This window comes from Mesorhizobium sp. LMG17149 (genome assembly GCF_024518695.1).
Classification (GTDB): Bacteria; Pseudomonadota; Alphaproteobacteria; order Rhizobiales; family Rhizobiaceae; genus Mesorhizobium.
In genome coordinates this window covers 333,632-391,302 of record NZ_JANIFL010000002.1, presented here as the reverse complement: position 1 = coordinate 391,302, position 57,671 = coordinate 333,632, and the positions used below count along the sequence as shown (strand labels likewise).

Annotated in this window: 45 protein-coding genes and 1 tRNA gene (2 of these 46 running past the window's edge); 23 read left to right on the top strand and 23 right to left on the bottom strand. The window is 62.3% G+C overall.

What is annotated here, in order from left to right:
* The 3 genes in view from cysD to cysQ are tightly spaced (at most 10 nt apart) and all read left to right on the top strand, a layout consistent with a single transcriptional unit that may run on beyond the window.
* Positions 1-724, top strand: the 3' portion of a protein-coding gene (gene cysD, locus NP945_RS05160) for a sulfate adenylyltransferase subunit CysD (RefSeq protein ID WP_027035869.1). Its footprint begins 182 nt before the window's first position; 724 of the gene's 906 nt are visible here — the last part of the coding sequence; its start codon lies beyond the left edge, outside the window; its stop codon occupies positions 722-724.
* Positions 725-726: 2 nt separating this feature from the next.
* Positions 727-2,664 carry a sulfate adenylyltransferase subunit CysN gene (gene cysN / locus NP945_RS05155; protein WP_256745740.1) on the top strand — a complete coding sequence of 646 codons (1,938 nt, stop codon included), beginning with the start codon at positions 727-729 and terminating at the stop codon, positions 2,662-2,664.
* Between the two features lie 10 nt (positions 2,665-2,674).
* Positions 2,675-3,463, top strand: a complete 789-nt coding sequence (gene cysQ / locus NP945_RS05150) for a 3'(2'),5'-bisphosphate nucleotidase CysQ (RefSeq protein WP_164748814.1) — start codon at positions 2,675-2,677, stop codon at positions 3,461-3,463.
* A 15-nt stretch (positions 3,464-3,478) separates the two neighbouring features.
* On the opposite strand, the gene NP945_RS05145 is transcribed toward cysQ, so the two are convergent.
* The 4 genes from NP945_RS05145 to NP945_RS05130 form a co-directional block, all read right to left on the bottom strand.
* Positions 3,479-4,621: a DegT/DnrJ/EryC1/StrS aminotransferase family protein gene (locus NP945_RS05145; RefSeq protein ID WP_256745739.1), complete on the bottom strand. Its 1,143-nt coding sequence runs from the start codon at positions 4,619-4,621 to the stop codon at positions 3,479-3,481.
* Positions 4,622-4,869: 248 nt separating this feature from the next.
* Positions 4,870-5,793: a carbohydrate kinase gene (locus NP945_RS05140; RefSeq protein WP_256745738.1), complete on the bottom strand. Its 924-nt coding sequence runs from the start codon at positions 5,791-5,793 to the stop codon at positions 4,870-4,872.
* On the bottom strand, positions 5,790-6,236 hold the full coding sequence (locus NP945_RS05135; protein WP_256745737.1) for an RbsD/FucU family protein: 447 nt from the start codon (positions 6,234-6,236) through the stop codon (positions 5,790-5,792). The genes NP945_RS05140 and NP945_RS05135 overlap by 4 nt, the downstream gene beginning before the upstream one ends.
* A complete protein-coding gene (locus tag NP945_RS05130; protein ID WP_127327157.1) occupies positions 6,236-7,462 on the bottom strand; it encodes an ROK family transcriptional regulator in 1,227 nt (408 codons plus the stop codon). The genes NP945_RS05135 and NP945_RS05130 overlap by 1 nt, the downstream gene beginning before the upstream one ends.
* Positions 7,463-7,728: 266 nt before the next feature.
* On the opposite strand from NP945_RS05130, the gene NP945_RS05125 reads away from it, so the two are divergent.
* The 10 genes from NP945_RS05125 to NP945_RS05080 all read left to right on the top strand — a co-directional run bounded on the left by NP945_RS05125 (position 7,729) and on the right by NP945_RS05080 (position 23,941).
* Positions 7,729-8,706 carry a sugar ABC transporter substrate-binding protein gene (locus tag NP945_RS05125; protein ID WP_372337956.1) on the top strand — a complete coding sequence of 326 codons (978 nt, stop codon included), beginning with the start codon at positions 7,729-7,731 and terminating at the stop codon, positions 8,704-8,706.
* A 159-nt stretch (positions 8,707-8,865) separates the two neighbouring features.
* On the top strand, positions 8,866-9,927 hold the full coding sequence (locus NP945_RS05120; RefSeq protein ID WP_127269995.1) for an ABC transporter permease: 1,062 nt from the start codon (positions 8,866-8,868) through the stop codon (positions 9,925-9,927).
* A complete protein-coding gene (locus NP945_RS05115; protein WP_245472424.1) occupies positions 9,903-10,712 on the top strand; it encodes an ATP-binding cassette domain-containing protein in 810 nt (269 codons plus the stop codon). Before NP945_RS05120 ends, NP945_RS05115 begins: the two co-directional genes overlap by 25 nt.
* Before the next feature lie 233 nt (positions 10,713-10,945).
* Positions 10,946-13,414, top strand: coding sequence for a glycogen/starch/alpha-glucan phosphorylase (locus NP945_RS05110; protein WP_127269993.1), 2,469 nt, complete (start codon positions 10,946-10,948; stop codon positions 13,412-13,414).
* A gap of 107 nt (positions 13,415-13,521) precedes the next feature.
* Positions 13,522-15,735, top strand: coding sequence for a 1,4-alpha-glucan branching protein GlgB (gene glgB / locus NP945_RS05105; protein ID WP_127268704.1), 2,214 nt, complete (start codon positions 13,522-13,524; stop codon positions 15,733-15,735).
* 35 nt (positions 15,736-15,770) lie between these two features.
* Positions 15,771-17,036 (top strand): glucose-1-phosphate adenylyltransferase, encoded by a 1,266-nt coding sequence (gene glgC / locus NP945_RS05100; protein WP_127273144.1) that lies wholly within the window; start codon positions 15,771-15,773, stop codon positions 17,034-17,036.
* A gap of 3 nt (positions 17,037-17,039) precedes the next feature.
* The gene (glgA, locus tag NP945_RS05095) at positions 17,040-18,485 is read left to right on the top strand and encodes a glycogen synthase GlgA (RefSeq protein ID WP_256745736.1); all 1,446 of its coding nucleotides are present in this window, start codon (positions 17,040-17,042) and stop codon (positions 18,483-18,485) included.
* Between the two features lie 3 nt (positions 18,486-18,488).
* On the top strand, positions 18,489-20,117 hold the full coding sequence (locus NP945_RS05090) for an alpha-D-glucose phosphate-specific phosphoglucomutase (RefSeq protein WP_256745735.1): 1,629 nt from the start codon (positions 18,489-18,491) through the stop codon (positions 20,115-20,117).
* A 208-nt stretch (positions 20,118-20,325) separates the two neighbouring features.
* On the top strand, positions 20,326-22,329 hold the full coding sequence (gene glgX, locus NP945_RS05085; RefSeq protein WP_256745734.1) for a glycogen debranching protein GlgX: 2,004 nt from the start codon (positions 20,326-20,328) through the stop codon (positions 22,327-22,329).
* The gene (locus tag NP945_RS05080) at positions 22,316-23,941 is read left to right on the top strand and encodes an alpha-glucosidase family protein (RefSeq protein ID WP_256745733.1); all 1,626 of its coding nucleotides are present in this window, start codon (positions 22,316-22,318) and stop codon (positions 23,939-23,941) included. Before glgX ends, NP945_RS05080 begins: the two co-directional genes overlap by 14 nt.
* Before the next feature lie 13 nt (positions 23,942-23,954).
* Here NP945_RS05080 and NP945_RS05075 read toward each other — a convergent pair whose 3' ends face one another.
* Positions 23,955-25,709, bottom strand: coding sequence for a TadG family pilus assembly protein (locus tag NP945_RS05075; protein ID WP_127267928.1), 1,755 nt, complete (start codon positions 25,707-25,709; stop codon positions 23,955-23,957).
* Positions 25,710-26,123 (bottom strand): TadE family protein, encoded by a 414-nt coding sequence (locus tag NP945_RS05070; protein ID WP_164748810.1) that lies wholly within the window; start codon positions 26,121-26,123, stop codon positions 25,710-25,712.
* A 411-nt stretch (positions 26,124-26,534) separates the two neighbouring features.
* Here NP945_RS05070 and NP945_RS05065 point away from each other — a divergent pair, with 411 nt between their 5' ends.
* From NP945_RS05065 to NP945_RS05050, 4 genes are all read left to right on the top strand, one after another.
* Positions 26,535-28,127 carry a peptide ABC transporter substrate-binding protein gene (locus NP945_RS05065; protein ID WP_128307836.1) on the top strand — a complete coding sequence of 531 codons (1,593 nt, stop codon included), beginning with the start codon at positions 26,535-26,537 and terminating at the stop codon, positions 28,125-28,127.
* Between the two features lie 164 nt (positions 28,128-28,291).
* The gene (locus NP945_RS05060; protein WP_127322904.1) at positions 28,292-29,215 is read left to right on the top strand and encodes an ABC transporter permease subunit; all 924 of its coding nucleotides are present in this window, start codon (positions 28,292-28,294) and stop codon (positions 29,213-29,215) included.
* On the top strand, positions 29,208-30,329 hold the full coding sequence (locus tag NP945_RS05055; protein WP_256745732.1) for an ABC transporter permease: 1,122 nt from the start codon (positions 29,208-29,210) through the stop codon (positions 30,327-30,329). Before NP945_RS05060 ends, NP945_RS05055 begins: the two co-directional genes overlap by 8 nt.
* A 17-nt stretch (positions 30,330-30,346) precedes the next feature.
* Complete coding sequence (locus NP945_RS05050; protein ID WP_256745731.1) at positions 30,347-31,966, top strand: ABC transporter ATP-binding protein; 1,620 nt, start codon at positions 30,347-30,349, stop codon at positions 31,964-31,966.
* A gap of 33 nt (positions 31,967-31,999) precedes the next feature.
* Here the strand turns inward: NP945_RS05050 and NP945_RS05045 are convergent, their stop codons facing one another.
* The 4 genes from NP945_RS05045 to NP945_RS05030 form a co-directional block, all read right to left on the bottom strand.
* Positions 32,000-32,344 (bottom strand): hypothetical protein, encoded by a 345-nt coding sequence (locus NP945_RS05045; protein ID WP_256745730.1) that lies wholly within the window; start codon positions 32,342-32,344, stop codon positions 32,000-32,002.
* Positions 32,345-32,570: 226 nt separating this feature from the next.
* The gene (locus NP945_RS05040; protein WP_256745729.1) at positions 32,571-33,014 is read right to left on the bottom strand and encodes a hypothetical protein; all 444 of its coding nucleotides are present in this window, start codon (positions 33,012-33,014) and stop codon (positions 32,571-32,573) included.
* 6 nt (positions 33,015-33,020) lie between these two features.
* On the bottom strand, positions 33,021-33,191 hold the full coding sequence (locus NP945_RS05035) for a hypothetical protein (RefSeq protein WP_306283062.1): 171 nt from the start codon (positions 33,189-33,191) through the stop codon (positions 33,021-33,023).
* Positions 33,192-34,016: 825 nt separating this feature from the next.
* Positions 34,017-34,093 (bottom strand) — tRNA-Pro (locus NP945_RS05030).
* Between the two features lie 200 nt (positions 34,094-34,293).
* Between NP945_RS05030 and NP945_RS05025 the strand changes: the two genes are divergently transcribed.
* The gene (locus NP945_RS05025; protein WP_256745728.1) at positions 34,294-35,814 is read left to right on the top strand and encodes a phosphomannomutase/phosphoglucomutase; all 1,521 of its coding nucleotides are present in this window, start codon (positions 34,294-34,296) and stop codon (positions 35,812-35,814) included.
* Between the two features lie 11 nt (positions 35,815-35,825).
* A complete protein-coding gene (locus tag NP945_RS05020) occupies positions 35,826-38,066 on the top strand; it encodes a mannose-1-phosphate guanylyltransferase/mannose-6-phosphate isomerase (RefSeq protein ID WP_256745727.1) in 2,241 nt (746 codons plus the stop codon).
* 8 nt (positions 38,067-38,074) lie between these two features.
* Here the strand turns inward: NP945_RS05020 and betB are convergent, their stop codons facing one another.
* From betB to betI, 5 genes are read right to left on the bottom strand one after another with little or no spacing between them, the layout of a single operon-like run.
* Complete coding sequence (gene betB / locus NP945_RS05015) at positions 38,075-39,538, bottom strand: betaine-aldehyde dehydrogenase (protein ID WP_127327173.1); 1,464 nt, start codon at positions 39,536-39,538, stop codon at positions 38,075-38,077.
* A 56-nt stretch (positions 39,539-39,594) separates the two neighbouring features.
* Positions 39,595-41,247, bottom strand: a complete 1,653-nt coding sequence (gene betA, locus NP945_RS05010; protein ID WP_256745726.1) for a choline dehydrogenase — start codon at positions 41,245-41,247, stop codon at positions 39,595-39,597.
* Positions 41,240-42,241: a threonine/serine dehydratase gene (locus NP945_RS05005; protein WP_256745725.1), complete on the bottom strand. Its 1,002-nt coding sequence runs from the start codon at positions 42,239-42,241 to the stop codon at positions 41,240-41,242. Before NP945_RS05005 ends, betA begins: the two co-directional genes overlap by 8 nt.
* Positions 42,241-43,770: a choline-sulfatase gene (betC, locus tag NP945_RS05000; RefSeq protein ID WP_256745724.1), complete on the bottom strand. Its 1,530-nt coding sequence runs from the start codon at positions 43,768-43,770 to the stop codon at positions 42,241-42,243. Before betC ends, NP945_RS05005 begins: the two co-directional genes overlap by 1 nt.
* Positions 43,767-44,357, bottom strand: coding sequence for a transcriptional regulator BetI (betI, locus tag NP945_RS04995; RefSeq protein WP_256745723.1), 591 nt, complete (start codon positions 44,355-44,357; stop codon positions 43,767-43,769). Before betI ends, betC begins: the two co-directional genes overlap by 4 nt.
* A gap of 203 nt (positions 44,358-44,560) precedes the next feature.
* Between betI and NP945_RS04990 the strand changes: the two genes are divergently transcribed.
* Positions 44,561-45,727: an acetyl-CoA acetyltransferase gene (locus tag NP945_RS04990; protein ID WP_256745722.1), complete on the top strand. Its 1,167-nt coding sequence runs from the start codon at positions 44,561-44,563 to the stop codon at positions 45,725-45,727.
* A gap of 25 nt (positions 45,728-45,752) precedes the next feature.
* Positions 45,753-46,757, top strand: coding sequence for an asparaginase (locus NP945_RS04985; RefSeq protein ID WP_256745721.1), 1,005 nt, complete (start codon positions 45,753-45,755; stop codon positions 46,755-46,757).
* Here NP945_RS04985 and NP945_RS04980 read toward each other — a convergent pair.
* Positions 46,750-48,126, bottom strand: a complete 1,377-nt coding sequence (locus NP945_RS04980; protein WP_256745720.1) for a TIGR03808 family TAT-translocated repetitive protein — start codon at positions 48,124-48,126, stop codon at positions 46,750-46,752. The two genes, NP945_RS04985 and NP945_RS04980, sit on opposite strands and share 8 nt — an antisense overlap.
* Before the next feature lie 120 nt (positions 48,127-48,246).
* Here NP945_RS04980 and greA point away from each other — a divergent pair, with 120 nt between their 5' ends.
* On the top strand, positions 48,247-48,720 hold the full coding sequence (gene greA / locus NP945_RS04975; RefSeq protein ID WP_256745719.1) for a transcription elongation factor GreA: 474 nt from the start codon (positions 48,247-48,249) through the stop codon (positions 48,718-48,720).
* Here the strand turns inward: greA and NP945_RS04970 are convergent.
* From NP945_RS04970 to NP945_RS04955, 4 genes are all read right to left on the bottom strand, one after another.
* The gene (locus tag NP945_RS04970; protein ID WP_127269972.1) at positions 48,717-49,106 is read right to left on the bottom strand and encodes a type II toxin-antitoxin system death-on-curing family toxin; all 390 of its coding nucleotides are present in this window, start codon (positions 49,104-49,106) and stop codon (positions 48,717-48,719) included. The two genes, greA and NP945_RS04970, sit on opposite strands and share 4 nt — an antisense overlap.
* Positions 49,103-49,324 (bottom strand): AbrB/MazE/SpoVT family DNA-binding domain-containing protein, encoded by a 222-nt coding sequence (locus NP945_RS04965; RefSeq protein ID WP_127269970.1) that lies wholly within the window; start codon positions 49,322-49,324, stop codon positions 49,103-49,105. Before NP945_RS04965 ends, NP945_RS04970 begins: the two co-directional genes overlap by 4 nt.
* 70 nt (positions 49,325-49,394) lie before the next feature.
* A complete protein-coding gene (gene scpA / locus NP945_RS04960; RefSeq protein ID WP_256745718.1) occupies positions 49,395-51,518 on the bottom strand; it encodes a methylmalonyl-CoA mutase in 2,124 nt (707 codons plus the stop codon).
* Positions 51,515-52,957, bottom strand: coding sequence for a methylmalonyl-CoA mutase subunit beta (locus NP945_RS04955; protein WP_256745717.1), 1,443 nt, complete (start codon positions 52,955-52,957; stop codon positions 51,515-51,517). Before NP945_RS04955 ends, scpA begins: the two co-directional genes overlap by 4 nt.
* A gap of 309 nt (positions 52,958-53,266) precedes the next feature.
* Here NP945_RS04955 and NP945_RS04950 point away from each other — a divergent pair, with 309 nt between their 5' ends.
* Positions 53,267-54,814: a helicase HerA-like C-terminal domain-containing protein gene (locus NP945_RS04950; protein ID WP_256745716.1), complete on the top strand. Its 1,548-nt coding sequence runs from the start codon at positions 53,267-53,269 to the stop codon at positions 54,812-54,814.
* A gap of 89 nt (positions 54,815-54,903) precedes the next feature.
* Here the strand turns inward: NP945_RS04950 and NP945_RS04945 are convergent, their stop codons facing one another.
* The 3 genes in view from NP945_RS04945 to NP945_RS04935 are tightly spaced (at most 57 nt apart) and all read right to left on the bottom strand, a layout consistent with a single transcriptional unit that may run on beyond the window.
* Positions 54,904-55,380: a nuclear transport factor 2 family protein gene (locus NP945_RS04945; protein WP_256745715.1), complete on the bottom strand. Its 477-nt coding sequence runs from the start codon at positions 55,378-55,380 to the stop codon at positions 54,904-54,906.
* 57 nt (positions 55,381-55,437) lie between these two features.
* Positions 55,438-56,226 carry an N-acyl homoserine lactonase AttM gene (attM, locus tag NP945_RS04940; protein ID WP_127268346.1) on the bottom strand — a complete coding sequence of 263 codons (789 nt, stop codon included), beginning with the start codon at positions 56,224-56,226 and terminating at the stop codon, positions 55,438-55,440.
* Positions 56,223-57,671 carry the 3' portion of a sugar ABC transporter ATP-binding protein gene (locus NP945_RS04935; RefSeq protein ID WP_128307593.1) on the bottom strand. Its footprint extends 96 nt past the window's final position, so the window shows 1,449 of its 1,545 coding nt (coding positions 97-1,545); its start codon lies off the right edge, out of view — the gene reads right to left on this strand; its stop codon occupies positions 56,223-56,225. Before NP945_RS04935 ends, attM begins: the two co-directional genes overlap by 4 nt.

Below are 57,671 nucleotides of genomic sequence, written 5' to 3'. Positions count from 1 at the left end.
CGTCGACACGACGTGGAAGTTCCGCGAGATGATCGCCTTTCGCGATCAGATGGCGCAGAAACTCGGCTTCGATCTCCTGGTTCATGTCAACGAAGACGGCGTGCGCGACAACATCAATCCGTTCGACCATGGTTCGAACACCCACACCCATGTCATGAAGACCGTGGCGCTGCGCCAGGCGCTCGACAAATACGGTTTCGATGCGGCCTTTGGCGGCGCTCGTCGCGACGAGGAGAAATCGCGCGCCAAGGAGCGCATCTTTTCCTTCCGCAACGCCCAGCATGTGTGGGATCCGAAGAACCAGCGCCCCGAAATGTGGAAGATATTCAACACCCGCATCGCATCGGGTGAATCGATCCGCGTCTTTCCGCTGTCGAACTGGACCGAACTCGATATCTGGCAGTACATCCTGCAGGAAAGTATCCCGATCGTGCCGCTCTATTTCGCCAAGGAACGGCCGGTGGTGGAACGCGACGGCATGCTGATCCTGCGGGACGACGAGCGCATGAAACTGCGCCCCGGCGAGACAGTGGAGAACAGGCTGGTGCGGTTTCGCACGCTGGGTTGCTATCCGCTCACCGGCGCCATCGAATCGGATGCCGACACGCTGGAAGCCATCGTCGGCGAAATGCTGACGGCACGGACATCCGAACGGCAGGGTCGCCTGATCGATCGCGATGAAGCCGGCTCGATGGAAAAGAAGAAGCGCGAGGGGTACTTTTGACCATGCGCCACATCATGGCAAAGAGCCTCGCTCCCACCGACGGCGTTCGCGACTATCTGGCGGCGCAGGAGAAGAAGTCGCTGCTGCGCTTCCTGACCTGCGGCTCGGTCGATGACGGCAAGTCGACGCTGATCGGGCGCCTGCTGTCCGACACCAAGCAGATTTTCGAGGACCAGCTCGCCGCGCTCGAACGCGATTCGCGCAAGCATGGCACGACGGGCGACGACATTGATTTCGCGCTGCTGGTCGACGGTCTGGAGGCCGAGCGCGAGCAAGGCATCACCATCGACGTCGCTTACCGCTTCTTCGCCACGCCGAAACGCAAATTCATCGTTGCCGACACACCTGGCCACGAGCAATACACCCGCAACATGGCCACCGGCGCCTCGACCGCCGACCTGGCGATCGTGCTGATCGATGCCCGGCAGGGTGTGCTTCGCCAGACAAGGCGGCATTCGATCATCGCCTCGCTGCTCGGCATCCGCCACGTCGTGCTGGCCGTCAACAAGATCGATCTTGTCGATTTCGATCAGGCGGTTTTCGACCGGATCGTCGAAGACTACGGACAATTCTCGCGCGATCTCGGCTTCCAGACCATTGTGCCGATCCCGATGTCGGCCCGTTATGGCGACAATGTCAGCCGCCGGTCGGAAAGCATGGAATGGTATTCCGGTCCGACGCTGATCGAGCATCTCGAAACCGTGTCGGTCGACGAAGCGATGGTCGAACTGCCGTTTCGTTTCCCTGTCCAGTATGTCAACCGTCCCAATCTCGACTTTCGCGGCTTTGCCGGCACGGTCGCCTCCGGCTCGGTTGCGCCCGGCGACGAGGTCGTTGTCGCCAAGTCCGGCAAATCCTCGCGCGTCAAGCGGATCGTCTCGTATGGCGGCGATCTCGCCCAGGCGGCCGCCGGCCAGGCCGTCACGCTCGTCCTCGATGACGAAGTCGAAATCTCGCGCGGCAACATGCTGGTTTCGCCTGCCGCACGGCCGCAGGTCGCCGATCAGTTCGCCGCCAACATCGTCTGGTTCGACGAGCATGCGTTGCTGCCAGGCCGCTCCTACATCCTGCGCACCGAGACCGACCAGACCAGCGCCACCGTCACCGACCTGAAATATCGGATCAACGTCAACGACTTTGCCCATGAAGCGGCCAAGTCGCTCGAAATGAACGAAGTCGGCATCTGCAACATCTCGACGCGGACGCCGATCGCCTTCGATCCCTTCGCCGAAAACCGCACCACCGGCGCCTTCATCCTGATCGACCGCATCACCAACGCCACGGTCGGCGCCGGCATGATCCTGCACTCGTTGCGCCGCGCCGAAAACATCCATTGGCAGTCGCTCGATGTCGGCAAGCGCGTGCGCGCCGACATGAAGAACCAACGGCCCGCCGTGTTCTGGTTCACCGGGCTGTCGGGTTCCGGCAAGTCGACCATCGCCAACCTGTTCGAAAAGAAGCTGTTCGCCACCGGCCGCCACACTTATATCCTGGACGGCGACAACGTCCGTCACGGTCTCAACCGCGATCTTGGCTTCACCGACGCCGATCGCGTCGAGAACATCCGCCGCGTCGCCGAAGTGGCGCGTTTGATGGCGGATGCCGGGTTGATCGTCATTGTTTCGTTCATTTCGCCCTTCAGCGCCGAGCGGCGCATGGCACGTGAATTGATGGCCGACGGAGAATTCGTCGAGGTGTTCGTCGATACGCCTTTCGAGGAATGCGCCAGGCGTGATCCGAAGGGCCTCTATGCGCGCGCGCTGAATGGCGAGATCAAGAATTTCACCGGCGTCGATTCCCCTTATGAAGCGCCGGAAACCCCGGAGGTCCATCTGCGGACACTCGGCAAGTCGGCCGAAGAGATGGTCGACGCCCTGGAACACTGGCTGAACGAGCGCGACATTGCCGAAGACCAATACGATAGCGGCGGCGGCATCTGACGACAGGCTGATGCTTGAAATCTTCGAGCGCCTGGCCTTGTCGGCCGGGCGCGAGGTGATGCGCGTGTTCCACGCCGGCTGTGCGGTTGACCGTAAGTCCGACGCCTCGCCGGTTACCGAGGCGGACCGCGAGAGCGAAAAGATCATTCTCGCCGGACTGCGTGCCGCATTTCCCGATATCCCCTGCGTAGCCGAGGAAGAAGCTTCCGCCGGCATCGTGCCGCCCGACCTGGACGGGGCTTTTTTTCTGATCGATCCGCTCGATGGGACCAAGGAGTTCGTCAACCGCCGCACCGATTTCACCGTCAACATCGCGCTGGTTCGCGATGGCGTGCCGGAAGTCGGCGTCGTCTTTGCGCCCTGCACGGGCCGCTTCTTTTCCGGCCTGCCGGGCAGGGCGGAATCACTCGAAATCGATGGCGATTACCAGATCGTCGGCCGCCGGCCGATCGCGGCGAGAACGGCCGCGACACCGCTGGCCGTCGTCGCCAGTCGGTCTCACAACACACCGGAAACCGAGGCCTATATTCGCGACCTCGGTGCCGCCGAAATCGTTTCGGTCGGTTCGTCCTTGAAGTTCTGCCTTCTCGCCAGTGCCGAGGCTGATGTCTATCCGCGCTTCGGCCGCACCATGGAATGGGACACAGCGGCGGGCGACGCTATCCTGCGCGCCGCCGGCGGCATGACGCGCACGCTCGACGGCCAACCTCTGGTCTATGGCAAGCGCAGGCAAAGCGACGACGAGGATTTTGCCAATCCGCATTTCATTGCCAGCGGCAGGGCGGCGGGCCCCGGCTGAGAAAGGCTCGGCAGCTTACTCTGCCGCGGCCTGCGCCGAATTCGAGCCGATATAGTTGCGGATCGTCTCGATGATGCGGTCCTGGTCGGCTTCGCTGAGATAAGGGTGCATGGGCAGGCACAGGATCCGCTTCGGCAAGTCTTCCGATACGGCAAGGCCGGTCGGCGTGCGTGGGTAGTCGCGATAAGCGACCTGGGCATGCAGCGGCTTCACGTAGTAAATGACAGACGGAATACCCTTTTCGCCGAGATGCGCCCTCAGCCCGTCGCGCTTGGGCGTCTCGATGGCGTATTGCGCCCAGGCCGAACGGCTGTCGTCCAGATTGCGCGCCGCAGTGACGATATCGCCAAGCCCTTCGGCATAGCGTTTTGCCACCACCTGCCGGGCGACCATCTCGTCTTCGAGAATGGCCAGCTTCTCGATCAGGATCGCCGCCTGGATCGTGTCGAGGCGTGAATTGATGCCGACGCGGACATTGTCGTACTGCGTCTCGCCCTTGCCATGGAAGGCGAAGGAGCGAAGCTGCTCAGCCAGCGCATCGTCATTGGTGAACATCGCGCCGCCGTCGCCGTAGCAGCCAAGCGGCTTGGCCGGATAGAAGCTGGTCGATCCGACATGGCCGAAAGCACCGCACATCTTGCCGTCGAGCGAACCGCCCATCGACTGGGCGGCATCCTCGATCACCATCAGCCCTTCGCGGTTGGCGATCGCCATGATCGCCTCGTAATCGGCGGCTAGGCCAAACAGATCGACAGGAATGATAGCCTTCGGCTTCAGCCTTCCTTCCTTCTTGATCATGGCGATGGCCGCTTCGAGGCTGGCAATGTCGATGTTGTAGCTATGCGGGTCGACATCGACGAACACCGGCTCGGCCTTGGCCAGTGCCACCACTTCGGCGGTGGCGGCGAAAGTGAAGCTCGGCACGAACACCGCGTCACCCGGGCCGATGCCGGCCGCAAACAGTGGCAACAGCAGCGCGTCGGTGCCGTTGGCGCAGGCCACGACATGCTTGGTGCCGATATAGGCGGCAAGCTTATTCTCGAATTCGGTGACTTGCGGGCCAAGAATATAACGGCCTTCGTCGACGACACGGTCGATCGCGGCCTTCAGCCGGTCGCGGATTCGTTCGCGCTGCGCGCCAAGATCGATGAACTGCATGTCGGCCTCAAAACGGGTTAGCCAGATAATCGGCCGCTGGTACCAGAGTTGCGCTTGCCGAGAAAGCCGGGCAGGCGGAGCCCCAAATTGCCCAAGTGTCGCAGTCCGTTACCAGTATTTCCCGGCGAATGTCAGTCAGATGCCGGAAATCCGGGCTTCGTCGGGCGCCATCCCGCCCTTATAGCCCTGTAAAGAGCCCCTGCGAAACATAAAGTGATCGATTGGGCTCAACTTATGTTGAGCGTTGCTCAGGCGATTTCATGTCGCCAGGGTGGATTGGCGCCGGCCCGCGACACGGTCACTGCCGCCGCCTTCGCGCCGAGCGCCAGCGCGTTGTGGATGGCGTCTTTCGACAAGCCGGAAATCGCCGCCTTGGTCAGCAGGCCCTGCTCATGCAAGGAGGCGAGGATGCCGGCGTTGAAGGTATCGCCGGCGCCGACCGTGTCGACCACCTCGACCTTTTCCGGCATGACGGTGACGGCATGTTCCCTGGTATAGCCGACGGCGCCTTCGCTGCCATGGGTGACGACGATCAGCTTCAGGCCTCGGTCCAGCCAGTTGCGGATGACATCCTCGTGCGAGCCTGCTTCGCCGAACCAGTTCAGGTCTTCGTCCGACAATTTCACGATGTCGGCCATCGCCATCATCGCGCGAATGCGCCTGAGGTGCTTGGCCTTGTCCGGTATGAAGTTCGGCCGGATGTTGGGATCGAGCATCATCACTCGACTTTCATGCTCGCGCCGCATGAACTCCTCATAGGCACTGCCGGCGGGCTCCGAAATCAGGCTGATGGCGCCGAACAGCATGGCTTCGATCTCGCTGCCAAGCTGCGGCAGGTCGTCGACGGTCAGCATGCGGCCGGCGGTGTTCTCGTCATAGAAAGTGTAGGTCGCCTGGCCGTTGGTGAGCTTGACGAAGGCCAGCGTCGTTGGCCGTGGTGAGGTGTGCGCATAGGTGGAGCTGACCTTGCTTGCCCCCAGCGCATCCCGGAACTGGCCGCCGAACAGATCCGACGACAGGCCCGAAAAGAAGCCTGCCGGCGCGCCGAGCCGGCCAAGCGCGATCGCCGTGTTGAACACCGCGCCGCCGACATAAGGCGCAAAGGCCGGCTCACCCGCTGTCGTCGTGCGCGGCAGCATGTCGATCAGGGCTTCGCCGCAGCAGAGGATCATGGCTTCCTGGTCTCCGGCGGATGGATCACGCCCTTGCGTATGATGATGTTGGCGTAGAGCCGCGGCTCGCTGGTCGCGACGATGGCATGCGCCGATTTGACCCGTGCATAGAAGTCGGCGCCGGCCAGCGCAACCACCTTGCGGCCTGGCGCCCGTTTGGCGCAGATCGCCTCGATCTCCTGGTGGACAGGATCGGCAAGCGAGGGATCGCCCTTGACCGAGGCGCGAAACAGCGCCTCCGGCACGGCGTCATCGACAGGCAGCACACTCAATATCGCGTCGAGTACGGGGATAAGAGGGTGACCATCGGCGCGCACCAGCCGGGTTGCCTGCTGTTCCGCCGGATAGTTTCCGTCGACAAGGGCGATTTCGTCGCCATGACCCATGCCGCGCAGGATCGCCAGAAGCTCCGGACCGAGCAGCGCCGGAATTCCGATCAGCATCAGGCGCTCCTGGAAATCGTCGTCGAGCCGATCAGGAAGCGTTCGGAAAGTGGCAGGCTGGCGCCGCCGAGCGCCCGGGCATGGATGCCGACGGTTCCCTCGCGAATGGCGGGCAGCTTCAAGCCTTCGCCGTCGATCGTGGCGATTGCCGCGATGATGGCGTCGACCAGCCGGCGGCGCACCGCCTTCGGCATCCAGCCGTCGATCACCGCCGCTTCGAAATCGATGATCGAGGATGCGGCGACGATGGCGTAGGCGAGCGCCCTTGAGGCGCTGGCGATCCAGTCGTCAAGCTCGGGTCCGATCTCGCCCCAATCTTCCGGCGAGGTCCACAGATGCGAGGCTTCGACGCCGCGCGCATTGAGCGCCTTTTCGAGCATGGCGATGGAAGCGACATCGATCAGTTGGGTCGGCTTGCCGTCCGGCCCGGGCACCGGCATGGAGCCGAGCGCTCCGGCATTGCCGGTCGGGCCGCCAAAAAGCCGGCCGTTCAGCACAATGCCGCCGCCGGCAAAGGCGCCGATATAAAAATAGACGAAGTCGCGCGCAGCGCCCGCCTGGCCGAAGACGAGCTCGGCGCCGCAGGCCGACGTGGCATCGTTCTGCAAATAGACCGGAAAATCGCATTGCGCCTGGATGTCGGCCCGGATGTCGCGGTGGCGCCATTCATCCATCACGTCGCGCGGCGCGCCGGCGGTATCGGCCCAGTTCCACAATTCGAACGGCATGGCGATGCCGAGCCCGGCGATGCGCTTGTCTTGCGCGGGCGTCAGCGCGCCGCGCATCTGCCGCATGCCGTTGGTGACGAAGTCCACCGTCTCGCGCGGCGCGGGGTAGCGATAGGAATGCTGCAGCATCGAACGGACATGGCCAAGGAAATCTATCAACACCAGTTCGGCGCTGCGGCGGCCGATCTTCAGGCCAATGAAGAAAGCGCCTTCGGGATTGAGCGCCATCGGAATGGAAGGCTGGCCGATCTTGCCGCGCAACGGCGCCTGGCGCAGCAGGAGGCTTTCTTCCTCCAGCTCGCGCATGATGACCGAAACCGTCTGCGCCGAAAGGCCGGTCATGCGGGCGATGTCGGATTTTGCCAGGCTGCCGTGCTGGCGCACCAGCGACAGCACCAACCGCTCATTGTGGTCGCGCATGCCGCTCTGGTTGGTGCCGCGGTGAATGAGACTGTCATTCACCTCGGGCGAACCGTGCCTCGCAATGGCCGTTTCCACCCTGTTCCTCCCGTCGTTTCCCCTCAATGCTTTTGGGCCAGAATGGGTGAACGAAGCAAGGCTGTCAATAATAAATAAGAGTGATTTAATTATTGACAGAGGCTTCGTGCTGGTGTCTTTTGAGGCAGCGTCCACGCTGGGAGAATTTCGTTGGACGCGCTGCAGGTGCCGGTTGGCCGGCATCCGGATGGTTCCACTGGGAGGAAATCGTGACCAATACAAAACTGTTGAAATCGACCGTGTTTGCCGCCGCGGCTCTGGGGCTGATGGCGTTTGCGTCGTCCGCATCCGCGGCTGGTGTCGGTGCCTGCCTGATCACCAAGACCGACACCAATCCCTTCTTCGTCAAGATGAAGGAAGGCGCGACCGCGAAGGCCAAGGAACTCGGCGTCGACCTCAAGACCTATGCCGGCAAGATCGACGGCGACAGCGAGAGCCAGGTCGCGGCCATCGAGAGCTGCATCGCCGACGGCGCCAAGGGTATCCTGATCACTGCATCCGACACCAAGGGCATCGTGCCGACCGTGAAGAAGGCGCGTGACGCCGGCCTGCTGGTGATCGCGCTCGACACGCCGCTCGATCCGATCGACGCCGCCGACGCGACCTTTGCGACGGACAATCTCGAAGCCGGCAAGCTGATCGGTGCCTGGGCAGCCGCCACGCTCGGCGACAAGGCCAAGGACGCCAAGATCGGCTTCCTCGACCTGACGCCTTCGCAGCCGACTGTCGACGTGCTGCGTGATCAGGGCTTCATGATGGGCTACGGCATCGACGTGAAGGATCCCAACAAGATCGGCGATGAGGACGATCCCCGCATCGTCGGCCACGACGTCACCAACGGCAACGAAGAGGGCGGCCGCAAGGCGATGGAGAACCTCCTGCAGAAGGACAACACCATCAACGTCATCCACACCATCAACGAGCCTGCCGCTGTCGGCGCCTACCAGGCGCTCAAGGCTGTCGGCCTCGAAAGCCAGGTGCTGATCGTTTCCGTCGATGGCGGCTGCCCCGGCGTGAAGTCGGTGGCCGAAGGTGTCATCGGCGCCACTTCGCAGCAATACCCGCTGCAGATGGCAGCACTCGGCATCGAGGCGATCGCCGCTTTTGCCAAGGACGGAACCAAGCCGAAGCCGACCGAAGGCAAGAACTTCTTCGATACCGGCGTCAACCTGGTGACGGACAAGCCGGCCACCGGCGTCAAGTCCATCGACACCAAGGAAGGCCTCGCCAAGTGCTGGGGCTGATGTCGGTCTGACCGGCATCCAGGGAACCTGAGCGGTCGGGGCTTGATCCCCGGCCGCTTCGGGTGGACGATGGCTCGCGTGACCGCGAACAATCCCGGCAGCAGACCGGAAAGGCGTGGACTGGCGTCGGCGTTTGGCTGAAGCCTACGGGGAGTAAACATGGCTCAAGCTCAGGAATTCGAGAAGGTTCTCTCGAGCAGCGACACCAGCGTTGCCGCTTTTGACGAGCACAAATCGGCCGTCAAGCGCATCCAGCATTTCTTGCATTCGACGCCGGCCGCAGTGCCGCTGATCGTCCTGGTTCTGGCGATCATCGTCTTCGGCATCACCATCGGTGGGCGGTTCTTTTCGTCCTACACGCTGACGCTTATCCTGCAGCAGATCGCCATTATCGGCATTCTGGGTGCTGCGCAGACGCTGGTCATCCTGACCGCGGGCATCGACCTGTCGATTGGCGTGATCATGGTGATTTCAGCGGTGATCATGGGCAATTGCGCGGTCTCCTACGGCATGCCGAGCGCGCTCGCCGTGGCGATAGGGCTTGCCGCCGGTGCGGCCTGCGGACTGCTCAACGGCGTGCTTGTCGCCTACATGAAGCTGCCGCCCTTCATCGTGACGCTTGGCACCTGGAACATCGTCATGGCCACGAACTTCATCTATTCGGCCAACGAGACGATCCGCGACACCGACGTCGACACCCAGGCGCCGCTCCTGCATCTCTTTGCCATCAGCTTTAAGGTCGGCACGGCGGTGCTGACGCTCGGCGTCATTGCCACGGTCGTGCTCGTGATGATCCTCTGGTACGTGCTCAATCACACGGCATGGGGCCGCCATGTCTACGCCGTTGGCGATGATCAGGAGGCGGCGAAGCTGTCGGGCATCCAGACCAAGAAGGTGCTGATGACGGTCTACACCCTTGCCGGGCTGATCGCCGCTTTCGCTGCCTGGGTCTCCATCGGCCGCAACGGCTCGATCTCGCCGTCGGCTGCCGTCACCGACTACAATCTCCAGGCGATCACCGCGACGGTGATCGGCGGTATTTCCCTGTTCGGCGGACGCGGCTCGATCCTGGGCACGCTGTTCGGCGCGATGATCGTCGGCGTCGTCTCCATGGGCCTCAACATGCTGGGCGCCGATCCGCAATGGAAGGTGCTGCTCACCGGTGTGCTGATCATCGGCGCCGTGGCGGTCGACCAATGGATCAGAAAGGTTTCGGCATGACCATGACCCAGGAACCCATTCTCACCGCGCGTGGCCTGGTCAAGCGCTACGGCCGCGTCACCGCCCTCGACAACGCCGACTTCGACCTCTACCCCGGCGAAATCCTTGCTGTCATCGGTGACAATGGCGCCGGCAAATCGTCGCTCATCAAGGCGATTTCCGGCGCTGCCGTGCCCGATGAAGGCGAGATCCGGCTTGAAGGAAAACCCGTCTCCTTCAAATCGCCGATGGAGGCCCGCGAAGCCGGCATCGAGACCGTCTACCAAAACCTGGCGCTGTCGCCGGCGCTGTCAATCGCCGACAATATGTTCCTTGGCCGCGAAATCCGTAAACCGGGTTTTCTGGGCGATTGGCTTCGCATGCTCGATCGCCCGGCGATGGAAAAGCGCGCCCGCGACAAGCTTACCGAACTTGGCCTGATGACCATCCAGAACATCAGCCAGGCTGTGGAGACGCTCTCGGGCGGCCAAAGGCAGGGCGTTGCCGTGGCGCGTGCGGCCGCCTTTGGCAGTCGTGTGGTGATCATGGACGAGCCGACAGCCGCCCTTGGCGTCAAGGAAAGCCGCCGCGTGCTCGAGCTGATCCTCGACGTCAAGAAGCGCGGCCTCCCGATCGTGCTGATCTCGCACAACATGCCGCATGTCTTCGAAGTGGCCGATCGCATTCACATCCATCGGCTGGGCCGTCGCCTCGCCGTCATCGACCCCAAGCAATATACGATGTCCGACGCCGTCGCCTTCATGACAGGAGCCAAGGCCCCGCCGGAGGCGGCGCTGGCGGCTTGATACATGTCGCCCAAGTGGCTGGCGCATGGCGACACGGCAAGCACGGAACAGGGATTTGAAGCGCGGCGCGCGGGCCGTCTTGGCGCGTCACACTTCAGAATTGCCAAATTGCCGCAGGGGGCAAGCCGGATCGAACCTGTTTAAATCGATTGAATATATGGCGGTATCAGCTAGCATGGGCTGGGAGGAGCGATGAAAGCCGGTATGATCATGGCAACCGCACGAGAGGCATCATGACGAGCGCGATGACATCCGAACCCCTTCCGCCACTGCTCGAAAATCCTGACCCAAAGACACTCGCACGTGAAGTCTTGGTTGCCCTCAAATACAGGGTCGGCAAGGACACCACCGTTGCGACCCAGTACGACTGGCTAACCGCCTCGATCAAGGTCGTGCGCGACCGGATCGTCGATCACTGGATGCAGGCGACGAGAGAGGCTTACGACCAGAAGGAAAAGCGCGTCTATTATCTGTCGCTGGAATTCCTCATCGGCCGCCTGATGCGCGATGCTTTCTCCAATCTGGGCCTGATGGACAACATGCGCGAGGCGCTGTCGTCGTTGGGTGTCGACCTCGACTTGATTGCAGCACTCGAGCCCGATGCGGCGCTCGGCAATGGCGGCCTCGGCCGGCTCGCGGCCTGCTTCATGGAAAGCATGGCGACCGTCGACATTCCGGCGCATGGCTACGGCATCCGCTATGCCAATGGCATGTTCCGGCAGGAGATTCACGACGGCTGGCAGGTCGAACTGCCAGAGACCTGGCTTGATCACGGTAACCCGTGGGAATTCGAACGTCGCGAACGCTCCTTCGAGGTTGGTTTCGGCGGTTCGGTGGAATCGATCACCTCCAAGGACGGGCGCCTCGAACGCCATGTCTGGAAACCGACCGAGCATGTGCTGGCCGTCGCCTATGACACGCCCGTCGTCGGCTGGCGGGCCAATCGCGTCAACACGCTGCGGCTCTGGTCGGGCATGCCGATCGATCCGATCCTGCTCGACAAATTCAATGCCGGCGACCACATCGGCGCGCTCGCCGAAAGCAACAAGGCCGATGCCTTGTCGCGCGTGCTCTATCCCGCCGATTCCCACAAGGCCGGGCAGGAACTGCGGCTTCGGCAGGAGTATTTCTTCTCTACCGCCTCGCTGCAGGACATCGTGCAGCGCCATCTGAGCCAATATGGCGACCTGAAATCACTGCCCGACAAGGCTGCGATCCACCTGAACGACACCCATCCGGCCATCGCCGTGCCGGAGTTGATGCGCCTGTTGATGGACGTCCACGGCATGGACTTCGACCAGGCCTGGGATATCACCCAGCGCACCTTCGGCTACACCAACCACACACTGCTGCCCGAGGCGCTGGAAAGCTGGCCGGTGCCGCTGTTCGAGCGGCTTTTGCCGCGCCACATGCAGATTGTCTATGCCATCAACGCTGAAGTGCTTCTGGAGGCGCGTGCTTCCAACCAGTTCTCGGACGAGCAGATTGGCCGCATCTCGCTGATCCAGGAAAATGGCGATCGCCGGGTGCGCATGGGCAATCTGGCCTTTGTCGGCTCGCATTCCATCAACGGCGTTTCGGCTCTTCACACCGACCTGATGAAGGAGACGGTGTTCGCCGACCTGCACAAGCTCTATCCCGATCGCATCAACAACAAGACCAACGGCATCACGCCGCGGCGCTGGCTGATCCAATGCAATCCCGGACTGACGTCGCTCGCCCGCGAGGCGATCGGCGACCGTTTTCTCGATGACATCGACGCCATCAAGGATCTCGACGGTTTCGCCGGCGATGCCGCCTTTCGCGACAAGTTCGCCGCCGTCAAGCGCGCCAACAAGGCGCGATTGGCCAACCTCGTCGCCGACCGGCTCGGCATCAAGGTCGATCCTTCGGCGCTTTTCGACATCCAGATCAAACGCATCCACGAATACAAGCGCCAGCTTCTGAACATTCTCGAGGCGATCGCGCTCTATGACCAGATCCGCTCGCACCCCGAGCGCGACTGGATGCCGCGCGTGAAATTCTTCGGCGGCAAGGCGGCGCCCAGCTACCACAATGCCAAGCTGATCATCAAACTCGCCAACGATGTCGCAAAAGTCATCAACCGCGATCCGGCCGTGCGCGGTCTGCTTAAGGTGGTGTTCCTGCCGAATTACAATGTCAGCCTGGCCGAGATCATGATGCCGGCTGCCGACCTTTCCGAGCAGATCTCGACCGCCGGCATGGAAGCGTCGGGCACCGGCAACATGAAGTTCGCGCTCAACGGCGCGCTGACCATCGGCACGCTCGACGGTGCCAATGTCGAGATCAAGGAATGCGTCGGCGACGACAACATCTTCATCTTCGGCCTGACCACCGCCGAGGTCGCCGAGCGGCGCAACAACGGTTACGACCCTCGCGCCGTCATCGAGGGATCATCTGAGCTGGCGCAAGCGGTCGCTGCCGTCTCGTCGGGCGTCTTCTCGCCGGACGATCCGGAGCGTTACCGCGACCTCGTCAACGGCCTCTACAACAGCGACTGGTTCATGGTCGCCGCCGATTTCGATGCCTATGCCACCGCCCAGCGCGAGGTCGATGCGGTCTGGCGCAACAGTCCCGACTGGTACGCCAGGGCAATCCGCAATGTGGCGCGTGTCGGCTGGTTCTCCTCCGATCGCACGATCCGCCAATATGCGAAAGAAATCTGGAACGTGCCTGCCTGATGTGATTGCATGAGGCCGCAAACAATGTGGTCCCGGTGGTGTGAACTTGAAAGTCGGATCACACCACTAGAAACAAACACTCGGTGCCTGGGGAGGGACACTGCCTGATGAAGAAGCCGCGCGCGACCGCTGCGACAAGCGGGCCGGACGGACTGGCGGCAGCCAGCGATGTTGCGGCGATTGTTGCCGGCACGCATGGCGATCCGTTTGCCGTTCTCGGTGTTCAGGAGGCTGGGAAGGGTTTTGTGGCCCGCTGCTTTGTTCCGAATGCCGAATTCGTCACCGCTTATACGCTGACCGGCATCATCGCGGGTGAATTGTCCAGGCGCGACGATGGCGGCTTTTTCGAAGGCAAGCTCTCGATCAAGAAGCGGCAGCCGCTTCGCTATCACGCGCGCAATGCCGGCGGCGACTGGTGGCTGACCGATCCCTATTCGTTCGGTCCGGTGCTCGGGCCGATGGACGACTACTACATCGCCGAGGGATCGCATCTCAGGCTGTTCGACAAGCTCGGCGCCCATGTCATCGAGCACGAAGGCGCCACGGGCGTGCATTTCGCCGTCTGGGCTCCCAATGCGCGGCGTGTCTCTGTGGTCGGCGATTTCAACGAATGGGACGGCCGCCGGCACTCGATGCGGGATCGCCGCGACACCGGCATCTGGGAGGTGTTCATTCCCGATATCGGTGCCGGCCGGCCCTACAAATACGAGATCATCGGCCCCGACGGCGTCAGGCTGCCGCTGAAGGCCGATCCGTTCGCCTTCAAGTCCGAACTGCGTCCGGCCACCGCTTCGGTCGTGGCCGTGCCGCCGGCGCATGAGTGGGGCGACGAGGCGCATCGCAATTTCTGGCGCAATGCCGATCACCGGCGCGAAGCGATTTCGATCTACGAGGTCCATGCCGGCTCCTGGCAGCTTCGCGACGACGGTACGTTCCTGTCATGGGACGAACTGGCCGACCGGCTGATCCCCTATGTGGTCGAGACCGGCTTCACCCATATCGAATTCATGCCGATCTCCGAACACCCGTATGACCCGTCCTGGGGCTACCAGACGACCGGCCTCTACGCGCCATCGGCCCGCTTTGGCGATCCGGACGGCTTTGCCCGCTTCGTCGACGGCGCCCACCGTGCCGGCGTCGGCGTTATTCTCGACTGGGTGCCCGCGCATTTCCCGGTCGATGAGCACGGCCTGGCCAATTTCGATGGCACCGCGCTCTATGAACATGCCGATCCGCGCAAGGGGTTTCATCCCGACTGGAACACCGCGATCTACAATTTCGGCCGCCGCGAGGTGGTGTCGTTCCTGGTCAACAATGCGTTGTTCTGGGCCGAGAAATACCATGTCGACGGTCTTCGCGTCGATGCGGTCGCCTCGATGCTGTACCTCGACTATTCGCGCAAGGCCGGCGAATGGATCCCCAACGAGAAAGGCGGCCGCGAGAACCTTGAGGCGGTCAGCTTCCTGCAGAAGATGAACAAGGAGGTCTACGGCCACCATCCGGGCGTGATGACCATCGCCGAGGAATCGACCTCTTGGCCGAAGGTCTCGGCACCGGTGCATGAAGGCGGGTTGGGCTTCGGCTTCAAGTGGAATATGGGCTTCATGCACGACACGCTGGAGTATTTCTCCAAGGAACCGATCTTCCGAAAACACCACCACAACGACCTCACCTTCGGCCTGACCTACGCCTTTTCGGAGAATTTCGTGCTGCCGCTCTCGCACGACGAGGTTGTGCACGGCAAAGGCACGCTGCTTGGCAAGATGGCCGGCGACGACTGGCAGAAGTTTGCGACGCTGCGCGCCTACTACGCTTTCATGTGGGGCTATCCCGGCAAGAAGCTGCTTTTCATGGGGCAGGAGTTCGCGCAGCGCCGCGAATGGAGCGAGGCGCGCGCGCTCGACTGGAACCTGCTTGAATTCCGGCCGCATCGCGGCGTCTGGCAGACGGTGCGCGATCTCAACTATCTCTACCGTTCGCGCCCGGCACTGCATGGCCGTGATTGTGAGCCGGAAGGGTTTTCCTGGCTGATCGTCGATGACAGCCAGAATTCGGTTTTTGCCTGGCTGCGCAGCGCACCGGGCGGCAGCCCGGTGGCCGTCATTTCCAATTTCACGCCGGTGCCGCGTGACAATTATCGCGTGCCGTTGCCGAAATCAGGCAAATGGCGCGAGATCATCAACACCGACGCTTCGGAATATGGCGGTTCCGGCAAGGGCAATGGCGGCATGGTCGAGGCGCGGGCGGAGGGAGGAAACATCTCAGCGACGATGCTTTTGCCGCCGCTGTCGACGATCATGCTTGAACTCGTTGCCGACTGAGCCATGTCGATATCGAGTAACTTGGGAGGGTAGAAATGGCAGACTTGAAACGGACCCAGCCGCTGGCGCGCGATGCCATGGCCTATGTATTGGCCGGCGGCCGTGGGAGCCGCCTCAAGGAACTGACCGACCGGCGTGCCAAGCCGGCCGTCTATTTCGGCGGCAAGACGCGCATCATCGATTTCGCGCTCTCCAACGCGCTTAACTCCGGCATTCGACGCCTCGGCGTCGCCACTCAGTACAAGGCGCATTCGCTGATCCGCCATCTGCAGCGCGGCTGGAACTTCCTGCGCCCTGAACGAAACGAGAGTTTCGACATCCTGCCGGCCAGCCAGCGCGTCTCGGAAACGCAGTGGTATGAAGGCACCGCCGACGCCGTCTATCAGAACATCGACATCATCGAGGCCTACGGCCCCGAATACATGGTCATCCTGGCCGGCGACCACATCTACAAGATGGACTACGAGATGATGCTTCGCCAGCACGTCGACGCCAATGCCGACGTCACCGTCGGCTGCCTCGAAGTGCCGCGCATGGAAGCCACCGGCTTCGGCGTCATGCATGTCGATGCCAAGGACAACATCATCGCCTTCGTCGAAAAACCCGCCGATCCGCCCGGCATTCCCGATAAGCCGGAATTCGCGTTGGCTTCGATGGGCATCTACGTCTTCAAGACCAAATTCCTGATGGAGCAGTTGCGCCGCGATGCGGCCGAGGCGGGCTCAAGCCGCGACTTCGGCAAGGACATCATCCCCTACATCGTCCAGCACGGTAAGGCGATCGCGCATCGCTTCGCCAAATCCTGCGTCCGCTCGACCGCCGAGAACGAAGCCTACTGGCGCGACGTCGGAACGGTCGATGCCTATTGGGAAGCCAATATCGACCTGACCGATATCACGCCCGAGCTCGATCTCTACGACCGCGACTGGCCGATCTGGACCTATGCCGAATTGAAGCCGCCGGCAAAGTTCGTGCATGACGAGGATGGCCGCCGCGGTTCGGCTGTGTCTTCGCTTGTCTCGGGCGATTGCATCGTCTCGGGGGCTTCGCTGAAAAAAAGCCTGATCTTCACCGGCGCGCGCATCAATTCCTATTCGACGCTGGAAGAAGTCGTCATGCTGCCCGACGTTCATGTCGGCCGGAACGCAAAGTTGAAGCGCGTGGTCATCGACCATGGTGTTAGGATACCGGAAGGGCTGGTGGTCGGCGAAGATCCTATTCTCGACGCCAAGCGCTTCCGCGTTTCCGAAAAGGGCATCTGCCTGGTCACGCAGGACATGATCGACAAGTTAGGGCTCTAACGCATGCAGGTTCTGTCGGTCACGCCCGAGATCTTTCCGCTGATCAAGACCGGAGGGCTTGCCGACGTGACCGGCGCGCTGCCCATCGCCTTGGCGGCCAAGGGCGTGACCGTGCGCACGCTCATCCCGGGCTTTCCGACCGTCATGGCCGCCTTCAAGAGGAAGCGGGCGGTTCTGCAATATCCCTTGCTGCAGGGCGGCAAGGCCTCCGTCCATTCAGTCCAACTCGCCGGGCTCGAACTGTTCGTGCTCGATGCACCGCATCTGTTCGACCGTCCCGGCGGTCCCTACGGCAACGCCACCGGCGTGGACTGGCCAGACAATTGGCGGCGTTTCGCGGCCTTGAGCCAGGTCGGCGGCGACATCGCCGGTGGCGCCATCTCTGGCTACCAGCCCGACATCGTCCATGCCCATGACTGGCAGTCGGCGATGACCCTGGCCTACATGCGCTACGGCAAGGCAGTTGGCATTCCCTCGATGATGACCGTCCACAATCTCGCCTTCCAGGGCCAGTTCGGCGCCGGCATTTTCGGCGAGCTCGGCTTGCCGGCGGCGGCGATGGCGCTCGACGGCGTCGAATATTATGGTGGTGTCGGCTTCCTCAAGGCTGGCCTGCAGGCCGCCTGGGCGATCACCACGGTCAGCCCGACCTACGCGCAGGAGATCCGCTCGGCGGAATTCGGCATGGGTCTCGACGGCCTCATCAACATGCGCTCCAGCGATCTCTATGGCATAGTCAACGGCATCGACACCGGCATCTGGGATCCGGAAACCGACAAGCATCTGGTATCCCCCTACACGGCGAGCACACTGAAGGCGCGCGCGCCCAACAGGACTGCCGTGGAGGACCGCTTCAGTCTTGAGCGTGACGACAGCCCGATCGTCTGCGTGGTCAGCCGGCTGACCTGGCAGAAGGGGATGGACATACTGGCGCTGGTGATCGACGGCATCGTTGCCACTGGCGCGCGGCTGGCCATCCTGGGATCGGGCGATGCTGGTCTCGAAGGCGCGCTGCTTGCCGCTGCCGCCCGGCATCGCGGCCGTATCGGTGTGGTCGTCGGCTACGATGAGGGGCTGTCGCACATCATGCAGGGTGGCTGTGACGCCATCGTCATCCCCTCGCGCTTCGAACCGTGCGGGCTGACGCAGCTTTACGGCCTGCGCTATGGCTGCGTGCCGGTGGTCGCGCGCACCGGGGGCCTCGCCGATACGGTCATCGACGCCAATGAGGCCGCCGTCTCTGCCGGTGTCGCCACCGGCTTCCAGTTCGCGCCCAACAATGGCGGTGCGTTGCTGCACGCCATTAGCCGCCTCGTCAACGCCCATGCCAGTCCGACGGTCTGGGAATCGCTGCAGCGCCAGGGCATGAAGGCCGATGTGTCGTGGGACAAGAGCGCCGAAAAATATGTCGAACTCTATCGCTCGCTACTTTCGAAAAGGGTTGCCTGAAGCATGATACGGACCGTCCCCACCAAGCCTTATTCCGACCAGAGGCCCGGCACGTCGGGCCTGCGCAAGAAGGTGCCTGTCTTTCAGCAGGAGCACTATGCCGAGAATTTCATCCAGTCGATCTTCGACGCGCTCGACGGTTTCAAGGGCAAGACCCTGGTGATTGGCGGTGACGGCCGGTTCTACAATCGCGAGGTCATCCAGAAGGCCATCGCCATGGCCGCCGCCAACGGCTTCGGCAAGGTGATGGTCGGGCAGGGCGGTATCCTGTCGACGCCGGCCGCCTCGCATGTCATCCGCAAGTACAAGACCTTTGGCGGCATCATCCTGTCGGCCAGCCATAATCCCGGCGGCCCGCATGAGGATTTCGGCATCAAGTACAATGCCGGCAATGGCGGCCCGGCGCCCGAAAAGCTGACCGACGCGATGTTCGAGAAAACCAAGACGATCTCAAGCTTCAAGATCGCCGATATCGATCCGATCGACATCGACACAACAGGCACGGTCAAGGCCGCCGGCATGACGGTCGAGATCATTGACCCGGTCGCCGACTATGCCGAACTGATGGAAAGCCTGTTCGATTTCGATGCCCTGCGCAAACTGTTCAAATCCGGCTTCCGCATGCGCTTCGACGCCATGCACGCGGTGACCGGCCCCTACGCCAAGGAGATCCTGGAAAATCGGCTCGGCGCGCCCAACGGCACCTGCCGCAATTTCAAGCCGCTGCCGGATTTCGGCGGCCATCACCCGGACCCGAACCTCGTCCATGCCAAGCACCTCTATGACGAGATGATGGGACCGGACGCGCCGGATTTCGGCGCTGCCTCGGATGGCGACGGCGACCGCAATCTGATCATCGGCAAGGGCATTTTCGTCACCCCGTCGGATTCAGTTGCCATGCTCGCCGCCAATGCCCGCCTGGCGCCCGGCTACAAGGCCGGTTTGAAGGGCATCGCCCGCTCGATGCCGACCAGTGGCGCTGCCGACCGCGTCGCCGAAAAACTCGGCATCGCCCTCTATGAGACGCCGACCGGCTGGAAGTTCTTCGGCAATCTGCTGGATGCCGACATGGCGACGATCTGCGGCGAGGAGAGTGCGGGCACCGGCTCCAACCATGTCCGCGAAAAGGACGGCCTATGGGCGGTGCTTTTGTGGCTCAACATCCTTGCCGCGCGCGGCGAAAGCTGCAAGCAGATCGTCACTGAGCACTGGGCGACCTACGGCCGCAATTATTATTCGCGGCATGACTATGAAGAGGTCGAGAGCGACCGGGCGAACGCGCTGGTCGACGAGTTGCGTGCCAAACTCGCTTCGCTGCCTGGCACCAGCGTGCGCGGCATGAAAATCGCCAGCGCCGACGATTTTGCCTATCGCGATCCGGTCGACGGTTCGATCAGCGAGCATCAGGGCATCAGGGTGCTGTTTGAAGGTGGTTCGCGGGTGGTCTTTCGGCTGTCCGGCACCGGCACGTCGGGCGCGACGCTGCGCGTCTATATCGAACGCTACGAGCCGGACAAATCGAGGCACGACCTCGACACCCAGGCCGCCCTTGCCGATCTGATAGCCGCAGCCGATGATATTGCCGGGATTCACAGCTATACCGGCCGCCCCAAGCCAAGCGTGATTACTTGACGTTGGCGGTGCGCGTCTTTCCTTCTCCCCTTGTGGGGTTCGAAGGACGGGGAGAGACCCGTGGCTCGCCCCAGGGCGGTGGATCGGCGCGTAGCGCCGAGACGGTTGAGGGGTGCGCGAAGGATCGCTGTCCTTGCCAATCTGGAACACGCCTCATCCGTCGCCTTCGGCGACACCTTCTCCCACAAGGGGCGAAGGGGGAGACTGTATGACCCAGCTCGGCGCCACCGTCACCCGCGAAGGCATCCGCTTTGCCGCCTGGTCGCAGGGGGCCCGTCGGCTTTGGGTCTCGATCTTCGACGAGCAGGGCAACCGGGAGATCGAACGGCTCGAACTGCAGCCGGAAGGTGAGGGCGTCCATGCGCTGTTCGTTGCGGGCCTTGGCCAGGGTATCCGCTACGGCTTTCGCGCCGATGGCGACTACGCGCCGGAACGCGGACTGTGGTTCGATCCCGCCAAGCTCCTGACCGATCCTTATGCCGTCGAGATCGACAGGTCCTATGTCTATGACTGGCGGCTGGCCCAGCGCCGGGGCGAGGGCGCCGATACCGCGCCGCTGATGCCGAAGGCGATTGCCGCTGCGCTGCCGAAGCCGGTGCAGGCTGCCCCGCCGCTATTCCAGCCGGGCGGCCTTATTTACGAAGTGCCGGTGCGCGCCTTCACCATGCTGCATCCGGACATTCCCGAAAGATTGCGCGGAACAGTCGCCGCACTTGCTCACCCGGCGGTTATCGAGCATCTGAAAGAACTGGGGGTTGACGCGGTCGAACTGATGCCGGTGACCGCGTCGATCGACGAGCGACATTTGCCGCCGCTCGGGCTGCGCAACGCCTGGGGCTACAATCCCGTGACTTTCATGGCCCTCGATCCGCGTTTGGCGCCAGGCGGCATCATGGAGTTGCGAAACACGGTCGCCGTGCTGCGTGAGGCTGGCATCGGCGTCATCCTCGACCTCGTCTTCAACCACACCGGCGAGAGCGACTGGCTTGGCCCGACGCTGTCGCTGCGCGGCCTGGACAACCAGGCCTACTACCGGCACTCATCAGACGGCGGGCTGGCCAACGATACCGGCACCGGCAACACGGTCGCTTGCGATCATCCTGTCGTCCAGGAGATGGTCCTCGACACGCTTCGCCATTTCGTCAGGGATGCCGGCGTCGACGGCTTCCGCTTCGACCTGGCGCCCATTCTGGGCAGGGTTGAAGGAACATTCGATGCCGAGGCGCCGATGCTGAGAGCGATGCGCGACGACCCGCTGCTGGCCGATCGCGTGTTGATCGCCGAGCCGTGGGACATCGGTTCCGACGGCTATCAGCTCGGTAATTTCCCGCCGCCCTTCCTCGAATGGAACGACAAGTATCGCGATGACGTCAGGCGCTTCTGGCGCGGCGACGCCGGCATGGTCGGTGCGCTGGCGACCCGGCTTGCCGGTTCGTCCGATGTGTTCGCAACGAACCGGCAAAACGCCAGTCGGACCGTCAATTTCATCGCCGCCCATGACGGCATGACGCTCGCCGATATCGTGCGCTACGAGCGCAAGCACAACGAAGCCAATGGCGAGCAGAACCGCGACGGTCACAATGAAAACCTGTCCTGGAACAACGGCGTCGAAGGGGATGCGGACGATCCGGCCGTATGGGAGTCTCGCCAGAACGATCAGTGCGCGCTGCTCGCCACGCTGTTTGCCTCGCGCGGCACCATCATGCTGACCGCAGGCGACGAGTTCGGCCGCACCCAGCAAGGCAACAACAACGCCTATGCGCAGGACAACGAGATCACCTGGCTCGACTGGGCCGGCCGTGACCAGGTGCTGGAGCGCTACACGGAGGAACTCTCGAGGCTGCGCCGGTCGATGCCGGCGCTCTCCGATACAAGCTTCCTCACTGGCCAGCCACCGGCAGGTTCAGAGATACCGGACGTCGCATGGCTGACCGAGACAGGCGCGCCGCTCAATGAACAGTGCTGGCAGGACCCGCAGCGGTACCGCCTCGTCATGATCCTGGGTGGCGTCAGCCGCCTTGCCGTCATCATCAACGGCGATCGCCGGGCCTGCATGTTCACCTTGCCTGAGCGAGATGGATTTTTCTGGGCTCCGGCCATCGAAACGCCGGATGCGGTGGACATCTCGCGGCCGGTATCGGGGCGGACGGTGATCTTCATGATCGAACGAGCGCAAGCCGGCACAGGGGAGAAGCGCAATGGCGGCGAGTGACAAGACCGGATGGTGGCGTGGTTGCGTCATCTACCAGATCTATCCGCGCTCCTTCCAGGACACGACCGGCGATGGCAGCGGCGATCTCGCCGGTATCACCTCGAGGCTCGCCCATGTCGCCTCGCTTGGTGTCGATGCCGTCTGGCTGTCGCCTTTCTTCAAGTCGCCGATGGCCGATATGGGCTACGACGTGTCGGATTACTGCGATGTCGATCCGATGTTCGGCACGCTCGAGGATTTCGATGCGCTGGTCGCCGAGGCGCATCGTCTCGGCCTGAAGATCGTCATCGACCAGGTGCTGTCGCATTCGTCCGACAGGCACGACTGGTTTGTCGAAAGCCGCGCCAGCCGCGATAACCCCAAGTCGGACTGGTATGTCTGGGCCGATGCCAAGCCAGATGGCGGGGCACCCAACAACTGGCTCTCCGTGTTCGGTGGCCCGGCCTGGGAATGGGATTCGACCCGCCGGCAATACTACATGCACAACTTCCTAGCCTCGCAGCCCGACCTGAATTTCCACAACCCGGAGGTCCAGGACGCGCTTCTCGACACGGTGCGGTTCTGGCTGGAGCGCGGCGTCGACGGCTTCCGGCTCGATACGGTCAATTACTATGTCCACGACCGCTGGCTGCGCAGCAATCCGCCCCTGGCGTCGAGCGTCGCCGGCACCAACGGCGAGACCAACACCTACCTCTACCAGGAGCATCTGTTCGACAAGACGCAGCCGGAAAACCTGGCGTTCCTGCGCCGCTTCAGGACGCTGCTCGATGAATATGACGACCGCGCCGCGGTCGGCGAAATCGGTGATGAAGGCCGCTCGCTGCAGACGCTCGCCGCCTACACGTCAGGCGGCGACAAGCTGCATATGTGTTACACCTTCGACCTGCTCGGTCCGCAGTTCTCGGCCGCGCATGTGCGTGGCTGCGTCGAAGCCTTCGAGGCGGCCGTTTCCGACGGCTGGGTCTGCTGGGCGTTCTCCAACCATGACGTGGTGCGCCATGTCAGCCGCTGGACAAGGCCGGGCAGCGATCCCGACGCGGTCGCAAGATTCTCGATCATGCTGTTGTCCTGCCTGCGCGGCTCGATTTGCCTCTATGAGGGCGAGGAGCTGGGCCTGGAGGAGGCGGAACTGGCCTATGAGGATCTGCGCGATCCCGTCGGCATCCGCTTCTGGCCAGGCGTCAAGGGCAGGGATGGGTGTCGCACGCCGATGGTCTGGGAGGCCGGCGCCGACAATGCGGGCTTCTCCACGGCCAGGCCGTGGCTGCCGATACCGGCCAGCCATCGCGCCCGCGCGGTCGACGTCCAGAATGCCGACACGGCCTCGGTGCTGAAGTCCTATCGGACCACGCTGGCCTTGCGCGGGGAGCATGAGGCTCTGGTATCAGGCTCGATCCGCTTTCTCGACGCCGAGGGTGACGTGCTGGCTTTCGTTCGCGAGGGCGGCGGCGAAAGACTGCTCTGTGTCTTCAATTTTGCTGGAGGACCGGCCAATTGGCCGTTGCCGCAAGACTTAGGAGCGGTTACGGAACTTGACGGCGATGCCTCGCTCACCAGGGAGGTCGAGCTTTTGCTGCCGGGACTTGGATGCTTCCTCGGTAGGCTCGACTGATGCCTCGACTGCTCTACTGCACCAGCACGGAGCGTCCACAAGTCGCGCCGGTGACCCGGACATCCGCCTCGCCGAGACGCACGCCAAGGGCTCCAAGCAGGTTGGCAAGCAAGGTATCGATCGGGGCCGCCACGCTGTTCAGAAGTGCCACCACCGGCGGCTTCACAAATCCCAGAAGGGCGTCAAGATTCAGCGGCAGGCCGAGTAAATTCGCCGTCAGCGACAGGCCGCTGACCAGCGACGTAGTCAACGATTGGGTAAAATTTTGCGTGTAAGCGGTCCTTATCGTCTTGGCATCGATGTCGGCCTTGTTGAAAGTCAGCGTCGTCGCGGGGTTATTGGCCATGTTAAACGCCGCTGAGCCCACTACGGACACCACGGGGATGAGCAGAAGTTTCACGGCCGCGATTTCGGTGTTGGAAAACGTCTCCTTATTGGTGAAATCGGCAAAGCCGGCGCTGCTGCTGTCACCGAGATGTCCTTCGACGATACCGGGACGTGTAGCAACGGTGACCTTGATACTGTCAGGGCCTGTTGGACAACTTATGTCCATGAGCTTGGCCTCGGCATAGGCGACTTCGACATGCAGGGGCAAACTGACCGATACCAAGGTGATACCGCCTCCGACATTTTTGTTACCGCCCCCGATCTTCACTATTAGCTTGATGCGGGTCTGCGCCGTCCGCACAATGGCGCCGACCTCGCCAACCGCCAGCCATGGCGAGGATTGCGGCGGTTCGCCGATGGCGATGGCGAGCGTGGTCGACAGCACCCCCGGAATGGCGGCGCCGAGGGCGACGTCGACCTGCTTCGAACCGTTTGCCAGTCCGGCGGCGGCGGTCAGCATGCCCATCGCGCTGGCATCGACGCCAAGGCCGGCCGGCTTTTGACCGAGGCCCAACTTGCCGACGGAGCCGAGATCGATCAGATGACTGAGCGGGATCTGGACCGTACTGGTCGACTTGGAAGCGATCGTCTGCAGGGCGACCTTGGCCGTGTTGCCAAGCCCCGGCACATTGGCCATGGCCGTGGCGATCTGGCCGACGGTCGCCTTCGATGCCAGCACATCCGAATACGACACGCCGGTCAGGTTCAACTGTGTGGCAAGGCCGTCGACGAAGGAGAGCACGCTCACATCGGCGGAGAGCAGCGCGTTGTAGTCCATGACGCTGAGCGAGATGTTGCTGCCGAGAAGTCCGCCGAGAAGCGCGTTGAGGATACCGCCATCGAGGCTGGCGAGCCTCGATCCGACCGAGAACGTCGCCTGCGGCGTCATGCTGGCGATGGCTTGGGTGCCGATGACGGGAGTTGGGATCAGCGAACTCGCGAAATAGCGGGCCGGGATCTTCTTCAGGGTGACATGGACGGCATTGTAGGGTGTTACGCTGGCCTGGAAACGCTGGCCCACATTGGCGCCGGATGCCACATATCGCCCGGGCGTGACCGTCACGACGGTTTTGCCGGCCGCCGGCTCGATCGTCTGTCCCGAGCTTTGAACGATAACCCCTGGCATGCCGTTGTCGGTCAGTGTGGTGACAACCGCGGTGTTGACATTGGTCATGTTCGAGGCGGCGGTGATCGCCGCCAGGTCCACCATTGCCTGGGCTTCGCGGCGCTCGGTGTAGATCGAGGCTTCGTCGATGGCCACCGCGGCCAGCGCCAGCGCCACCGGCGCGCTCAATGCCGCCATGACGGTGAAGTTCGCTTTCCTGTCACTCAGCATCAACCGGGCAAGCCGACCGATCCCATTGCACGCATGCAGCAGCATTCAAATGCCCCCGACCCTGATCGTTGACTGGCGCTTGATCGTGGTCCCGGGCATGGCTATGCCCGGGAAAAGGTTCCAGATCGGCAGGTTGCGGGCGTCGTACTGGATGGAAACCACGAACTGGCTTCCATCAGCCGTGCTGTCGTTGGCCTGGTAGGTCAACTTGCTGACATCCACGAAGGGATATCCGCCGGCATTGTTGGTGACGAAGCTGGCTACGAGCGTCTGGCGTTCGGTCTGGTTCAACCCGGCAATTGCCGTGCGGGCGGCATCCGCTGCGATCTGTTGGATCGAGTTGGCGGCGCCGAAGTATATACCATATGCAACCATTCCGAGTAGAAGAAGAATGAAAATCGGTGAAAGCAAGGCAAATTCGACCGCAGAAGTGCCGTGTTCTTCTTGAAGTTTCCGCATTAATTGACGGATTTTGGGCAATTTACTTGCTCTGTTACTCATAGCCGCCACGCGTCTGAAGTTCGAACCATATAGAAGGTACTCATAATGTAACCCCAGGTTGCTTAAGAACGCATTAAGACATTCCGGCAAACTGGCATGGCTCCGATTCGCGGTGAAAAATGGCGTCGAGGTGAAGAAACCAAGTCAAGCTTCTGGTTTCGGCTGCTGTTTCAGCGGCCACGCCATAGCTTTCGTCCGCCTTACTTTGGGTGACCCAGAGAGTCTGTTGAAATAAAAATTCTCCGCGTTAGTGTCTGGGCACGAGCCGCAGGACGGGAACCAGCGGCGCGCTCAAAGGGGTCAGATATCGGCTTCAGGGCGTCAACACTTAATAGGCGCGCCAACGGCAGCGCCGACAGGGAGAACTTCATGCTGAAAAACATGCTGAAGGCGACGGTGCTCGCCACGACCATGGCGCTGGCCGCCGGCACCTTCTACACGCCGGCTTTCGCCGAGACCGTCTATAACAGAGGCAGCGCCGCCGAAGCGGAGACGGTCGATCCGCACAAGACCTCGACCGTCTACGAAGCCGATATCATACGCGACCTGTTCCAGGGCCTGGTCATGCATGACCAGAAGACGAACCTCATTCCGGGCGCGGCCGAAAGCTGGACAGTGTCAGACGACGGGACTGTCTACACCTTCAAGCTGCGCAAGGATGGCCTCTGGTCGGATGGCAGCCCGGTGACGGCGGACGACTTCGTCTATTCGTTTCGTCGGCTGGAAGACCCGGCCACCGCTGCCGAATACGCCTCGATGCTGTACCCGGTGAAGGGTGCGGAGGACGTCAACACCAAGAAGGGCAAGCCGGAGGATATGGGTGTCAAAGCGATTGACGCAAATACCCTCGAAGTCACGCTGAAGGCGCCGACGCCTTACTTCCTGGAGATGCTGACCCACCAGGCCGCCTATCCGGTCAACAAGGCTTCGATCGACAAGCTCGGCGCCGACTGGATCAAGGCGGGTAATCTCGTTTCGAACGGCGCCTATACGCTGGCCGAGTGGATTCCCAACGACCACATGAAGCTGGTCAAGAATCCGAAATTCTGGGACGCCGCGACCGTCAAGATGGACGTCGTCAACTATATCCCGACCGAAGACCGCTCATCGGCGATGAAGCGCTTCGAGGCCGGCGAACTCGACAGCTACGGCGACCTGCCGACCGAACAGCTCGCTGACCTCAAGACCAAGTTCGGCGACCAGATCCGCGTCGGACCTTATCTCGGCACCTATTATTATGCGATCAAGACCGACAAGGCGCCGTGGGACAATGTCGAACTGCGCAACGCCATCTCGATGGCGATCGACCGCGATTTCCTCGCTGAGAAGGTCTGGCAGAACTCGATGCTGCCTGGCTATTCGATGGTGCCTCCGGGCATCGCGGGCTACACGCCGGCAATGGCCAAATACGCCGACATGTCGCAGATCGACCGCGAGGACGCTGCCAAGAAGACCCTCGAGAAACTCGGCTATACGCCCGAGCATCCATTGAAGATGGAGATCCGCTACAACACTTCGGAAAACCACAAGAACACGGCCGTCGCCATCCAGGAACAGTTGAAGCCGCTCGGCATCGACGTCTCGCTCGTCAACACCGACACCAAGACCCACTACTCCTTCCTCGAGCAGAAGGGCGACTACGACGTGGCGCGTGCCGCCTGGATCGCCGACTACAAGGATCCGGAGACCTTCCTCGGCATCACCCGCAAGGCCAGCGGCAACAATTATTCGAGCTATGTCAGCCCGGCATATGAAGCGGCCATGGACAAGGCTGCGGCTGCCGGCGGCAAACCGGAAGAGCGCATGAAGGACCTCACTGAGGCCGAGCGCATCCTTGTCGATGACGTCGGTAACATTCCGCTTCTCTACTACAGCTTCCACGACATCGTTTCCTCGAAGCTGCATGGCTTCGACGACAATGTGATGGACATCCATCCGTCCCGCTTCATCAGCAAGGACTGATCCTTAGCCGGGCCGCCGCGCAACGAGATGCGCGGCGGTGCTGGTTTGCCATCGCATCGGCCCGGGAACCGGAATCGATTTTCGGCATGTCGGTGCGAAGATTTGAAGGCTAGAGCGCAACCGTCCAGCTGGACGCGCGTTGCTCTGGGTCAAGCGGGGCACCGATGCTGCGATACGTATTACGGCGGCTTCTGACCGCCATCCCGACGCTGTTCGTCATCGTGACCATGGCGTTTTTCCTGATGCGCGTCGCGCCGGGCGGCCCATTCAACCAGGAGCGGGGGCTGAGCCCCGAGATCAGGGCCAATCTCGAAGCCCAGTTCGGCCTCAACGATCCGCTCTGGCTGCAATTCGTCCATTATCTCGGCAATCTGCTGCGCGGCAATTTCGGCCCGAGCTACAACATGCCGGACTTCACCGTCACCGAACTCTTCGCCAAGGGCCTGCCTATATCGGTTCAGCTCGGTGCCTCGGCGCTCGTCCTGGCGCTGCTGCTCGGTTGTGTGCTCGGCACCATTGCGGCGCTTAACCAGAACAAGCTTGGCGACTATACGGTGATCGCGCTGGCGACGGCCGGCAGCACCATCCCAACCTTCGTCATCGCGCCGGTGATCCAACTCCTGTTCGGGCTGACCTGGAGGCTGCTGCCGATCGGTGGGTGGGGCGACGGCGCTTTCATCAACAAGGTCGGTCCGGTGTTGACGCTCGCTCTGCCGCAGATCGCCATCGTCGCCCGGCTGATGCGTGGCTCGATGATCGAATCCTTGCGGTCCCACCACATCCGCACGGCGCGCGCGCTCGGCCTGTCCGATTGGTCGGTGGTGGTCAAGCACGCGCTGCGCGGCGCCATCCTGCCGATCGTCTCCTTCACCGGTCCGGCGGCGGCGGCATTGCTGACCGGCTCGGTCATTGTCGAGACGATCTTCTCCATTCCAGGCGTCGGCCGCTATTTCGTCGATGCCGCGCTCAATCGTGACTACACGCTGGTGATGGGAACGGTGGTGGTGATCGCCATCTTTACCATTGTCTTCAACCTGATCGTCGACGTCATGTACGCGGTCGTCGATCCGAGGGTGCGCTATGACTGACATCGCAGCCACAGCCCCCACCGTCATCGGCCGTTCGCTCTGGGGGGACGCCTGGGCGCGGCTCAAGGCCAATCGCGCCGCCATGTTCAGCCTGTACTACCTTGCCCTGATCGGTGTCGTCAGCGTGTTCGGACCGTGGTTCGTGCCGCATCAATACACCACCATCTATGCCGACTATGTGCGTATGCCGCCAAGCCTGTCAGCCTATCCGAAGGCCGACATGATCGAGACGGCGCTTACCGAAGCGATCAAGCGCATGCGGGTCGACATCAAGGAGTGGCGGCAGGAAGGCAACCAGGTCTTCGTCACCGTCAAGTCGACCAGGCCGATCGACGATCGCAACATCCGTTATCTCGACCGTTCCGATGCCTTTGACGGCACCAAGATCGAGAGCAAGTCGCCCGACGGTCTCGAAGTGACGATGAGCGCCTCGATCAAGCAGCAGTATTTCCTGTTCGGCACCGACAACACCGGCCGGGATCTGTTGTCGCGCACGCTGATGGCCGGGCGCATATCGCTGGCCATCGGCCTGCTCGCGGGTGTCGTGGCGGTGGTCATCGGCGTGGTCTACGGGGCCGCTGCCGGCTTTGCCGGCGGCAAGGTCGACGAGGTGATGATGCGCATCGTCGACGTGCTCTATTCCTTGCCCTTCATCTTCTTCGTCATCATGCTGGTAGTGTTTTTCGGCCGCAACTTCGTGCTGATGTTCCTGGCGGTCGGCGCCGTGCTGTGGCTCGACATGGCGCGCATCGTGCGCGGCCAGGCGCTGTCGATCCGCCGGCAGGAATATGTCCAGGCGGCGGAAGCCATGGGTGTCGGCCAGCGCGGTATCCTTCTGCGCCACGTCATCCCCAACCTGCTCGGCCCGGTGGTGATCTACATGACGCTGCTGGTGCCTCAGGTCATCATCCTGGAAAGCTTCCTGTCGTTTCTCGGCCTCGGCGTGCAGGAGCCGATGACCAGCTGGGGCGTGCTGATCTCGGTCGGCGCCAAGAACATCGGCACCGCCAACTGGCTGCTCCTGTTTCCCGCCTTCTTCCTCGTCTCCACGCTGTTCGCGCTGAACTTCATCGGCGACGGCCTGCGCGACGCACTGGACCCGAGAGATCGATAAAGATGGGGATCGCTAAGATGGCTGCTTCCGAAACGATCCTCAGCGTCAAGGATCTGCGTGTCCGCTTCCGCACGCTCGACGGCGCAGTCGAGGCGGTGAAGGGCATCAGCATCCACGTCAATGCGGGCGAGACCGTTGCCGTGGTTGGCGAATCCGGGTCCGGCAAAAGCCAGACGATGATGGCGGCGATGAGCCTGCTGGCATCGAATGGCGAAGCGACAGGCAGCGTCGATTATCGCGGTCGCAATCTTCTGACGCTTAGCAAATCCGAGCTCAACCAGGTTCGTGGCCGAAAGATCAGCATGATCTTTCAGGAGCCGATGACTTCGCTCGATCCGCTCTATTCGATCGGCAATCAGTTGATCGAGCCGATCCGCCGGCACCGGGGCCTGAATGCCGCCGAGGCGCGGGAAGAGGCGCTCAAGCTGCTGCGGCTGGTGCATATTCCCGATCCCGAGCGGCGGATGAAATCCTATCCGCATGAAATGTCCGGTGGCCAGCGCCAGCGTGTGATGATCGCGATGGCGCTCGCCAACGACCCCGACATATTGATCGCCGACGAGCCGACGACGGCGCTCGACGTGACCATCCAGGCGCAGATCCTGATGCTTCTGGCCGAATTGCAGCGCAAGCTCGGCATGGCGATCGTCTTCATCACCCACGATCTTGGCATCGTCCGCCGCTTTGCCGACCGGGTCTATGTCATGCGCCAGGGCGAGGTTGTCGAGGAGGGGGAGGCGGAGGCCATCTTCGTCAATCCCCAGCATGCCTACACGAAAATGCTGCTGGCGGCCGAGCCGGCCGGCAGCAAGGCGCCGCCGCCCGTCAATGCTCCGGTGCTGCTCGAAGGCAGAAATGTCGAAGTGACGTTCAGGATTGGCGGCGGGTTTCTTGCTGGTGAACCGCTGATGCTGCGTGCCGTCGATCACATCTCGATCCGGCTGCAGCGCAACCAGACCATCGGCATCGTTGGTGAATCCGGCTCGGGCAAGTCGACGCTCGGCCGCGCCTTGCTGCGGCTGTTGCCGAGCGACGGGCTTATCCGTTTCGGCGATCGCGACATTTCCCAAGCCGACAGGCAGGCGATGCGGCCGCTGCGGCGCCAGATGCAGCTCGTCTTCCAGGACCCGTTCGGCTCGCTGTCGCCGCGTATGACCGTCGGCCAGGTCATCACCGAAGGACTTCTGGTGCATGAGCCTGATCTTTCGGGCAAGCAGCGTGATCAACGCGCGGTCGACGCCTTGCGCGAGGTCGGCCTCGACCCCAACGCACGCAATCGCTACCCGCACGAATTCTCCGGCGGCCAGCGGCAGCGCATCGCCATTGCTCGCGCCATGATCCTGAAGCCCAGGCTGGTGGTATTGGATGAGCCGACCTCGGCGCTCGATCGCTCTGTGCAGAAACAGATCGTCGAACTGCTGCGCAAGCTGCAGGCGGACCACGAATTGTCCTATCTCTTCATCAGCCACGATCTGTCGGTCGTGCGCGCCATGGCTGACTACATCATCGTCATGAAACAGGGCAAGATCGTCGAGGAAGGGCCGACCGAGGCGATCTTCAGCGATCCGCGGCACGCCTACACACAGACGCTGATGGCCGCGGCGATCGACGTGACGCGATTTCGCCTGAGCGCCTGAACCGGGCTCCGCACCGAGGCATTGGCTGTCCGCTCAATTCGCGGACCTGGGGCACTTGCGTGCTCGCACAGCGGCAATGGCATCCTGTTGCTGCTTAAGCCGGTCGATCCTGGCTGTTTCACGGTTGGCTACCGCCGTCTTCACGCGTGAGCCGCCAAGCAGCCAGCGTGGAACATTGGTGCTGGCCACCTTGCCGCGCGTGATTGCCGTTTGCGAGATGTCACGGGCGACGTCTCCCATCGCCCTGTTGAGGTCGGTGCACGTCATCGAATCGTATTTCGCTGCATCGACGGTTCTGCCGAGCGATGAACAGCCAGCGACGAGAACCAGCGTCATCACAAGAATCAAGGGCGGGGCTGTGGTTGAATTCAAATTCATGTCGCACTCGGCCCGCCGTTTTCGCTGACTCCATCAGGTCCATCGACCCTAAAGCCGACGGACCTTTTCGTCAAAATATGCGGCCCGCGAAGAAACCTGCCACCGGCCAGCCTTTGCGTCCGGCGCAGGAACATTCTCTGCCACTCGAATTGCTATCTGGCGCGTGTTGGGTTCAATCGCTGATGAACGCAGAGAGCCCGTCCCGGCGACGTCGGGCGGTCCTTTCCTACGCTGCTTCGGCCACGAACGTCGACGGGGGGCAACCGCCGAGCACTGTCTGAGCGATGTCGGCGTCATTTTCATCGACATGCGCCATCACCAGAACCACCCCCTCGGCAACGTCTTGATCATCCGCCTTCATGGCGGCCATGGCGAATGTTCCAAACAGACCGCCGGCAACGCTGCCACAGACCGCGCCCGCCACCGCTGTTGGCAGCACGCTCGCAGCAACAGGATTGGTGCCATAGGCCGCAACGGCGCTCAGGCAGGCCAACCCGCCGGCGGCAGCGCCAAGCAACGATCCCACGGCAGAAAGCCAAAGAGATCCCACTTCGTCATTGTAAGGCCCGATGATGGCGATCTGTACGCGAGGAATTCCGGCCGCCACCAAGTCGCTGGCGACCCGCGCCGCATCGGCGGGGGAATCAAAAAGTCTGCTAATCGTCGGCATGGTCGCTTAACGCTTCTGGCTGTTCAGCGTCGTGTCGGTGAGGAATGACGCGGCAATCAGGTCGTCAATCTCGATTCGGCCCTCGTCGCCCTCCATGATGGCCGCGACCTTCTGGAAGGTCTTCATCTCGTCTTCGGTAATCTGGGCTTCCTGCATCCTGGCTTTGATCTCTGTCATGCGTATGCCCAGGGCATGGGATTTCTTGGTCTCACGGTTCGACATGCTGCTGCTCTTTAGTTTTTCATTGATCATTTTTCGCCCACCACCCGAATTTGGGGCAAGGGCAAGCGTTTCCAACCTGGACTTCGGTCGGGCAGGGGCTGGACTTAAGTCTGGTTGCGGGCATGATTGGGATGCGTGCCAAAGGCCTCTCGTGGCCCCACTCCCATCAAGACCCGACTCCCATCAAGAATCGGGGCCGGATCCCTGCGTCGGTACCCGTCGTTCGATCACCACGGGATGGTGCCGATGGGTTAGGACGAAACCTGTCACGACAGTGCTGTCGTGGTGATGATGCCGGCGCCTATGATCATGGGACGCACGACGGAACATTAGGCGTGCCTGATGGTTTATTTCTCGCAGCCGGATCACGATTTGGTGTCTGCTGCAGATCAGTCGGCAAAGGCTGGTCGGCCCGCGTTCTCCGCCAGAGGCGCGGGCTTCCCCAGGCAACAGGAGAGAGATCATGAACAACATCATTTGGCTCGTTGGAGCTGTAGTCATCGTGATAGCGATCTTGAGCTTTTTTGGCCTCCGCTGAGCGGAAACGCGCGTATCCGTCAGGATCTTTCCAGAATCTGTCCGCGAGCGCACGCATGAAAGCATCAGGCGGCCGGTTGGACCGTCTGGTTACTGTCCAGTGCAACAGGCATCGCTGTCGGCCGAGTCACAGAGGCACGGCGAATAGAAATTCGCCCATCCGACTGACGGGGGACGCGAGTAGTCTCGCTTGAGGGGCAGGTGGAGCGCCGAAGTCGGGATGCGCTAACTCTTTGTTTTCTCTGGTCGGAGTGGCAGGATTTGAACCTGCGACCCCCTCGTCCCGAACGAGGTGCGCTACCAGGCTGCGCTACACTCCGTGACCAGACCGCGGGCTTATAGCCGCCACACTTGGTTCCTGCAAGCGGCACGGCGGCACTTCTGTCGCATTTCGTCGGCTTTCGTCGAGCATTGCCCGAAAGGCCCGGATTCCCTTCCGGAATAAACGTGGCCTAAAGCCTTGTGTGCTAAGCCGCAGCCCTCGACAATTCGTAATTTCTGCCATTCGGAGTTTCCAGTCTTGTCTTTCAGCATCGTTGGCGACGCCCGGCCCAACAGTTTCGAATTCGAAACCGAAGCGCTGATCAAGCCATCCGGCTTTCGCGAATATGATGCGCGCTGGTGGTTCGGCCATCCCGGCTCCGCGCAACGACCGGAACTCAATCTGATCGGCGTCCAGGCGCTCGGCATGGGGCTTGGTACGCTGATCCGCCGTCTCGGCGCCGGTCCCGATATCGTCACCGGGCATGATTTCCGCTCCTATTCGCTGTCGATCAAACTGGCCCTGGTGTCCGGTTTGATGGCCGCAGGCGCACGGGTGAGGGACATCGGACTGGCGTTGTCGCCGATGGCGTATTTCGCCCAGTTCGCTTTGGATACGCCCTCGGTCGCCATGGTCACCGCTTCGCACAACGAAAATGGCTGGACTGGCGTCAAGATGGGTGCTGCGCGGCCGCTGACCTTCGGCCCGGAAGAGATGAGCGCGCTGAAGGCGATCGTGCTGGCAGGTGATTTCGATCTCGTCGGCGGCGGCTCCTACGATTTCATCCGCGACTTTCGCGCGACCTATCTCGACGATCTGACCCGCGACAAGCGCATCGCCCGAAAGCTGAAAGTGGTCGCAGCCTGCGGCAATGGCACCGCCGGCGCCTTCGCGCCGCGGGCGTTGCAGCGCATCGGCTGCGAGGTCATCGCGCTCGACGTCGAGCTCGACCATACATTTCCGCGCTACAATCCCAATCCCGAGGACATGCGGATGCTGCATGCCATCCGGGACAAGGTGCTGGCATCAGGCGCCGACATCGGCCTTGGCTTCGACGGCGATGGCGACCGCTGCGGCGTCGTCGACAATGAAGGCAATGAAATTTTTGCCGACAAGGTCGGTGTGATGCTGGCAAGGGATATTTCCAGCCAGCATCCCAACTCGACCTTCGTCGTCGACGTCAAATCGACCGGCCTGTTCCATACCGACGCAATGCTGCGCGCCAATGGCGCCGTCACTGACTATTGGAAAACCGGCCATTCCTACATCAAGCGCCGCGTCGCCGAACTCGGTGCTGTCGCCGGTTTCGAAAAGTCGGGTCATTTCTTTTTCAATCCGCCGATCGGGCGCGGATATGACGACGGGCTGGTCACTGCCATCGCCATCTGCCAAATGCTGGATCGCAGCCTGGGCAATTCGATGGCCGATCTTTATCGCGCCCTGCCGCTGACCTTCGGCACGCCGACCATGTCGCCTCACTGCGCGGACGACGTGAAGTATGGCGTTGTCGAGCGGGTGGTTGCCGACTTTCAGGTCATGAAGCGGGATGGAATGGTTTTCGCTGGCCAGAAGATCGCAGACCTCATCACCGTCAACGGCGTGCGCGTCGTCGCCGACGACGGCACCTGGGGGCTGGTGCGCGCCTCATCGAACAAACCGGAACTGGTCGTGGTGGTCGAAAGCCCGGTGTCGTCGCAGCGTCGACGGGAGATGTTCGAGGCTGTCGACGCCGTGCTGCGCCGCAGCCCCGAGGTGGGCGCCTACAACCAGACCTTTTGAATGGTAGTTGAATGACCGAGCGGATTGTCAGTTTTGTCATGAGCGGCGGCGTCGGCTCGAGGTTGTGGCCGCTGTCGCGCGAGGACAACCCCAAGCAGTTCCACGATCTGTCCGGCGATGGCTCGATGCTGGCCAAGACCTTGCGTCGGCTGACGGCCCGGCCGGAAGGCGAAACGCCGATCTTCCTGATCGCCGCGGAGCGCCATGCTGATCGCGTTCACGCCGATCTTGCTGGTCTCGACCTCGCCGGCGGCGGTCCGCTGTTCGAGCCGACCGGGCGCAACACAGCCGCCGCCGTCGCACTGGCGACGCTGCGCACGCTGTCCGAATTCGGTGACAGCCTGGTGCTGGTGGTGCCGTCGGATCATGAGATATCGACCCCGCGCCAATTCTGGCAGAGCGTCGAAGCCGGCACCGAGGCAGCGCGTAGTGGACGACTGGTGGTGTTCGGCATCAAGCCGACACAGCCCGAGACCGGCTACGGCTATATCGAGGTCGCGGCCGAAAGCGGCGGCACCTTCGATGTGTCGCGCTTCGTCGAAAAGCCGGATATTGAGACTGCGCAAAGCTATCTCAAGGCCGGAAATTTCTACTGGAACACCGGTATCTTCCTGTTTCGCGCCGTCGCCATGCGTGATGCCTTCATAGCGTTCCAGCCGGATATCTGGCTGGCCACCGAAGCAGCTTACAGGGCAGCGACATCGGATCTGTCCGGCCTTTACATGCCGCTAGAACTCTACGCCGCCATTCCGTCGAACTCGATCGACTACGCCATCATGGAGCGGGCAAAAGACATCGCCATGGTGCCGGCCGGCTTCCGCTGGAACGATCTCGGCTCCTGGCAGTCGCTGCTCGATGTCGGCCCCGCCGACGACCGGGGCAATGTCATCATCGGCGATGTCGTCGCTATCGATTGCGAGAATTCCTACATTCGCAGTGATGGCCGCCTGCTGTCGGCGATCGGCATGAAGGACATCGCCATCGTTTCGACATCGGATGCCACCTTCGTCGCCCCGGTCAGCCACAGCCAGCACGTCAAGAAGATCGTCGAGCAGCTCGAAAAATCGGGTCGCCTGGAAACCAGGTTCACGCCGGCGCATGACCGCGTCATCGAAAGCGGTGCCTGGCGCCGGCGCGTGCATCACTGGCTGTTTCAGGAGACCTTGCCGCTGTGGTCGACATCGGGGGTCGACGAACGCCATGGCGGCTTTCACGAAGCGCTCGGCCTGGACGCCTCGCCGCTGATGAAGCCCAAGCGCATGCGCACCATGGCAAGGCAGGTCTATGCTTTCGCCGTCGCCCGAGCGCGCGGCTGGGACGGTCCGGCCGACCGGCTGATCAACCACGGCATCGCCTTCATGGCCGGCAAGGGCCGCACCGACAAGGGCGGCTGGGTTCGCACGCTGAATGTCGACGGCTCGGTCGCCGACGCCACCGAGGATGCCTACGATCATTCCTGCGTGCTCCTGGCGCTCGCGCATGCGCATATGTCTGGCAATCCAGACGCCTTGCGCCTCGGCGAGGAAACCTTCGCCTTTCTCGATGCGCATCTCGAAGACAGCCGCATGACCGGCTTCCTCGAGACATCGGACGGCAAAGGCGAGCGCCGCTCCAACCCGCATATGCATCTGCTCGAGGCCTTCCTCGCTTGGCATCAGGCGACTGGCGAGCGCGCCCATCTGCGCCGCGCAGCGCGCATCATCGACCTCTTCCGAAGTCATTTCTTCGATCCGGAAAGCTGGACGCTTGGCGAGTATTTCGATGCCGAATGGAAGCCATCCGCAGGAGAGAAAGGGTCATGGACCGAGCCTGGCCACCATTTCGAGTGGGCCTCGCTGCTGGTCGATTTCGCTGGACGCAGCGGCCAGGCCGAATTGAGCGGCTTTGCCAGAAAACTTTACGCGTCGGCCACTGCCAATGGCCTCAACCGCGCCACCGGCCTTGCCTATGGCGCCGTCTCGCGGCAGGGCCTGCCGCTCGACCTGATATCACGCAGCTGGCCGCAGGCCGAAGCGGTGAAGGCGGCTATCGCGCTGGATGGTTCGGGCGGGCCGGACCTGAAGCCCGAGATCGAAGCGCGCGTCGGCCGGCTGTTTCGCTGGCACATCGACCCGGCGCCGCTCGGCCTGTGGATCGACCGCATCGACGAGCGCGGCCGCTCACTGGCATCGGACGTGCCGGCCAGCATCTTCTATCATCTGGTCTGTGCGCTGACCCAGTATCTGGACAGCACGGCCGACCCGAAGGCGTAGAGGGTTGATCAATACGGGCTCGCCACGTCGCCCGTCTCGACATAGATCGACTTCAGCTGCGAATAGAGTGCCAGCGCCGCCAATGAATTCTCACGTCCGATGCCCGACTGTTTGAAGCCGCCGAACGGGATTTCGACCGGCGTCAGATTGTAAGCGTTGATCCAGCAGGTGCCGGCTTGCAGCTCGGCAATGACGCGGTGGGCGCGCGGCAGGTCGCGCGTGAAGACGCCGGCGGCAAGGCCGAACTCGGTGTCGTTGGCGCGGTCGATCACCTCGTCCTCACCGTCGAATTTCAGCACGCTCATGACAGGCCCGAAAATCTCCTCGCGGGCGATGCGCATTGTGTCGGTGACGCCGGTGAACACCGTTGGCTCGACAAAGAATCCGCCCTGGAAACCCTGCAGCGAAGGCACGTTGCCGCCACAGGCAAGCGTTGCTCCGTCCTGCTTGCCGATCTCGATATAGCCCACTACCTTGTCGTGCTGCGCCTTGGAAACCAGCGGCCCCATCTGGGTTTCGGGGTCGAGCGGGTCGCCGATGCGGATTTTCTTGGTCCGCTCGATCAGACGCTCGACGAAGCGGTCGTGAATGCCGCTCTGCACGAAGACGCGCGTGCCGTTGGAACAGATCTGCCCGGTCGAATAGAAATTGCCGAGCATGGCGCCGCCAATGGCGTTCTCGATGTCGGCATCGTCGAACACGATCAGCGGCGACTTGCCGCCGAGTTCCATCGTCGCGTGCTTCATCTTCGAGCCGGCCAGCGACAGCACCTTGCGGCCGGTCGGCACCGAGCCGGTCACCGAGACCTTGGCGACGACATCGTGGCCGACAAGCCCGGCGCCGACATCGCCATAGCCTTGCACTACGTTGAACAGGCCGTCAGGCAGCCCGGCCTCGCTGTAGATCTCGGCCAGTGCGAGTGCTGAAAGCGGCGTGTTTTCCGATGGCTTGAACACCATGGCGTTGCCCATGGCGAGCGCCGGTGCCGATTTCCAGCCGGCGATCTGGATCGGGTAGTTCCAGGCGCCAATGCCGACACAGACGCCGAGCGCTTCGCGCCTTGTGTAGGCGAAGGGTCCGCCGAGATCGACCGACTCGCCATTGTAGGCGGCAACCGCACCGCCGAAATATTCAAGGCAGTCCGCTGCCGATGGGGCGTCCGCCACCAGCGTTTCCTGGATCGCCTTGCCTGTATCCAGTGTCTCGATGCGGGCGAGGTCGGCGTTGCGGGCGCGCAATATGTCGGCGGCGCGGCGCAGGATGCGCCCGCGCTCGACCGGCTTCAGCCGCGCCCAGGCGGGCTGCGCCGCCCGCGCCGCCTCGACGGCGAGTTCCAGCACGTTCGGCGTCGCCGAACGCAGCATGGCGATGGTCTCACCGGTTGCCGGATAGATGACCGGCAGCGGCGCGCCGCCTTCGTCCTCGATGTAGCGTCCGTTGACATAGTGAGATGCCGTGGGCTGGGCGCGCATGGGAGGTCTCCAAATCGTCTTCGCGGCATGCATGATCGTGCAGTCACGATCATGCTCTATCTGTCCGACGCCTGCCAGCGCGGATTGATCCATGGTTCCTGGTTGGACGGCGCCAGCGGCGTCCGGCCAAGGATGTGATCGGAAGCCTTCTCCCCGGTCATGATCGATGGCGCATTGAGATTGCCGTTGGTGACGCGCGGGAAGATCGACGAATCGGCGACCCGCAAGCCTTCGATGCCGATGACCCGGCATTCCGGATCGACGACGCTCATCATGTCGTCGGCGCGGCCCATCTTGCAGGTGCCGCAAGGATGGTAGGCGCTCTCGGCATGATCGCGGATGAAGATGTCGAGCTCGTCGTCCGACTGCATGTGGCTGCCCGGAGAGATTTCCTTGCCCCGATAGGGGTCGAACGCCGACTGCCCGAAGATCTCGCGCGTCAGCCTGATGCAGTGGCGGAACTCCTCCCAATCGTCTGGATGCGACATGTAGTTGAAGCGGATCACCGGGTTGGATTTCGGGTCCGGCGAACGCAGCGTCACCGAACCGCGCGACTTCGAGCGCATCGGTCCGACATGCGCCTGGAAGCCGTGCAATTTCGCAGCCGCCTTGCCATCATAGCGGACTGCCGCCGGGATGAAATGGTACTGGATATCGGGGTAGTCGACGCCGGCGCGCGAGCGCACGAAGGCTGCCGCTTCGAAGTGGTTGGTGGCGCCAAGCCCGGTCTTGAGGAACAGCCACTGCGCTCCGATGAGTGCTTTCGAGAACGGGTTCAGCACCGAATTGAGCGTGATCGGCAGCAATGATTCCTGCTGGATGTAGAGCTCCATATGATCCTGCAGATTGCGGCCGACACCGGGCCGGTCGGCCACCACCGGAATGCCGTTTTCGCGCAAATGCTCGGCCGGGCCGATGCCGGACAGCATCAGTATCTTGGGCGAATTGATCGACGATGCGGCGACGATCACCTCACGTCGCGCCTTAACGACCTGAATCTGTTTGTGAGCTTCGATCTCGACGCCGACGGCGCGTTGATTCTCGATGATCACGCGCCGCGCAAAGCCCTTGACCAGACTCACATTTTTGCGCTTCAGCGCCGGCTTCAGATAGGCTGATGCCGCCGACCAGCGGCGGCCGCCGCTGATGGTCTGCTCCATCGGCCCAAACCCTTCCTGCTTGGAACCATTGTAGTCGTCGGTCAGTTCGAACCCGGCCTGGCGACCAGCCTCGACAAAGGCGCCATAGAGCGGATTTTTACGCGAGCCGCGCTGCACATGCAGCGGCCCGCCGTGGCCGCGCCAGCCATCCTCGCCGCCGTCCGAATCTTCCATACGCTTGAAATAGGGGAGCACGTCGGCGAAGCCCCAGCCGGCCGCACCCTCTTCGGCCCAATGGTCGAAATCGCGGGCGTGGCCGCGCACATAGACCATGCCGTTGATCGAGGACGAGCCACCGATAACCTTGCCGCGCGGTGTCGCCAGCACACGGCCGCCGAGATGCGGTTCCGGCTCGCTGGCAAAACCCCAGTCGTAGAGGCTCATGTTGAGTGGGATCGACAGCGCCGACGGCATCTGGATCAGCGGCCCGATATCGCTGCCGCCGAATTCGATGACGATGACCGAATGCTTGCCGTCTTCCGACAGGCGATAGGCCATGGCCGAGCCGGCCGAGCCGGAGCCGATGATGACGAAATCCGCTTCAAGCATGGTTCATATGCGCCATGAAATCGGCGAGCGAGACATTGCCGCCGGTAGCCACAACAAGGGCGGTCTTGCCCCTCACATCCACCTTGCCGCCGAGCAGTGCGGCGAGCGAGGCGGCCCCCGAGGGCTCGAGCACCAGCTTCATGCGCTCGAAGGCGATCCGCATGGCGCTGCGCACCGATTGGTCGTCGACGGTGATGCCGCGAACACCGGCGGTCTTGACTGCCGCGAAAGGCGCGTCGCCCGGCTGTCGCGACATCAGCCCGTCGCAGATCGACTTCGGCCCGATCGGCATCGTCTCGATGCTGCCATGTGCCAGCGACGAGCCCAAGCCGTTGAAACCTTCAGGTTCGACGCCGATGATCTCAGTGGCGGGCGACAGATAGTGGAAGGCGAGCGAAACGCCGCCGATCAGCCCACCGCCACCGACCGAGCAGAACAAAAGATCGGCGCTGGCGCCTTTGGCTTCGAGTTGGTCAAGCGCTTCGAGGCCGGCGCCCGCCTGGCCGGCAACGATCTCCGGATCGTCAAATGGATGCAGCAGGGCCAAGCCTTCGGTCTCGGCGATCTCGCGTGCCTTGGCGGCGGCGACTTCCTCACGCGCGCGTTCGCCATGGTCGGTCAGCACGACGCGGGCGCCATAGCCGGCCGTAGCATCACGCTTGGCGGTCGGTGCGTCGATCGGCATGACGATGGTGACGGGAATGCCGAGCGCCTGGCCGGCAGCCGCCAGCCCTTGCGCGAAATTGCCGGAGGAGTAGGCGACGACGCCTTTCCTGGCCTCTTCAGTGGAAAGCTGCTTCAGGCGCCAATAGGCGCCGCGCACCTTGAACGATCCGGCCCATTGCAGCGATTCCGGCTTGATGAAGACGCGGGCCGCACCCGTCTCGCGGGCCAGTGCCGCCGATTCCAGCAGCGGTGTGATCTGCGTCGCCCTGGAGGTGACGGCATAGGCCTGCTTGAGGTGGTCGAGGGAGGGGACGAGAAGGTCTGACATCATTCGCCTCGCGGATACCTTTTGCTCTCTTCGAGATTGTCGAGGTTCATGTGATTGCGCATGTAGCGCTCGGACGCTTTTTGCAGCGGCTGGAAATCCCAGGGGTAATAGGCGCCGTTGCGCAGCGCCGGATAGACGACCCAGCGGCGCGCCTGGCTTTCGCGGACAGCGGCGTCGAAGCCGGCCATGTCCCAGCGCGACTGGACCTTGTCCATGAATGCCGCCACCAGGCCCGCATTGGCCGCGTCATCGACCAGATTGTCCCGTTCGAGCGGATCGGCTTCGAGATCGAACAGTTGCGGCGGATCGAGTTCGCAATGGACGAATTTGTATCTGCCGTTGCGGATCGCCACCAAGGGCGCGTTGGACCCTTCGGCCGCATATTCCATCAGCACCGGCGCGGTGCGCTCAAACCCCTTGGTGAGCGGCAGCAGCGACTGGCCGTCGGTCCACGGCGCGATTGCAGCGATGTCGATGCCGGCGAGGTCGCAAAGCGTCGGCGCCACGTCAAGATTGGAAACCGGCGTCTCGATCAGCCCGGCGTGAACGCCCTTGCCGGCAATCATCAGCGGCACCCGCGCCGAGCCCTCGAAGAAGCTCATCTTGAACCATAGGCCGCGCTCGCCGAGCATGTCGCCGTGGTCCGAGCAGAACAGGATGATTGTGTCGTCGGCCATGCGGGTGCGCTCGAGAACATCCAGGATCTCGCCCAGCTTGTCGTCGACATAGGAGATGTTGGCGAAATAGCCCTGCCGCGAACGACGCACCTGTTCCGGCGTGATCTCGAAGGAAGGATAGTCGCTGGCGTGGTACAGCCGCCGGGAATGCGCATCCTGCTCGTCATGCGCGATGAACCCGGTTTCCGGATCCAGCGCCTGGCAATGCTCATAGAGATCCCAATACTGCTTGCGCGCGACATAGGGATCATGCGGGTGCGACAGCGAGACGGTGAGGCACCATGGCCGATGGCTCGCATCGTCCTGTTCGCGCGAAAGCTGATAGAGCTTCTGTGTGGCTAGGAACACGACCTCGTCGTCATACTCCATCTGGTTGGTGATCTCGGCAACGCCGGCGCCGGTCACCGAGCCCAGATTGTGATACCACCAGTCGATACGCTCGCCGGGCTTGCGGTAGTCCGGCGTCCAGCCGAAATCGGCAGGGTAGATGTCGGTCGTCAGCCGTTCCTCGAAACCGTGCAACTGGTCCGGCCCGACGAAATGCATCTTGCCCGACAGGCAGGTGTAGTAGCCGGCAGCGCGCAGATGATGGGCGAAGGTCGGGATCGACGAGGCGAATTCGGCGGCATTGTCGTAGACGCCGGTGCGCGACGGCAATTGCCCGCTCATGAACGAGGCACGGCCTGGTGCGCAGAGCGGCGAGGCCGTGTAGTTGTTGGCAAAGCGCGCCGAACGCGCAGCCAACGCTTTCAGATGCGGTGTGTGCAGAAAATCCGCCGGGCCGTCCGGAAACAAGGTTCCGTTGAGCTGGTCGACCATGACGATCAGAAAATTGGGTCGCTTCGTTGTCACTGCTTGCGCCGCTCGCCGAGTTTTGTTTCGAGATAGTCCTCGACCAGCGCGATTGCGGTCGCGGCATCAGGCACGCCGTCTTTCAGCGCCCGCCTGATGTAGAGCCCGTCGATCATCGCCGCGGTCGCTTCGGCGGCGCGGTCGGCCTCGGCCCTGGGCAGGATGCCGACAAGCCCGCTCATCAGGTTCGAGTGCAGCCGCCGCGCATAGACCCTGAGCAGCCGGCGCAAGGCCGATGATTTCTGCGCCTCGACATAGAAGGCGAGCCAGGCGGCGATGGTTTCCGGCTGGAACTGGATGTCGGAGAAGTTGACGGCGACCACCACCGAAACGCGCTGGCGCGCGGTACCAGCCGATTGAAGGGCGCGTCGCATGTCGATGGTCAGTTCGGCCAGGATGTGCCGCATCGTCGCCAGCAACAACTCGTCCTTGGCGCCGAAATAGTGATGGGCAAGAGCCGACGAAACCCCGGCGCGTCCGGCGATCTCGGACATGGTGACGTCGAGCGAGCCGCGCTCGCCGATCGCCGAGATCGTCGCGTCGATCAGCGCCTTGCGGCGCAGCGGTTCCATTCCGACTTTCGGCATCTCGCGATGATCCTTTGAGAAAACAGGATTATTTTTTATTGACGCGTCAATCAACAAAAAAATCGACCGCGATCTTGGCTGTACCAAGCGATTGTCCGCCTCCCGCCCTTCACGAAGTGGGCAGGATTGTTTATATTTGAACAATAAAGGCGAAATGCGCCGTGAGCCCACATGTTAGGCTGGCGCCAAGGATGGAGACCGCCATGACCGCATGCATCGTTGGCTGGGCGCATTCGCGCTTCGGCAAGCTCGAGGGCGAAACGCTCGAAAATCTGATCGTCAAGGTGGCAACCGACGCGCTCGACCATGCCGGCATCGGTCCCGACGAGGTCGACGAGATCGTGCTCGGACATTTCAACGCCGGCTTTTCGGCGCAGGATTTTACCGCCAGCCTGGTGCTTCAGGCCGACGACCGGCTGCGCTTCAAGCCGGCGACGCGCGTCGAGAACGCTTGCGCCACCGGATCGGCCGCGGTCCGTCAGGGCATCCGCGCCATCGACGCCAATGCCGCCCGCATCGTGCTGGTGGTCGGCGCCGAGCAGATGACGACGACGCCGGGGCCGGAGATCGGCAAGAACCTGCTCAAGGCGTCCTATCTGCCCGAGGACGGCGAGACACCGGCGGGTTTCGCCGGCGTCTTCGGCAAGATCGCGCAGGCCTATTTTCAGCGCTACGGCGACCAGTCGGATGCACTGGCCATGATTGCCGCCAAGAACCACAAGAACGGCGTCGACAACCCCTATGCACAGATGCGCAAGGATTTCGGCTACGAGTTCTGCCGCCAGGAGAGCGAGAAGAACCCGTTAGTTGCCGGCCCACTGAAGCGCACCGACTGCTCGCTGGTCTCCGACGGCGCCGCCGCCCTTATCCTTGCCGACACCGCCACGGCGCTGAAGATGCGCCGTGCCGTTGCCTTCCGCGCCAACGAGCATGTGCAGGATTTCCTGCCGATGTCGAAGCGCGACATCCTAACCTTCGAAGGGTGCGAACAGGCCTGGAACCGGGCGTTGAAATCAGCCGGCGTGACGCTCGACGATCTGTCCTTCGTCGAGACGCATGACTGCTTCACCATTGCCGAACTGATCGAATATGAGGCGATGGGTCTTGCCAAGCCGGGAGAGGGGGCCAAGCTGGCGCTGGACGGCACAACGGCCAGGGATGGCCGCCTGCCGGTCAATCCCTCCGGTGGGCTGAAGGCCAAGGGCCATCCGATCGGCGCCACGGGCGTGTCGATGCATGTCTTGACCGCCATGCAGCTTGTCGGCGAGGCCGGCGGCATCCAGGTGCCGGGCGCCAAGCTTGGCGGCATCTTCAATATGGGCGGTGCCGCGGTCGCCAACTACGTTTCCATTCTCGACCGGATCAGGTAAACCGCCCGCATTTACGGGAGGGTTCATGACAAATCCGGTTCTGATCGAAGTGTTGCGCGGCGTGATCGTCGAGAGCGCGCATCGCGGCTCGGTCGCGGTCTTCGATGGCGATGGCAAGCCCGTCTGGGAGATCGGCGACACAGCCAAGCCGGTGTTTCCGCGCTCGGCGGTCAAGGCGATCCAGGCACTGCCGCTGGTCGAAAGCGGTGCGGCCGATGCCTATGGCTTCGGCAACCGCGAACTGGCGCTCGCCTGCGCCTCCCACTCGGGCGAGCCGGCCCATGTCGACCTTGCGCGATCCATGCTGGCCAAGGCCGGGCTGGACGGATCAGCGCTCGAATGCGGCACGCATTGGCCGTCCAATCATGAAGCCGAGATTGCGCTCGCCCGCGCCGGCGGTTCACCGAACGCGTTGCACAACAACTGTTCCGGCAAGCATTCCGGCTTCCTCTGCACCTGCGTCCACGCCGGCATTGCGCATCGTGGCTATGTCAAGTCGGGACATGGCTTGCAGGAGCTGGTGCGCGACGCCATGCAATCGGTGACGGGCGCTGTTCATGGTGAGGACCAGCGGGCCATCGATGGCTGTTCGATCCCAACCTATGCGGTGCCACTCAGGAGCTTTGCGATCGGCTTTGCCCGCATGGCCACGACATCAGGTTTTGGCCCAGAGCGAGCCAAGGCCGCGAGGCGGCTACTTTCCGCCTGCATGGCCGAGCCCTTCTTCGTTGCCGGCAGCGGCCGCGAAGACGTCGCACTGATGGAGGCCGCACCAGGGCGGATTTTCACGAAGGGCGGCGCCGAAGGCGTCCATTGTGCGGCAATTCCGGAGCTTGGTCTCGGCATCGCGCTCAAATGCGATGATGGCGCCGGCCGTGCCGGCGGAGCCATGATTGCCGCCGTCCTCGCCAAACTGTTGCGCGCCGACGAGGCATTGGCGTTCAAGCTGAGCGAACTGGCAAACACGCCCATCGAAAACCGCAACGGTGTCAAGGTCGGGGCGCTGAGGCTGACGGCAGCCCTCAACTGACGTGATTGCGCTCGACGGTCAGATGCGCATAGCCGGTATCGTTTGACGAGGCGAGGTCGCCCGTTGCGGGCTCGGCCCAGCGCTGGCCGACAACCGCACCGTTGAGCGCGCCGTCGATGATATTGTCTGAAATGACCGCCGTGCCGGCACCCTCGACCACGGACACGACGATACCGGTTCCGGCCTTGCGGATGATGTTGCCCGTAGCGACGACATTGCGCAGGTAGGGACCCCAGCCGATCTGCATGCCATAAAGCGGCGCGTTCTCGATGACGTTGTTGGAAACGGTGGTGTCGGCCTCAACGCCGATGCCGACGCCAAATCCCTGCGAGTCGGCGGGGTAGGGACCGCTGGTCGACAGATTGCGCACGATGTTGCCGGAGCAGACGCCCATGCGGCCGCCTTCGTTGAAATTGACGATCGAGATGCCGTTGGCGGCGCCGTCGACGATGTTGTTGCTGATGATGGCGCCTTCGAACGAGAACTCGGAATAGACCGCCGTTTCGCCCGAGCGCGAGCAGGTGTTACCCGATATCTGCAGGTTGCTGGCGCTGTTGGCGCGGATCGCCGAGAAGGCGCAGTCCGAGACGATGTTGCCCGAGATGACGACATTGCCGGCGCGAAAGGCATTGATGCCGTTGCCGTTCTGCCCGGTTCCGCCGCTGCGTGCCTGGATCCGTTGGACGCGGTTGCCGGTGACCATGGTGGCGTCTTCGGCCACCTGCCAGCGGTGCACGAGGATGCCGCCATTGGCGCAATCGGAGACGGTGTTGCCCGTAATGGACAGCCCGCCAGCCTCGACCGAGTAAATGCCGGCATCGGCGGCGCCCGATATCTCGCTGCGCTCGATCCGGCCGATCGCGTGTTCCAGCGCCAGTCCGTTCTTGCCGCTGCCGGTGATCTGACAATTGTCGATGGCGAGGTGCGCGATACGGCGCAGATCGAGCAGCCCTTGCGTGTAACCGCCCATCGTGCGGTTCGAACCATCAAAGACCAGACCGCTGAGTTCGATATGGTCAGCCTGTTCGGCCATGAAAAGGTGGCCGTCACCGCCGTAAACGACGCGCGTCGCGCCCGGCACCCCGGAAAGACGTACGCGGCCGGGCAGCGAGAGATTGGAGACGACATAAGTGCCGGGCGGCAGGAACACCGGCATATCGCGGGCATTGGCGTCACGCAGCAGCTTGGCGAAGGCCTTGCTCTGATCGTCTGATGTGCCGGGCTGCACGCCGAGTTCTGTGGCATTGATCGAGCCGCGCATCGAGGCTTTCTCGATGCCGCTCAAGCTTGCGGCCACCGCCTTGCCGAGCGCAAGGCCCATGACGGCAAAGCCGGCGGTCCCGGTCAGCAGCGTTCGCCTGTTCAACATCGGCACAGAATCCCAGCGTTCAAGCCTGATATCGCAGGAATCGTGCCAGCCGTTATGTCTCTCCCACCGAGGCCGCTACGATGGCTTGTCGGGCAGCCTCCGCGGGCCTAAGTTCAGGGGATGAGCAGAGCTTTCACGCGCGAGGAAGACAGCGAAAACGCCATTGCCGGTGTCGGTGAACGGCCAGTCAGTCACCATCGCAATCTGGTGACGGAACGCGGCCTGGCGCAGATTGAGGACAATCTTGCCGATCTGCGCGATATCTTGGCGAAGGCCGAACGGAAAGCCGACCGCGAGCGCATCGCGGTCGTGTCGCGCGACCTGCGCTATTGGACCGCCCGGCGTGAAAGCGCCGAACTCTCCGTACCGGAGCCGGGCAGTAACCTTGTGCGCTTCGGCATGGGCGTCACGATCGAGAGCAATGACGGCAGGAAGGTGCACTGGAAGATCGTCGGCGAGGACGAGGCAGATCCGGCCAAGGGCACGATTTCCCATGTGTCACCGATGGCTGTCGCCCTGTTCGGCAAGAAGGTCGGCGACTTGGCCAGCGTCAACGGCAAGGAATGGGAAATCGTCAAGCTCTCCGAGAGCTAATCCTCGATCTTGACGACATGGTCGCGGAAGAACGCCGCGGCTCCGGCTTCATCGATCTCGCCTGAAGCAACGGCCATGACGAATTCGTAGAGCGTGCCGTTGTCGGCTGTCAGGACATGGCCGTTCACGATCAAAAATGCACCGGCTGCAACTATGGCCGTGCGCTTGTTGCCGTCGACAAAGGCATGATTTCTTGCGATGCCGAAGACATAGGCGGCTGCTAGGTCTTCAACCGAAGGGTTTTCGTAGTTGGCCTTGTTCTCGGCACGCGCGAGCGCAGATTCGAGAGCATTTTCATCTCTCAAACCTTGAGCACCGCCATGCCTGCGCAACTGCTCGGCATGCATCGCTTCAACCGCACGCCGGGTAAGGAACTCCCAGCTCATTCGGCGAGCTTCTGAAGCGCGACCTTGTATTTGTCCATGACCTTGCGAGCAGCTTCCATCTGCCGCTCGAAACTGTCGTCCATCGGCTCAAGGGCAATGCCCTTGTCCGTTTCGACGATCTGGAGCTGATCACCTGTCTTCATGTTCAGACGATCGAGCAGATCCTTGGGCAGGATCACACCTTCCGAATTGCCGATCTTGCGAATGGTCGTGTTCATGACAGATATCCTGTTGCAACGCCGATTATAACTCGACCGGCGAGAAGTTGCAACAGATATTATAACAAGCCTAGCGGACCGCCAGCAGCCGGTCCAGCAGCCGATCCGCCGCCTCCGGAATAACAGTTCCCGGCGGGAAGATTTCCGCCGCGCCGGCTTGCAGCACGGCATCATAGTCCTGCGGTGGAATGACGCCGCCGGCGACGATCAGCATGTCGCCGCGGCCGAGCTTTTTCAGCGCGTCGCGCAGTTCGGGGATCAGCGTCAGATGTCCCGCCGCCAGCGACGAGGCGCCGACGATGTGGGCGTCCTGTTGAACCGCTAGTCTCGCGATCTCCTCCGGTGTCTGGAACATCGCGCCGACGGTGACGTCGAAGCCGAGATCGGCGAAGGCCGTGGCGATGACCTTCTGGCCGCGGTCGTGGCCGTCCTGTCCCATCTTGGCGACCAGGATGCGCGGCTTGCCGCCGGTCTTCTTCTCGAAGGCGTCAAGCTTGTCCTGCAGACCGTCGACCACGGGATGATCGCCAAGCGCCTTCCGATAGACCCCGGAAATGGTCTGTACCGTGGCGACGTGGCGCCCAAACGCCCTTTCCAACGCGAATGAAATCTCGCCGACCGTGGCATTGGCGCGCGCGGCTCGGATGGCGAATTCCAGCAGGTTTTCATTGCCTTGCGCGGCACGGGTCAGCTCATCGAGCGCGCTTTCGACGGCGGCGACGTCGCGCGTGCCCTTCAGCCGTTGCAGCTTCGACAATTGCCGCGCCCGGACCTCGGCATTGTCGATCTTCAGCACGTCGACCTCGATGTCGGTCTCGGGCCGATGGGCGTTGACGCCGACCAGCATCTGCTCGCCGGAATCGATCCGCGCCTGCGTGCGCGCGGCGGCTTCCTCGATGCGCAGCTTGGGAATGCCCTGTTCGGTCGCCGCCGCCATGCCGCCGAGCGCCTCGACCTCCTCGATATGGGCAAGAGCGCGCGCCGCCAGATCATGCGTCAGCCGCTCGAGATAGGCGGAGCCACCCCACGGATCGATGACGCGCGTGGTGCCGGATTCCTTTTGGAGGATGAGCTGGGTGTTGCGGGCGATCCGCGCCGAGTGGTCGGTCGGCAGCGCCATCGCCTCGTCGAAGGAATTGGTGTGCAGCGACTGGGTGTGGCCCTGCGTTGCAGCCATTGCCTCGATCATGGTGCGGACAATGTTGTTGTAGGGATCCTGCGCTGTCAGCGACCAGCCAGAAGTCTGGCAATGGGTGCGCAGCGACAGCGAGCGCTCGTCCTTGGGCGAAAAATTCTTCTGCATCAGGGTCGCCCACAACAGGCGCGCGGCCCGCAGCTTGGCGACTTCCATGAAGAAATTCATGCCGATGGCCCAGAAGAAGGACAGGCGAGGCGCAAAGCGGTCGATGTCGAGGCCCGCCGCGACGCCGGCGCGGGCATATTCGATGCCATCGGCGATCGTGTAGGCGAGCTCAAGGTCGGCCGTCGCGCCGGCCTCCTGCATGTGATAGCCGGAGATCGATATCGAATTGAACTTCGGCATGTTCTTCGATGTGTATGAGAAGATGTCCGACACGATCCGCATCGAAGGTTTTGGCGGATAGATGTAGGTGTTGCGGACCATGAACTCCTTCAAAATGTCGTTCTGAATGGTCCCGGCGAGATCCCTCTGTGCAACGCCCTGTTCTTCCGCGGCGACGATGTAAAGCGCCATGATCGGCAGCACCGCGCCGTTCATCGTCATCGATACCGTCATCTCGTCGAGCGGAATGCCGTCGAAGAGCTGCCGCATGTCGAGGATGGAATCGATGGCGACGCCCGCCATGCCAACATCGCCGGCAACGCGCGGGTGGTCGCTGTCATAGCCGCGATGCGTGGCGAGATCGAAGGCGACCGACAGCCCCTTCTGGCCGGCGGCAAGGTTGCGTCGGTAAAAGGCGTTGGAATCTTCGGCGGTCGAGAAACCGGCATATTGCCGGATCGTCCAGGGCTGCTGGACATACATGGTCGGGTAGGGGCCGCGCACGAAGGGTGGCAGGCCGGGATAGGTGTCGAGATGCGGCAACCCTTTGAGATCGCTTTGATTGTACAGATGCTTGGCAATGAGCCCTTCCGGCGTGGTCCGCTGGCCTTTGACCTCGACAGGCGTGCGGCGTGGTGGGACCCAGCCGATCTGGCCGAAGTCCGGGATCAAGAGCCGGCTCCGATCGATTGGTCGATGCGGACTGGAAACAGCGGCTCGCAGACGGCAACGCCTTCGGTGAAGGCCGGCCGCCGTTCCGCCGCCAGCGTCTCGACCGGACGTTCGTCCTTCGATGGATAGAGCGTGGTGCCGATGATGGCCCGTTGGCCTGTGCGGTAGGCTGCATTGCGCTGCTCCGCCGCTGCGTGGACGCGCTTCTGGATGTGCCCGTCCTGAAGGCTGGACAGGATACCGCCCTCGGCTTCGATCGTCTGCAACTCCGCCCAGGCCAGTTCGCACAATTCCGCGGTCAGCGCCTCCACAGCGCCGGAACCATAGGCGGGATCGGTGACATGATCGATATGGCTTTCATTGGCCATGATCAGCTGCGTGTTGCGGGCAACACGACGGGCAAAACCCGCCGGCAGACCGTGCGCGATCGTGTGCGGCAGGATGGAGATCGAATCGGCGCCGCCGCACGCCGCGGCAAAGCATGCAATGGTGGTGCGCAGGATGTTGGTCTCCGGGTCCATCGCCGTCATCATGCGAAACGACGTCTCGGCATGGATACTGGCCGTGGATGTCGGGATCGAACAAGCCTCCTGCACCCGCGCCCAGAGCCTGCGCAGCGCCCGCATCTTGGCTATCGACAGCAACTGGTCCTGGTCGACGCTGAGTGCAAAACCGATATGAGGTGCGGCATAGACAAGCGGCTGCCGCGCCGTCTCGAACATTCTGAGGTAGGAGACAGCCGAAGCCAGCATGATGCCAAGTTCCTGCGCTTCCGTGGCGCCGGCATTGTGGAACACGCGCCCGTCAGCTTCCAGCAGCACGCCCGGAACGCCCATCGCGAAGAAATGCGCCAGCGACTGCGGCATGGAGGCCCGCAGCGCCTCGATCGACATGCGCAGCCGACCGGTTCCCGCGAAGATCGCTGCTGGATCGATGCCGAAGGAGAGGTTGAGTTTTGCCGGGTCCGACCGCCGCTTGCTCAGGAAAGCGACCAGCCAGTCGGCCACGGCGCGGCTCCAGGGATGGGCGTCGATGCGAACCTGGATGCGGTTGAGCGGTATGCCGTCCAGCACCGCCTCCAACGCCTCCGCCGTTCTCGGCAAGCCGTATCCGAACGCGTTCGGCGCCCCCTCGAAGACCAGCGACAATCCCGTGGCACCCTGTGCCACATCCTCCAGCGCTTGGCTTTTGGCGCGGTTGGTGTCGGGATCGTCGACTCGCTGGCTGACGATCCATGGCGATTTCGGGTTTGCGCGTACGATCGGTTCCGCCGCGGTGCTGCGGTCGTAGAGCGGTTCGATACGGATGTTGTCGTCGCTGTGCGAGACCAGCCTTTCCTCGAAGGAAGCGCCTGCCAAAGCCTTTTCCGCCAATGCGAGCCATCGCTGGCGCTCAATGTTTTCGGGTTCCACGTCCTGGATCAAGGCTCCGGCGCCCATCCGTCCTCCTCGTTTCATGCGGCCGCACCGGCCGGGAGCGGTTCAGTCTACGGTCCCCGGTCCGATATCGCAATGCAATGCGCTTTCAGAGACCGGATTCGATCCATCAGATATAGGTCAGTCCGCATGGACGACGATTGCCAAACAGCGGCAAAATCCGCAAGCTCCAAAAACCCGATTTGAACAAATGGGGCGATTTGGGCGAATGGCCCGGATTTGGACGAATGGCATTGTCGCTGTGCAATGGCCTCACTATACCTGCGGCAAGGCCACTGGCTTTAGACACATCAGTTTGCGGAGACCGGACATATGGCTGACGACACCAGTATTTTCATCGGCGCCAGCCGCAAGCCCGACGACAGCTATCAGCGTGCCGAGCAGCTGTTGCTACGATATGGGAATCGTCATGGCCTGGTGACGGGCGCCACCGGTACCGGCAAGACAGTCACCTTGCAGATCCTGGCCGAAGGATTTTCCAACGCCGGCGTGCCTGTGTTCTGCGCCGACATCAAGGGGGATCTGTCGGGCATCGCGATGATGGGCACGGCACAGGATTTCCTCGTCAAGCGGGCCGAACAGGTCAAGCTCGATCCTTATAACTTCCAGGAATTCCCCGTCATCTTCTGGGACTTGTTCGGCGAACAGGGTCATCCGATCCGCGCCACGGTCTCGGAAATGGGGCCGTTGTTGCTGTCGCGCCTGATGAACCTGACCGAGGCGCAGGAAGGCATCATGAACATCGCCTTCCGCCTGGCTGACGAGGAAGGTCTGCTGCTGCTCGACATGAAGGACCTGCAGGCGCTGCTCGCCAACATCGCCGAGCGCGCCGACGAGATCGGCTCACGCTATGGCAACGTGACGAAGCCATCGGTCGGGGCTATCCAGCGCACGCTGCTGGTCCTGGAGCAGCAGGGGGCCGCAAACTTCTTCGGCGAACCGGCACTGCGTATCGCCGATATCATGCGCACCACCCGCGATGGACGCGGCGCCATCAGCGTGCTTGCCGCCGACAAGCTGATGATGAATCCGCGGCTCTACGCGACCTTCCTGCTATGGCTGATGTCGGAACTGTTCGAGGTGCTGCCGGAAGTCGGCGACCCCGACAAGCCGAAGCTGGTGTTCTTTTTCGACGAGGCGCATCTTCTGTTCGACGAAGCACCCAAGGTGCTGATCGATCGCGTCGAACAAGTGGTCCGACTGATCCGCTCGAAGGGCGTCGGCGTCTATTTCGTCACGCAGAACCCGTTGGATATCCCTGAAAAAGTCCTGGCCCAGCTCGGCAATCGCGTCCAGCACGCGCTGCGCGCCTATACGCCGCGTGAGCAGCAGGCAGTCCGGACGGCGGCCGAAACGTTCCGGCCAAATCCCGATTTCGACTGCATGACCGCCATTACCCAGCTTGCCACGGGCGAAGCGCTGGTCTCGACGCTGGAGGCCAAGGGTGTCCCGTCCATGGTGCAGCGGACCCTGATCCGCCCGCCGTCGTCGCGCCTTGGACCGATAACGGCAGCCGAGCGACAAAAGCTGATCCAGGAAAGCCCGGTCGCCGGCCAGTACGATCAGGCCGTCGATCGCGAATCGGCTTTCGAAATGCTCCAAAAAAAGGCCAAGGACGCGCAGGATGCCGAAGAGCAGGCCCAGCAGGCCGGCGGCGGCGGCTCGCGCTGGACCATTCCGGGCTTCGGCAATGACGATCCCGCGCCGCAATCCGGTGGCAGGCGCACATCTGCACCGCGCCCGTCCAACCGCCAGACGGTGGCCGAGGCGGCGATCAAGTCGGTGGTGCGCTCGGTTGGCTCGTCGGTCGGCCGGGCAATCGTGCGCGGGATATTGGGGAGTCTGTCGAGGGGCAGGTAAGGAGCGGCAGCTATGCGCCACCCGTCGCGCGAGTAGAACACCCGTTGCTCAGCGCGGTTCCTGGCGAGCCTCGCCACTGTCCGTAGACTTTATTTATCCCGGATCAGCTCAGAGAAATGGTGCAGATAAATCTGCCAGTTACCATTGATTCTTGAAACAACGAACGAAGTCCTGACCCTATTTTTTACGACAGAGCCGTCACGATAGTAATTAATGATATCGCCAAACCCTTGCGCCGCGAACAGACCTCGACTCAACGATCTCGTATTCTGGTCGACAAGCGTTAAATTCACTTTTTCTAGTATGAGTTGATAGCTTCCAAAATACTCCTCTATTTCAGATCGTCCGACGTACAACCTAGGCAGTAGACCGAAAAAAAGAGCGTCCTGCGTATAAATCTGGGAGAGCAATTTCTTATCCCATGGCGCGGAGGCCTCGTTCCAGCGCTGCTGGATTTGATCGAGAGCAGCCTTGTGCATCTGGTAAATACTCTCGTGCAACCCGCCACGCGTACCGCGCCGCCTTGTTGAGGCGGTCCGCGCGCGCAACTGATTTTGAAGGACCATTTTGGTTTTTAGCGGTGCGGCCGGCGATGTTCAGCCGGCCGCATATTTCAGCGGAACCTAGTCATAGTATTCCGCCGGAGCTTTCTTGAACTTCTTCCAGGTTTCCATGTCGTGGCCTGGCACGACAATCGCGTTTTCTTTCTCGGCGATGCGCCGCAGCCTTCTGACGGAAGCAGCGGCTTCCTGCGCGGACGTCAGCGCGCCGGGCAGGCATTTCTCTTCCCAGTGATCCATCGTGTAAGCGGCGTCGATTGCGAGAAGGATCGAACCGGTGTTGGGCAGCCGTACCATGATGGACTGGTGGCCGGGGGTGTGTCCCGGAGACAGGAAAGTCTGCACGCTGCCATCGCCGAAGACATCATACTGGTCCTCGCCCTCCATCACGTCCCAGTTGATGCCATCCTTGGTCAGATCCTTCTTGATATAGCCGCCTTGCATGAACCAGTCGGCGGCGAACGCCCATGCAATCTCCCGCCGCTGCACAAGATGGCGGGCTTTTGGGAAATTGCCGCAGGCGCCGGAGTGATCGAGATGCAAATGCGAATGCAGCACGAACTTGATATCGTCGGGCTTCATTCCGATCTTGCCGAGTTGGTTCACGCAGCCCTCTTCGGGATCCATGATAGGATAGTATTTCTTGGTGGTGTCGCCCCACCAGCCAACCGGATCACGCGCTGCTTCAACCGCTGTGCCGCCGTCGATAACGATGTTTCCCTTGGGATGGACGATTAGGTACCAGGGGATTGGGGTGAAGAACTCGTCCTGGCTGTAGCCAAGCTTGATATCGACCTCCTTCTGTCGAATCTGCCCAGTCTGGAACATGTAGAGCCTGATATCCGTGCTCATCTGCTTTCCTCTTCTGTTGAACGGGTGACGTGCGGCGGCGACGCCGTGTGTCGCGACTTGCCGCTCAGGGTGACGGCCAGAAGGTCGTCATATGTCCAGCTCTTTTTCGGTGCCTCCGCGACGCAGTTGCCGTCATGGATGACCATGATCCGATCGGCGAGCGCGAGCATTTCGTTCAGGGACGACGAAATGAGCAGGACTGCGGCGCCATCGCGGGCAAGTTGCAGTATGATATCGTAGATTTCCTTGATCGCACCGACATCGACGCCGTTGGTCGGCTCCACGATGATATAGACGGTGGCTTTCGCACTCATCCATTTGCCGATGACCAGCTTCTGTTGATTGCCACCGGAGAAGAAGCGCACCTGTGTGGAGGAAGCGCGTGGGCGCACCGCAAGCTGGTCCAGCACGGCTTCTGCATATCTTTTCATGGTGCCGGGCCGGATCATCAAAAAACGTTGCAACGAATGCAGGACCGGCAGGCAGATGTTTTCGGCAGCCGAGAGTGCGGGAAAAAGGGCTTGTTTGCGCCGGTCCTCGGGGATCAGCGCGATGCCTGAACGACGTGCAGCGATCGGGGTGGCCAGATTGACCGCTTTGCCCCGCACCTTTGCCGTGCCGGAATGCCGGCTGATGCCGCCAAGCGCCCGTGCGACATCTTCCATCCCGCCGCCAACGGGACCGGTGAAGCCCAGCACCTCTCCGGCTTGTATCTTGAAGCTGAGGGGCGCCAACTGCGCCGTGCCGAGGCCAGCAACCTCAACCAGGACTTCTGGACGGACGCTGTTGCCATCATTGTAGGTCGCAAGCTCAGAGCGGCTGCGGTCCACCATGAGTTCAGTAACGCGGTCTTCGGTGACCTCGCCACGATTAAGGGTTCCGGAAACAAGTCCCCCCCGAAGGATCGTGGCGCGGTCGCAGATCTGCTGGACCTCTCGAAGCCGATGGGAGATGTAAACGATGGCTATCCCCTGCGCTTTGAAGCCATCGACGATCCGAAAAAGAACTTCCGATTCCGCTGCCGAAAGGCGAGCTGTCGGCTCATCAAGAACGATCAGTTTGTAGCGCCGATGGAACAAGGTCGCCAAGGTGACGAGTTGCATCTCGGCTGCGGACAGTGCGCCGGCAAGCCGCCGCACGTCGAGCTCGATGCCCATTTGCGACAGAATCTCCGCAGCTTCGTCATGGATCGCCCGGTCGCTTATACCGATCCTCCCAGGCTCATTGCCGAGAAGGATATTTTGCCCAACCGTGAAGCTGGATACCAGTTCTGCGTCCTGATAGACCGCTCCGAGGCCCAGCCGATGGGCTTCCGGCGGGCTGGAAACCCTGACCGGTGACCCTTCAAGGAAAATCTCACCGGCGCTCGGGGCATAGACACCCGTCAAGATTTTGATGAGGGTCGACTTGCCCGCTCCGTTTTCACCAAGCAGGCCGTGCACCTC

Coding starts and splice junctions, on each gene's coding strand:
- NP945_RS04980 (WP_256745720.1), bottom strand. CDS start 48,126: ATGTTGAACAGGCGAACGCTGCTGACCGGGACCGCCGGCTTTGCCGTC.
- NP945_RS05115 (WP_245472424.1), top strand. CDS start 9,903: ATGGATCAGAAAGGTTTCGGCATGACCATGACCCAGGAACCCATTCTC.
- NP945_RS04955 (WP_256745717.1), bottom strand. CDS start 52,957: ATGGGCGCCGGAGCCTTGATCCAGGACGTGGAACCCGAAAACATTGAG.
- cysN (WP_256745740.1), top strand. CDS start 727: ATGCGCCACATCATGGCAAAGAGCCTCGCTCCCACCGACGGCGTTCGC.
- NP945_RS05090 (WP_256745735.1), top strand. CDS start 18,489: ATGATACGGACCGTCCCCACCAAGCCTTATTCCGACCAGAGGCCCGGC.
- NP945_RS05080 (WP_256745733.1), top strand. CDS start 22,316: ATGGCGGCGAGTGACAAGACCGGATGGTGGCGTGGTTGCGTCATCTAC.
- NP945_RS05045 (WP_256745730.1), bottom strand. CDS start 32,344: ATGAATTTGAATTCAACCACAGCCCCGCCCTTGATTCTTGTGATGACG.
- NP945_RS05065 (WP_128307836.1), top strand. CDS start 26,535: ATGCTGAAAAACATGCTGAAGGCGACGGTGCTCGCCACGACCATGGCG.
- NP945_RS05120 (WP_127269995.1), top strand. CDS start 8,866: ATGGCTCAAGCTCAGGAATTCGAGAAGGTTCTCTCGAGCAGCGACACC.
- NP945_RS04970 (WP_127269972.1), bottom strand. CDS start 49,106: ATGAGCTGGGAGTTCCTTACCCGGCGTGCGGTTGAAGCGATGCATGCC.
- NP945_RS05040 (WP_256745729.1), bottom strand. CDS start 33,014: ATGCCGACGATTAGCAGACTTTTTGATTCCCCCGCCGATGCGGCGCGG.
- cysQ (WP_164748814.1), top strand. CDS start 2,675: ATGCTTGAAATCTTCGAGCGCCTGGCCTTGTCGGCCGGGCGCGAGGTG.
- NP945_RS05125 (WP_372337956.1), top strand. CDS start 7,729: ATGGCGTTTGCGTCGTCCGCATCCGCGGCTGGTGTCGGTGCCTGCCTG.
- betB (WP_127327173.1), bottom strand. CDS start 39,538: ATGCGCGCCCAGCCCACGGCATCTCACTATGTCAACGGACGCTACATC.
- NP945_RS05110 (WP_127269993.1), top strand. CDS start 10,946: ATGACGAGCGCGATGACATCCGAACCCCTTCCGCCACTGCTCGAAAAT.
- attM (WP_127268346.1), bottom strand. CDS start 56,226: ATGAGCACGGATATCAGGCTCTACATGTTCCAGACTGGGCAGATTCGA.
- NP945_RS05055 (WP_256745732.1), top strand. CDS start 29,208: ATGACTGACATCGCAGCCACAGCCCCCACCGTCATCGGCCGTTCGCTC.
- betI (WP_256745723.1), bottom strand. CDS start 44,357: ATGCCGAAAGTCGGAATGGAACCGCTGCGCCGCAAGGCGCTGATCGAC.
- NP945_RS04945 (WP_256745715.1), bottom strand. CDS start 55,380: ATGGTCCTTCAAAATCAGTTGCGCGCGCGGACCGCCTCAACAAGGCGG.
- glgC (WP_127273144.1), top strand. CDS start 15,771: ATGGCAGACTTGAAACGGACCCAGCCGCTGGCGCGCGATGCCATGGCC.
- NP945_RS05005 (WP_256745725.1), bottom strand. CDS start 42,241: ATGTCAGACCTTCTCGTCCCCTCCCTCGACCACCTCAAGCAGGCCTAT.
- NP945_RS05020 (WP_256745727.1), top strand. CDS start 35,826: ATGACCGAGCGGATTGTCAGTTTTGTCATGAGCGGCGGCGTCGGCTCG.
- NP945_RS05140 (WP_256745738.1), bottom strand. CDS start 5,793: ATGATCCTCTGCTGCGGCGAAGCCCTGATCGACATGCTGCCGCGCACG.
- NP945_RS05145 (WP_256745739.1), bottom strand. CDS start 4,621: ATGCAGTTCATCGATCTTGGCGCGCAGCGCGAACGAATCCGCGACCGG.
- NP945_RS04985 (WP_256745721.1), top strand. CDS start 45,753: ATGACAAATCCGGTTCTGATCGAAGTGTTGCGCGGCGTGATCGTCGAG.
- greA (WP_256745719.1), top strand. CDS start 48,247: ATGAGCAGAGCTTTCACGCGCGAGGAAGACAGCGAAAACGCCATTGCC.
- NP945_RS05075 (WP_127267928.1), bottom strand. CDS start 25,709: ATGCTGCTGCATGCGTGCAATGGGATCGGTCGGCTTGCCCGGTTGATG.
- NP945_RS05050 (WP_256745731.1), top strand. CDS start 30,347: ATGGCTGCTTCCGAAACGATCCTCAGCGTCAAGGATCTGCGTGTCCGC.
- glgX (WP_256745734.1), top strand. CDS start 20,326: ATGACCCAGCTCGGCGCCACCGTCACCCGCGAAGGCATCCGCTTTGCC.
- glgB (WP_127268704.1), top strand. CDS start 13,522: ATGAAGAAGCCGCGCGCGACCGCTGCGACAAGCGGGCCGGACGGACTG.
- NP945_RS05060 (WP_127322904.1), top strand. CDS start 28,292: ATGCTGCGATACGTATTACGGCGGCTTCTGACCGCCATCCCGACGCTG.
- NP945_RS05035 (WP_306283062.1), bottom strand. CDS start 33,191: ATGACAGAGATCAAAGCCAGGATGCAGGAAGCCCAGATTACCGAAGAC.
- NP945_RS04990 (WP_256745722.1), top strand. CDS start 44,561: ATGACCGCATGCATCGTTGGCTGGGCGCATTCGCGCTTCGGCAAGCTC.
- NP945_RS04950 (WP_256745716.1), top strand. CDS start 53,267: ATGGCTGACGACACCAGTATTTTCATCGGCGCCAGCCGCAAGCCCGAC.
- NP945_RS04965 (WP_127269970.1), bottom strand. CDS start 49,324: ATGAACACGACCATTCGCAAGATCGGCAATTCGGAAGGTGTGATCCTG.
- betA (WP_256745726.1), bottom strand. CDS start 41,247: ATGCTTGAAGCGGATTTCGTCATCATCGGCTCCGGCTCGGCCGGCTCG.
- NP945_RS05070 (WP_164748810.1), bottom strand. CDS start 26,123: ATGCGGAAACTTCAAGAAGAACACGGCACTTCTGCGGTCGAATTTGCC.
- NP945_RS05135 (WP_256745737.1), bottom strand. CDS start 6,236: ATGCTGATCGGAATTCCGGCGCTGCTCGGTCCGGAGCTTCTGGCGATC.
- glgA (WP_256745736.1), top strand. CDS start 17,040: ATGCAGGTTCTGTCGGTCACGCCCGAGATCTTTCCGCTGATCAAGACC.